The organism is Colwellia sp. SU-HH01217 (assembly GCF_057543495.1).
In genome coordinates, this window is the sequence record NZ_BAAJLX010000019.1 from 1 (window position 1) to 53,822 (window position 53,822).

A 53,822-nucleotide genomic window follows, 5' to 3' on the forward strand; every position below is an offset into this window, starting at 1 on the left:
GAAAATTTATTTTTAGTTAACGAATGTTTTTAAATCATTCCTTTATAATTTCTTCTTTAACGGTTGTTTCAATTTTTGCAATAACACGACGATTTAACTTATGATCTTCAGGTGTAGTCCCCGAAGAAATTAATTCTGTTTCTCCTAAGCCTTTGGCTGTTAAACGGCTAGCATCGACAGAGAATTCGTTCACTAGGATTTCTTTTACTTTATCAGCACGCTTTTGAGAAAGTGTTAAGTTGTACTCTTCGGTACCAACTGCCGAACTGTGGCCTTCAATAACAACAGTTGTGTTGGTGTACTCTTTCATAAAATCAGCTAAACGATGAATATCATTAACTTCTGCTGGCTTTACTTTTGCACTGTTATTTTCAAAGGTGACATTCATAGTAATAGCAACAGACTTCTCTGAATATAAAGCACAACCTTTTGAATCAACTTTTACATTTGCGTGAGTATTTGGGCAATTATCTTGCTCATCACTAACACCATCTTTGTCCGTATCAATTTTCATTGGTGAAGTCGCAACTGCTGCTTCTACGACAGAGGCTTTTTTCACGGTTGGAGATTTTTTTACATCACCAAAAGCGTATTTAAAACCTATTTTTAGTCCTTGATCGGTAAATCCATTATCAATATCACGATAAACAGCTGCTTCACTATAAATAGAAACGCGATCATTAATTGCTAAGCTATATCCTGCACCCGCATTAACGGCATTGTAACTTTTGGTATTATTAAAACGTTTGGCCCCTGCAAAAACATATAAACCAGTCTCTTCGATTTTATAAATAGCGTCTAGACCAAAACGTGAGCCATATTCAGTGCCATTACCATTATTTACATTGTAGCGATCTGTAGCCAATTCAAATCTAACATTCCATTGGTCGTTAATAATTTTTTGGAGATCAATGCCAATACCTCGACCTGATTCTATTTGTTTCCAGTCAAGATTGTATTCTTTATTGGTGCTTGATTTAATATATTCGCCAAAAACACCAATTTCCCATGTTTTATCGATGTCTTGTGCGGCTAATGGTGAAGTGATAAGTGCTGCTAAGAGTGAAACTTTGAAAGTTCTCATGATTAACTCCTTGTTAATTTTCATGTTGTGAGATTTTTGTTCTATCCCGAAAAGTTAATATTTCGCATTAACCTCTCCTTATTGATGAACCGGTGAAAAATCAGCCGTTAAGCCAATAACCATATAAGTTGAGCCTATAATGTAGCATAAGTGTAAAATAATTGTGTTTTATGCGTAGTAATAGTCAAATTTTGTAAAAAATCTTTATTAAAAACGCCATTGCTTGTGTGTAAGATCAACACATCGTATAGTATCGGTGTGCGGTAACCCCATAATAAGCTAATAATAAAATAATTATTTCTAGGACTGAAAATGACACGATTAATGCTTTTAATTTCTTTGGTTTGTGCTTCTTTACTTGCAGGCTGCGTACAAGTTACTGAAGAGTACCCGATGAGAACAACCCAACTAGCCGTTTCGAGCGCGAGAGATTTACCTATTACTTATCCTCTTGGCAGCAAATTTGCGTTATCTCCAAAGCATTTAAAAGCAATGTCAGCTCAACCAGAGTTGTTGCAAAATACTTATAGCTATTACTCTCAAGCTATTGTTAATAATCTCAAGGCCAAGGGGTATGTCTTAGCACAGGCCGGAGATAAGGTTGATTTTTACGTAGGTTTTGGTCTTGCATTAAGTAAAGATTTAACCGATACCATGATTAATGAAAAGTTTGGCGTTACTCCGGGGTTACACGAAGACGGCGAACATATGAAAGGTAGCTTTCTTATAGAAGTGGATGATGCCATAACACAACAACGTGTTTGGCGTGGGACTGCACAAGGCTATGTACATAACGAATACACAATTGAGCAGCATAATGAGCGTGCAGCTAAAGTCGTGAACATGTTACTGACACAATATTACAGTGAAAAATAACAATTAATTACGGTAGCATTCCTTTAAATTTGTTTAAATAAAATCTGAAGCTATAACATTATTGAGGTATTCAACATGATGAAAATGATTACATTAATATTCTCTTCAGTTTTATTTATATCGTTAAATATATCGTCAGCTATGGCGGCAGAAGTTGAAGTTACTTGGACTGATCCTGATAAATATACCGACATACATGCAGGAGAAGATAATCGTGCCAGTTTTAGATCACGCACTTTTGCTAATTTTGATAAGCATTTTGCTAAATTAGCCAAAAAATTACCTGACGGTTTAACATTAAAGGTAGATGTTAGTAATGTCGATCTTGCAGGCTCAACCTTCCATGCTGGCATTAGTAGAATCCGAGTGATTAAAGATACCTACCCACCCCGTATGAAGTTTTCATATCAACTCCTTAATGCTGATAAGAAGGTTGAATTATCTGGTGAGGCCGATCTAAAAAATATGAGTTTTATGACAGGAACACAATTGAGGTATCGTAATCAAGCATTAGGTTATGAGAAAGAGTTACTAGATAAATGGTTTGCTGAAACATTTAAGCAGCAAATAGTTAAATAATCATTTACTTCACACCGCTTAGTTGCGTTACCCCAATGAAAAATAGCCGCTTTATGCGGCTTTTTTACACTTTGAATTTGTATTAACAATTCATATAGTGAGTTCAGCGCTTTAAAAATAAAGTTATTGGCAATGATATAACATGCTCATATAATCATTTAGTTAACCTCATTATCATGATATTAAGCTAACTGGAAATTTACATGAAGCATACCTATACGTTTGTCACCTTTCTTTTTATTTTGCTCTTTAGTCAAGCATCACTTGGACAAACGACACAAAAGGCAGATGTTTCTTTAAAAGATATATTAGAAACAAGTAGCGCCCAAGAGGTTATCCAAGAATCATCTAGTCCTATTAATAGAGAAAACATTCCTGAAGATACTTATAATCGCGGTGAACCTAGAAGTAGTATGCAAGGCTTCACAGATGCTGCACGAGCCAATAATTATGAGTTGGCAAGCCACTATCTTGATTATCGAAATGTTAGTAAAGATACGTTAACTATTGGAAAAGAAGAGTTAGCGAGAAAGTTAGCGATTGTACTTAATAGAACGCTATGGCTCAACTTTGATCAAATTAGCGATCAGCCATTAGGCAATTTGCAAGATTCATTACCCAGCTACCGTGAATTGATTGGTAGTGTTGAGACAAAAAATGGACATGTTAATTTATATCTTCAACGAGTTCCTCGAGAGAAAGACAAAGTTAAAATTTGGAAAATATCGAATGCCACGGTAAGTAAAATTCCTACGCTGAGTAAAGAGTTTGCCTATACGCCACTAGGTGAATGGTTATCGGTAAAACTGCCGGCTAAAAGCTTTTTAGGTGTGATGATGTGGCAATGGTGCTATTTTCTATTAATGTTCGCCATGCTTTATGTTATTGCCAAAGTGATTACTTGGCTGGCTAGTACTGTAATAAAGTACGTATATCCAAAAGTTACCGTTAATACACAAAAATTCATTAAAAATCCTTTCGCATTGTTAGTGACAGTTTTTCTTTTAAGAAGCTTTATGCCAGAAGAAAATCAGACTCTGGCTACTAAAGCGATTTCTGAAGGAGCAACATTGTATGTTATAGCATGGTTGTGGGTGTTCTTTAGATTTGTCGATTTAATGAAAGTTGTCTTGGCAGATAAATTTATCGCGCAGGACAAGCCACTTGCGGTGTATTTATTACGCCCAGCGGGCACTGTTATTAAGTCATTTGTTACAATTGTTGCTATTCTTATTTGGTTTGAAAACTTGGGCTTTAGTGCCAGTACTTTGTTGGCTGGTCTGGGGATTGGTGGTTTAGCAATTGCATTAGCGGCTCAAAAAACGGTTGAAAACATTATTGCGGCTATTACGTTATATACATCTGCACCTGTTCGTATTGGTGACTTTTGTCAATTTGGTAAACAAAGTGGAGTAGTGGAGGAAATAGGTCTTCGTTCCACTCGTATCCGTACTTTAGATCGTACAGTTTTATATGTGGCAAATGCTCAATTTATTGATATGCAAATTGAAAATTATTCTGAACGTGAAAAAATTGCTTTTAGACCTAAATTGAAACTTTCATGTCAATGCAAAAACAGTGATGTTGAACAATTTATTCAAGCATTACATACTCAACTTAAAGAAATGAATAATGTTGCCAATGAGCCATTACGAGTACATTTTAGAGGCTTTAGTTCGTGGGCACTTAATGTTGAAGTTTTAGCTTATATAAAAACCACTGACTTTGATGAATATTTAGCCGTAGGTGAAGAAATAAACCTTAAAATTTTAGCTTTATTAGAGCAACATGGTTGTAACTTAGCCGGACCTGTAGATTTTCGAAATCAATATCAAACACAAGCTTAATTATTAAATTTATAAAAATAGGGAATTTATGCACATACTTAAAAGTATATCAGTGCTTTCATTAGCAACCTTAATTACCATAGCCGATGTTTATGCTGCGGAAACATCAGTAGAAATAACGCCACTTATCGGATATCGCTTTGGTGGCGATTTCGATGTAGAAAACTCAGTAAGTAATTCTAACTCTACAATAAAATTGGTGGAAGGCAATAGTTACGGACTCATTGTTGCTTGGCCCTACACGATAAAACAGCAAGGTGAGTTGCTTGTTAGCCATTATAAAACTGAATTTAATCAAGCCAGTTTAACGAATAACGTGAATTTGTTTAATGATGATGGTGTAGGGGTTACTTACGCTCATTTGGGGGGGAATGTGCCGATAAGTGACGGGGCTATTCCTTTTTGGGTAACAGGAGGATTGGGGCTTACTCACTTCTCACCTGATGATAGTGAATTAAACAGTGAAACGCGTTTTTCTATGAATATAGGTTTGAATACACAACTGGCAATAACCGAACAGTTAAGTTTTAGGATGGAAGGTCGACTTTATGGCACCTTTTTTAACTCTGAAAGCGAAGTTTTTTGTGACAACAATGCGTGTAATATTTATATTTCAAGCAATGTTTGGTTACAAAGTGAAGTTAATGCCGGTTTAACATTTAAGTTTTAGTATTTTTTATAAGTTAACGTTAATTAACAATACGTCGTTTGATAAATTTGTCAGTCCCTTTTAATTAAAGGGACTAAATATACAGTCCAATAGTTTTGGCGATAAACTGTTAATTTTCTATGCTTTGCTCACGCTTTGCTCGAAACTGGCTAATACAGTAAAAAGTTGTTCAATCTTTTTCACTAAGAGTACTAATGTTTCTTTAGCTTGTGTTTGTTGCCATAGCACTAAATCATCAGCAACTTCTTCAACGTACGGTTGAAAAGTATTGGCAGCGCACTTAAATCCTGCATCTTTTTTGAAGATATTATCAAAAGAAGCTTGTTTGGCCTCTCTTAATTTAGCTAATGTTTCATCGGCACTTAATGATTTTTTCAATATAATTGAAATATTTTCGATGAGTTGTTGATTAATGTTTTGAGTCATTATAATTCACGGTTAAACGATGTTAGCCCTATTATGTCAAATTAATAGGCGTTTTGTTAGCTTCACCAGCAATTTCTCGGACTAATTTGGGCATTAAAAAACCGGGTAAAATAGCCATTAATTGGTTAACTATTTTAACCGCTTGTGTTTCGGTTACATCAAAATGCGCCGCACCTTGAACTTGGTCGAACATGTGCAAATAATAGGGCTGAATGCCATTGTCAAAAAGTTTCTCACTTAATTCAGCCAAAATTTCAGCTTGATCATTAACCCCTTTTAATAAAACACTTTGATTGAATAAAGGGATCCTAGCTTGTAACAAAGGTTCTATAGCAGCGGTGAACAGCTTATCTATTTCATTAGCGTGATTAATATGAAAGACCATGGTTGCTTTTAACCGCGTATCTTTAAGTAAGGCAACAAGCTCAGTGGTAACTCTTGTTGGAATAACCACAGGAAGACGAGTATGAATACGTAAGCGCTTGACATGGTTTATGTTTTCAATATGTTTGACCAACCAGGTTAAATGTTCGTCACTCGCCATTAATGGATCGCCACCACTAAAAATAACCTCGGTAATCTCTTGGTGTTGCAATATATAGTCTAAGGCTTTTTGCCAGCGCACTTTGTTTGGGCTATTGTCGGCATAAGGAAAATGGCGACGAAAACAATATCGACAATTTACAGCACAACCTGATTTTACAATAAGCAATACTCGATGCTTGTATTTATGCAATAAACCTTCGACTGCTGTGTCATGTTCTTCGAGCGGGTCTGTTATAAAACCTTCAGTCATTAAAAATTCGTCTGATAAAGGCATAACTTGCTTAAGTAAGGGATCGTTTATATCGCCTTTTGTCATTTTATTAATAAATGGTAGAGGCACTCTCACCGGAAATAACTTTCGCGCGCTAAAGTGTTGTAAGTAGTCTTCAGGGGCAATATTTAGCTTTTCAAGTAGCTTTTTAGGATCAGTAACAACATTTGCCAATTCTTTTTGCCAACTAAGGTGCATTTTCTCACCAATATGGGGTATTATTTGCGAAATTTCTAAATTCAATTTAACTCCCTGTGTAGTTCATCTATTTATTATGGATAATTTTTAGCAGGAGAACCTAAGCTAGGTAAGAGAATAAACTATTATGGCAACTTTCAGTACAAATCAATTCAAAGCTGGTCTTAAAATTATGCTTGATGGCGAACCTTGTAACATTCTTGAGAATGAATTGGTAAAGCCTGGTAAAGGACAAGCATTTAACCGTGTTAAAATTCGTAAACTTGTTTCGGGCAAAGTTTTAGAAAAAACATTTAAGTCTGGTGAATCTGTTGAAGGTGCTGATGTAATGGACGTCGAGTTAGCCTACTTGTATGCTGATGGCGAGTTCTGGCATTTCATGAACAATGATACATTTGAGCAATTAGGTGCAGACGAAAAAGCCGTTGGCGAAAACGTTAAATGGCTAGTAGAAGGTGATATTTCAACGATTACTTTATGGAATGGTACTCCAATTGCTGTATTGCCCCCTAATTTTGTTGAAATTGATATTACTGAAACAGACCCAGGGTTAAAGGGTGATACTGCTGGTACAGGCGGTAAACCAGCAACACTTGCTACAGGTGCTGTTGTTCGTGTGCCATTGTTTGTTCAAATAGGTGAAAAAGTAAGAATTGATACACGCAGTGGCGAATATGTCTCGCGTGCATCTAAAGCACAATAACGATTTATCATTAAAAAGGGAAATAACATGTTAATCAAAAAAACAGCAGCAATGGGGTTGTTTGTCGCAAGCCTAGTTGTTGGTTACGCAAGCGATGCATCAGCTAACCAAACTAAACGAGCGGGTAAGTGGGAATCGACTTTTCAGTTTTCTAATACACAATCGTTTAGTGTCGGAAGTGATCAAGAATCAGGGATCGAAGTTGATAACGATTTAGGTTGGGGATTTACTTTAGGTTATAACATTAACGAACATTTACTTGTTAATCTAGAGTGGATGGCGACCAGACCGAGTTATAAAGCGACATTTGTTAGTGATGATCCTGTGGTAGAGCCTGTTACGTTAAAATACAAAATGGATATGTACCATACCCAATTTAATGGCGTTTATAACTTTACACGCGGTCAATTTACGCCATTCGTACAAGCAGGTTTTGGTTGGAGCTATATTGATAGTAATATTGCTGATGGACCTCCGTCTGGTGGTTGCTGGTACGATCCTTGGTGGGGAATTCCTATTTGTGATACTTACCAAAGCACTTTTGATGATACGGTTTTTTCATACAATGTTGCTGCAGGTGTTCGCTATGATATTGATACCGGCTTAACACTTAAAGCAAGCTATAAGCAATTATGGATGGATCTAGACAACTCAAGCTCTACCAGTGTAGGTATTGTTCATTTAGAAATAGGCTCTTATTTTTAAAATAGAGTTACCCCCGATATATAATTAAAATGGCTGATATTTATCAGCCATTTTTTATTTGAAAAAATGAAAAAAGCACATTTTTTTAACTTTCCTTTAAACCCTTTTCAGTCATACTGCATCTCACTTAATAACGAATATTGATTGAGAGTAACTTTTTGGACAATTCCAGCATAATTGATGCCGCTAGCGTGTTCACTGCTGATGCTGAAGTTCAGCAAGAGCAGCAATGGATCGCGAAGGCGAAAGAAGGTGACCAGCAAGCCTTCCATCATTTATATCTACGATATCACCGCAAAATTTATGCTTTGTGCTGGCGTATGATGGCAGATAAAGATAGCGCAGAAGATGTTTGTCAGGAAGTTTTTGTACAGCTTTGGCAAAAAATTAATCATTTTCGTGGTGAGAGCAAATTTAGTACTTGGTTGCACAGTGTGGCAACCAACATTGCACTGGGGCAATTGCGTAAACAAAAAAATTGGCTGCAAAGAGTATTTAGCATCGAAGAGCAACCCGTTGAAGAACAGACAGTTGACTCAGAGTTGGGTAATACGACGCAATTAAGTGTGCTTGATCGCAATATTGCTAAGTTACCTGAAAGAGCGAGATTAGTGTTTGTTTTGTTTGCAGTAGAAGGGTATCGCCATGAAGAAATATCTAAAATGTTAGGTATGGCTGTTGGGTCGAGTAAGTCTCAATACCATAGAGCAAAAACTTTATTAAGAGAATGGCTCACAATAGAAGGAGTGCATGATGAAATCTAAACAATTATTGTCGGAGCAAGCGCTTAATGATCAAGTTGATAGTTTACCCAATGAGTTATCGCCTGAGCGCGATTTATGGTCGGGTATTGAAAAAGCGATCAGTCATCAATCACAAGATACTGTTGACCGTTCAGCCGACAAATTAGGGCAGAAAATCCCCTTAGCTTGGGCCGCCTCTGTGGTAGCAGCGGTATTATTAACATGGGGAGTGTATAAGCCTCAAAACGGTGCTGAACCTTCAGGGCAAGTCAATGTGAACTTAGTTGCTGCCATGGAGCAATCTTTTGAGCATCAAAAACAAACCATGCTAGTGAGTTTTGGTCAGCCAAAATTACAAGAGTTACCGGCTGAAATGCAAACAGAGCTCAAGCAATTAGCATCTGCGCAAGCAACAATTAAAAAAGCGCTTGAGAGTGATGAGAATAATGTCGATTTGTTAAATTTACTTCGCTGGACTCAGCAGCAAGAATTAGATTTTATAAAACAACTTTATAGTCCGCAGTGGCAATCCATTTAACGGTTCTTAGGACAGTTTTTAAGTAAGAAGGTGTAACAATGAAATTATTACAAAACGGTTTAATATTATTATTAGCGAGTACGGCTTGGATAGCAGCGGCAGGTGAAATGGTCGATAAGCGATTGGCTGCAGAAGATGTTAACAGCATAAGTATTGAAAACTTACGTGGTGAAGTAACCATTGTGGGATGGGATAAAAAAGAGGTAAGAGTCCAGGGAGAACTCGATGAAAAAACCGAACGGTTTATTTTCGAAAAAGATGGCTCACACATCAAAATTAAAGTGGAAGTGCCACATAACAATCATCGCAGTTGGAGTAATGATGGTTCGACTTTAGTCATTAATATGCCTAAAGAAAGTAAGATGAATTTTTCTGGTGTATCAACAGATGTCATCGTGAAAAACCTTATTACTAGCAGCGAGGTCCATTCCGTGAGCGGTGATATAAAAGCTGATAGTTTGCATGAACATGTTGAGTTAAGCACGGTGAGTGGCAACGTTAGCAGCGCTAATTTATCAGGGAAAATACGTTTGTCGAGTGTTAGTGGCGATATAAAAGATAAAGATTCTAGTGGTCGTTTAACACTAAAAGTGGTGAGTGGCGAAATAGAATCTCAATCAACAGCAAATGAAGTTTATGTTAATAATGTCTCAGGTAGTGTAGAGCTAGTTTTAGATAAAGTTGATGAATTAGAAATTTCTACCGTTAGTGGTGATGTTGATAGTCAATTAAGCTTAAATAATAGCGGTATGGTTAAATTATCGAGTATAAGTGGTGATATGGATATGCGTTTTAAAAATGATGTTCAGGCAAACTTCCGTTTAAATGCAAGTGCAGGCGGCGACTTAGAAAACGAATTAACTAAAGACAGAGCAAAACGTGCTAAATATGGCCCGAGTTCCAAGTTATACTTTCAAACTGGTAGTGGTTCAGCATCGTTTAAAGCAAGCACAGTTAGTGGCACTATAAAAGTGTCAGCAAAATAATATACGCTAAGCTAGATAGTAAACTACCTTACTATCTAGCTCGAAATTTCTTCATTAATACCTTCTTCCGTCTTTCTTATATACGCTATCCCTACTTAATTATCCTTGCCTTTTTATGTAAAAAACGACGATAATCTGCTACTCTTGCTTTTCATCAAAAGCAGCTCCTACAACAGTAATTAAAGGTATTATTAATGGCCGACCAAAAGCCAGCCAAGTTTAAAAAAGAAAAGCAATTTATTCGTGATAGACAAATAGATGATCTAAAAGTACCTCCTCATTCTTTAGAGGCTGAGCAGTCCGTTTTAGGTGGTTTATTATTGGATAATGAAACTTGGGATCGGGTGAGTGAAAAAGTGGTTGCCCAAGACTTTTACAGCCGGTCACACCGTATTGTTTTTGAAGTGATAGGTGCGTTAATTGAGTTAGGTGAGCCTGTTGATTTAATTACCTTATCAGAAGGTTTAGAAAACGATCAAAAACTCGATGATGCTGGTGGTTTTGTCTATCTCGCAGAGATGATGAAAAACACGCCCAGTGCTGCCAATATTACCGCCTACGCAGAAATTGTTCGTGAACGTGCTGTGACACGAGAGTTAATTGCTGTTGCTAACGAAATTGCTGAAGCAGGCTACGATACCCAAGGGCGTACCAGTGCAGAGCTTCTTGATTTTGCTGAAACGAAAGTTTTTGCCATTGCCGAACAACGGGCAAATAAGTCGGAAGGTCCAGAAGGGATTTCTTCTGTATTAGAAAAAACCGTAGATCGTATTGAAAAACTCTGTAACCAGCCTTCTGGTGGTGTGACTGGTGTGTCTACCGGTTTTGCCGATTTAGACAAAATGACAGCAGGCTTACAGCCATCAGATTTAATCATTGTTGCTGCACGTCCATCAATGGGTAAAACGACCTTTGCGATGAACTTAGCTGAAAATGCTGCGATGACCCAAGACAAACCTGCATTAGTGTTTAGTCTAGAGATGCCTTCTGATCAATTAATGATGAGAATGTTGGCATCTTTAGGTCGAATTGATCAAACAAAAATTCGTACCGGACAACTTGATGATGAAGATTGGGCGAGGTTATCTTCAACAATGGGGTTATTGCTTGAAAATGGTAAAATGTTTATTGATGATGCCGCTGGCCTAACACCAACGGATGTTCGCTCAAGAGCTCGGCGAATCGCCCGTGATAACGGCGGTTTAAGTATGATCATGATCGATTATCTTCAGTTGATGCGAGTACCAGCACTATCAGATAATCGTACCTTAGAAATTTCTGAAATATCCCGCTCGCTTAAAGCGCTAGCAAAAGAGTTACAAGTGCCTGTTATTGCACTCTCTCAGCTTAACCGTAGTTTGGAGCAACGTTCAGATAAACGACCAATTAACTCAGATTTACGTGAATCGGGAGCGATAGAGCAAGATGCCGATTTAATTATGTTTATTTATCGTGATGAAGTTTATAACGATGATTCTGAATGGAAAGGCATGTCTGAAATAATTATCGGTAAACAGCGTAATGGGCCAATTGGTCGTATTCCATTGACATTCCAAGGCCAGTTTTCTCGTTTTGATAACTATGCTGGTCCTCATGTGCTTGAAGAAGATTAATTAGTGATGTCCTTTAAAACGGCGACGGCAGTTATTGATTGCCAAGCACTCGTTGAAAATTTTGATATTATTAAGCAACTAGCACCCAATACCAAAATGTTAGCGGTATTAAAAGCGAATGGTTACGGTCATGGTTTGGAGCGGATTGCGAAAGCATTACCGCAGGCTGATGCCTTTGGTGTGGCAAGAATCGATGAAGCCTTAGCTTTGCGCGCTGCTGGTATTATTCAACCTATTGTTTTATTAGAAGGCTTTTTTTCACCACAAGATCTCGATATTTTGGCAGTGAATGATTTACAAACTATTGTCCATAATAAAGAGCAACTAACCGCCATTTGCCAAGCCAAACTTGATAGACCTTTAAAAGTTTGGTTAAAAGTAGATACTGGTATGCATAGATTAGGTGTTGATCCTCACGAATTTGAACACTTCTATGCAGCGTTATCACAGTGTGAAAACGTTCAGCAGCCTCTGGTGTTAATGAGCCACTTAGGCTGTGCTGATAATGTAAAGCTTCAAGCTACCACAGACCAAATTGCTTTATTTGAGCAGTTAACTTCATCATTAAAAGAAGAAAAAAGCTTAGCAAATTCTGCTGCTATTTATGCATGGCCAAATGCACGATTTGATTGGATTAGACCCGGATTAATGCTTTATGGCGTATCTCCTATGCCGCTCTCATTAGAAAACCTTGATAAAGACGATGCTTTATCAGTAATAACACCAGTAATGACATTACAATCAAGTTTGATTGCAGTAAGAAAGCTCAAAGCAGGTGAAAGTGTGGGTTATGGTAATGCATGGACTTGTGAAAAAGAAACCATCATTGGCATTGTCGCGATTGGTTACGGTGACGGTTATCCTCGTCACGCGGTTAATGGCACACCTGTTTTAATTAATGAGCGACGTGTTCCTATTGTTGGTCGAGTTTCTATGGATATGATCACTGTCAACTTAGGCGAGAGCTCGCAAGACAAAGTCGGAGACTTAGCTATTTTATGGGGAAAAAATTTACCCGTAGAAGAAATTGCTGTGTGGGCAAGCACAATTCCTTACGAGTTACTCTGCAATATCACTCGCAGAGTACAAATTGAAGTGATTAATTCAACAAAAAGTTAACCATTTTCCCTTAATCTACTATGCTTTAATTAATTCAGATTTATGAAACCTTAACGGTTTTATTTTGTTGGTATTAATGAACGAAAGCGTCTATAACCCTAATAACTCAACTACTGAACCGCATTATTTAGCTATTATTAGTGAGTTTGCAATTGATATGCTCTCGCTTGATTCAATTGAACAAGTTTTGTGGTTTGTAACAAAAAACGTCATCGGCAAACTTGGTTTTGAAGATGTTGTCATTTATTTATACGATTCTCAAAAGCAGCAGTTAGTTCAAAAAGCAGCATTTGGTGATAAAAGCTCCTATGAAGATGAAATAGTTAATCCTATAGAAATTACAATCGGTCATGGCGTAGTTGGACAAGCCGCGTTGACTTTGGCTCCTGTTGTTGTTGACGATACTCGATTATTCCCTTCATATATTGTTGATGATAGAGTCAGGCTTTCTGAGTTGGCAGTGCCAATGATTATTGACGGCAAACTATTTGGCGTTATCGATTCTGAGCACTCTCAAACTCACTTTTACAATGTACATAGACAACGTGTTATTTGTGCAATAGCGTCGCTAGTAGCGATTCAGATCAGTAAAATTAACACGGTTTCTCAACTTAAAGACACCATAGAGAACCTCGAATATAGTCAAAAGGTGCAAAGTAGCCTCTTTGGTATTACGGAGCTTATTTTTGAAACCAAATCTATTGATGACTTTTATCGTAATTTATATCACTTTATTTCACGTTTAACCTTTTCTAATAACTTTTATGTCGCGCTATTATCAGAAGATAAAACCTCCTTTGTTATTCAATACAGAGTCGATGAAGTTGATGATATTAATGAAACTGTCAATGTAGAAGTTCCATGTAAGGGAGATTCTATTCCTAGTATTACAGGCTATGCCTTGATGTCTGGAGAGCCTTTATTGCTTTATGAAAATGATATCAAGCAAATGGTAGATAATGAACTATTCACCCTTATTGGGGCTATTCCCAAAGCTTGGTTAGGTGTTCCATTTGGTAATAAGAACCTTAGAGGTATTGTGGTGGTTCAAAGCTATTTGGGCGGCTATATATTTACACAAAAAGATAAAAAATTACTTACGTTTGTCGCTAAACATATTCACAACGCATTAGAGCGAATGCGAGATAAAGAGAAATTAGAATATGCTGCGATGCATGATCCATTAACGGGATTGCCTAATCGATTGCTATTCACCGACCGAGTGACCCATGCAATCGCTCAAACGCAGCGTAAACGTGATGATAGTTTAGCTATCTGTTTTCTTGATGTGGATAAGTTTAAACAGGTCAATGATAATTATGGTCATCATATTGGCGATAAACTATTAGTTGAAGTGTCTAAGCGTATTAGGAGTTGCTTGAGGGCATCTGATACCTTGTGCCGCTTAGGTGGTGATGAATTTGCTGTTTTAGTAGAAGGAGTCACGCAAGCGTCTGATATTATGAAGATTGCTAACAATATTATTGATAAAGTGTATCGTCCAATCATTATTGAGCATATTGAGTTGAGTATTTCGGTAAGCATTGGTGGAGCTTTATTTGATTTAGGAGACACTAGCTGTAGTGAATTACTCATTCAAGCTGACGAAGCTATGTATAAGGCTAAAGAGCTAGGAAGGAATCAAGTTCAGCTTTATCAGAGTTAACTATTGAATTGTTTAATATCACTATTCTCATACACTTGTTAGCTGCCAATAACACCAATTAAAGTATTAAATGAAAAAATGCTCCTATGGGAGCATTTTTTATATTATCAAATTATTCAAACGCAAAGATAACTAACATACGTAGTTACTCATCAAAACTAAATTCGATATAAGCTCGACTACCTTCGGCAGACTTTAAAGGGATAATAACAACAGGACCTTTAGCTTTATGATGAATGGTATGATTTTTTCCTGAAACAACCATAGGTGTTGCCATATCAAATTCGATGCCTTTTTCACTCAACAAGCGTTTTGCTCCGCCAGTCACCATGTTAGTAATTTCACCAATTAAATCGGTGATTTCTTCATTGACCTCATCAGGGCCTTCACCAACCATGCCTTTCATTGTTGCTAAAGCAAGTGGTGCTTCGAAAGTGATAGACAGCGAACCTTTGGCTTGATCGCTAACCATACCAATTAAACCAGATACATCGCCCATAGCGATATCATCTTTTTTAAGTCGAGGTTTTTCGGGAACCAATTCCATTTGTGCCATGGTTGTCATGACATTTAGCATTGAAGATAGAAAAGGGTTAATAAACTCTACATTCATGAAGTATACCGAGCCTTATTGTAGTTTGTGTCTTTATACTGCATGCTTCTGCAGTAAATGTAAATCACTCTACACTGGTTATGTTCTCAATGACGACAATTTGTTGTGATTGAGAGAAAGTTAAACTGTCTTTTAAGACAGTATCTTGATAATTCACAGTTATTTACCTGTTTAGGGTAAGTATCGACGAGTAAACCATTTTTTACCACTAATCCAGATAAAAAGTTTTTAGATTTTGACTCTCGATAGCTTTAAAGTTTACCACGCTTAATTTATAAACCAACACTATTGAGTGTAATATTATTTTTATCTCTTTGTAAAACAAACTGTTGTTTAAAATGTTGTTGAATTAGTTTCTCGGATTTAAGCAACTCAGCAGAGAAGTTAATTTGTTGCTGGGTTACGATTAAATTTTCTACTTTATAAGTAGTAAATCGATGAATGGTTTTGATTTTATTAACTTAAACTTAAAGTAACAATAAAGTTCAATTAAACAAATAGGCATCAGCAAGTATATAACTCACTCTATATAGAAGTGTAATGCATATGCACTTCACAACCACAAGGTACCGTACTATCTACAAGTTCAAGTTTATTATCAATACGAACTTTATTGACAAGACTTACATGTACCGTGGGCTTCAACAATTTGATGACTGATTGAAAAACCAGCCGCATCGGCCATTGAACGTAATGCTAAATCTAAATTGCTTGATTGTACTTCTTCAACATGATCGCATTGGTCACAAATAAATAACTGCACCGGGTGGTTGCATTCACTAAAATGATGGCACATCACAAACGCATTAATAGACTCTATTTTATGCACAAAGCCTTGATTAGAAAGAAAATCTAAAGCTCGATAAATAGTCGCAGGTTTCGCCGAAGGGTCAGTTGTTTTTAACTCGTCTAGCAAATCATACGCACCAATAGCCCCCTCTTGTTGGCATAATAATAGAAATACTTGTTCACGAGCAGGTGTAAACCTTGCACCTCGTTTTTGACTTACGGCTTTTGCTTGTTCAAGTAGTTGATTATTATTCATAATTGATTAACACACCTTATCGATATTTTTTAGTTTATGCTGTTCTAGCTCTTAGCCTATCAAGCCTGAGTAACAATAATACTATGGAATAAAAATATATTTTTATCAAAGATAGTCATCGTTGTTTACTCATTGGCTCTGAGTACTAAATGTTATTATATAGGTAAATTAAGTCAGTAGAGATTTTAAGAAACGAGCCGTATGAGAAGTTTCATGTTGCATAACTTCTTCAGGCGTGCCCGTCACTAAAATTTCACCACCACCAGAACCGCCTTCAGGACCTAAATCAACGACCCAATCTGCTGTTTTTACCACATCTAAGTTATGTTCGATTACCACAATAGTATTTCCATGATCGCGTAAACGGTGGATAACCTCCAACAGTTGTTTAATATCATGAAAATGTAGACCGGTTGTTGGTTCATCTAGAATGTATAAGGTTTTTCCGGTATCGCGTTTTGACAATTCTTTGGCAAGTTTAACTCGCTGAGCTTCACCACCAGAAAGCGTGGTCGCCGATTGTCCTAACTTAATATAGCTTAAGCCAACGTCCATCAAGGTTTGCAATTTTCGCTTAATCGCAGGTATGGGTTGGAAAAACTCTAATGCGTCTTCAATCGTCATATCAAGCACTTCATGAATGCTTTTGCCTTTGTATTTTACTTCCAGGGTTTCACGATTATATCGTTTGGTTTTACACACATCACAAGGGACATAAACATCGGGAAGAAAGTGCATTTCCACTTTAATTAAACCATCGCCTTGACAGGCTTCACAGCGGCCACCTTTTACATTAAAACTAAAACGGCCAGGTTTGTAACCGCGTGATCGAGATTCTTGTGTTGCGGCGAAAATATCACGAATAGCGGTAAAAATTCCGGTATAAGTCGCTGGATTTGATCTCGGCGTTCTACCAATTGGGCTTTGATCAATATCTATAACTTTATCTAATAGCTCTAAGCCTGTGATACTTTTATAAGGAGCTGGTTCTTGAGTGGTTGCGCCATTAAGTTCAGTATGTGCTAGCTTGTATAAAGTATCGTTAATCAGCGTTGATTTACCTGAGCCTGATACGCCTGTAATACAAGTCATTAAACCATTAGGGATAACCAAATCAACATTTTTAAGGTTATTGCCTGAAGCGCCTTTTAATTCAACCACATTAGTTTTGTCAAAAGGTACACGTTTGTTAGGGATTTCTATTTTTTCTCGGCCTGAAAGATATTTTCCGGTAAGTGAGTGTTCACATTTTAAAATGTCATCTACTGTACCTTCTGCGATAACTTCACCGCCATGAACCCCAGCACCTGGACCAATATCGATGACATGGTCTGCTTCTCGAATCGCATCTTCATCGTGTTCAACCACAATAACGGTATTACCTAAATCCCTTAAATGGATTAAGGTATTTAACAATCTTTCATTGTCACGTTGATGTAAGCCAATTGACGGTTCATCTAATACATACATAACGCCCACTAAGCCGGCACCAATTTGGCTAGCCAATCGAATACGCTGAGCTTCACCACCTGATAATGTATTAGCGCCACGCGAGAGATTTAAGTAATTTAACCCCACGTTAACTAAAAAGCCGAGTCGGTCTTTAATTTCTTTCAGAATTTTTTCTGCTACTTCGCCTTTTTGACCCGTTAAATTTAGGTTGTCAAAAAATGCTAAAGCGTCAGCAATGGCATATTCTGCCACTTCGGGTAATGGCGTATTGTCAATAAATACATTGCGTGCTTCAAGGCGTAAGCGGCTGCCATTACAATCAGGGCAGTGCTGAGAGTTAAGGTACTTAGATAGCTCGTCTCTTACCGCGTTAGACTCTGTTTCTTTAAAGCGCCTGTCCATGTTATTAATGATCCCTTCAAAAGGGTGGCGACGTAATACAACGTCACCGCGATCATTCATATACTTAAACTCTATTTCTTCTTTGCCACTACCATAAAGTACTAACTTTTGTGCTTCTTTGGATAATTTATTAAACGGCTTGTCGAGAGCGAAATTGAAATGGTCTCCAAGCGATTGCAGCATTTGAAAGTAATAAAAATTACGTTTATCCCAACCGCGAACGGCGCCGCCCGATAAACTAAGCTCTTCATTGGCAATAATGCGCGAGGGATCAAAAAATTGTTGAATACCTAATCCATCACATGTTTTACAAGCACCTGCAGGGTTGTTGAATGAGAATAATCTTGGCTCAAGCTCTTGCATGCTATAACCACAGTGTGGGCATGCAAAGTTCGCAGAAAAAAGTAGCTCTTCACGATCAGGATCGTCCATAAAGGCAATAGTTGCGGTACCTGAGGTGAGTGCAAGTGTGGTTTCAAATGACTCAGACAGCCTCAATTGAATGTCGTCTCGTACTTTTAAACGATCGACAACGACTTCTATGGTGTGTTTCTTTTGTAGTTCAAGTGCTGGTGGATCTGAAAGATCGCATACTTCTCCGTCTATACGTGCTCGAATATAACCTTGTGCGGCTAAGTTATCGAGTAGCTTGACATGCTCTCCTTTTCTATCTTGCAAAATCGGTGCAAGCAACATCACTTTAGTGCCTTCTTCTAAAGACAATACTTTATCTACCATTTGTGAAACGGTTTGAGCAGCTAGTGGTTGATTATGGGTTGGGCATCTCGGCTCGCCTACTCGGGCGTATAACAATCGTAAATAATCGTATATTTCAGTAATGGTGCCAACCGTTGATCGTGGATTGTGAGACGTTGATTTTTGCTCTATGGAAATGGCTGGCGATAATCCTTCGATGTGATCGACATCAGGTTTTTCCATTAATGATAAAAACTGACGAGCGTAGGCAGAAAGTGATTCAACATAACGACGCTGACCCTCGGCATACAATGTGTCGAAAGCTAATGATGATTTTCCGGAACCAGATAATCCCGTAATAACAATTAATTTGTCGCGGGGAATATCTAAATTAATATTTTTAAGGTTGTGGGTACGAGCCCCTCTCACTTCTATTTGTTTCATTAGCTCTTATCTTTTATCAGCACCATAAAGCAGGACCGCACATTATCGCACAAAAACTGATGATATTTCACCCTAATTCATTATTTCGGCACAAAGATTTCCCTTGTTAATTACTTTGATTAGGATTAGTGAAATACAATTAAGCATTGTGCTAAGATAAGCCGTTTTTTTATCTTATTTACTTGAATTGTTTTAATTAGCGTTGATGTATTAATTGGGCAATTCATTATTTTCAGTATACAGAATTTTGGTAAACAGTTTTATGAGCACCACAGGTTTAAATAACATAGAAAAAAGAGCGGCTTTTTCTTTAGCAACTGTTTTTGGTTTACGTATGCTGGGTCTTTTTATGATCCTACCTGTTTTTGCTATTTATGGTGTTCAGCTCAGTGGTTATAGCCCAATCTGGTTAGGCTTGGCTATTGGAGCCTACGGTTTAACACAAGCAATGTTACAAATTCCTATGGGTATACTCTCAGATAAATACGGCCGTAAGCCTATTATTTTAATGGGCTTAGTGGTGTTTTGCATTGGTAGTATTGTCGCGGCAATGTCAGACACTATTTATGGCGTGGTTATTGGTCGCTTTATTCAAGGTATGGGAGCTATTGCGAGCGCAGTGTTAGCCCTTGCTGCTGACTTAAGCAGAGAAGAGCAACGGCCTAAAGTTATGGCTACCATTGGTATGTTTATTGGATTATCTTTTACGCTTGCTATGATTTTAGGGCCTATAGTGGCTGAAGTATTTGGCTTAAGTGGACTGTTTTGGTTTACCGCGGTGTTAACTGTGTTTGCTATGATTATGATTCAATTTATGGTGCCTAACTCAGTCAACAAAGCGCCCCGCGGTGATAATGTTGCATTACCAGCGCAACTCAGTAACTTGATCCGCCAACCTCAATTGGCTCGTCTAAATATTGGGGTATTTACCTTACACATGGCCTTAACGGCATGTTTTGTTACCTTGCCTAAACAATTTGTTGAAAATGGCTTACCGCTTGATCAACACTGGCAGCTGTACTTACCTATATTGCTCGGTTCATTTTTTATTATGGTGCCGTTTATGATTATCGCGATTAAAAAGCAATGTGAAAAGCAGATGTTCACGTTTATTGTGTCGATGCTGACTTTGTCTTTGCTGATGATGTGGTACTTACCGAGTAGTTTTTGGTTATTGATTTTATCAGTTGGTTTGTTTTTTATTGCGTTTAACTATTTAGAGGCGACCATGCCATCTATTCTTTCTCGATTAGCACCCGCAGGTGTTAAAGGAAGTGTTATGGGTGTTTATTCTAGTAGCCAATTTTTAGGGGCATTTACCGGTGGAGTATTAGGTGGAGTGCTTGCGAGTAATTTTGGTGAAAAAAGTATATTTCTCATTATGGCGTTATTAAGTGTATTGTGGTTAATCGCAGCAGCAACGATGAAGCCACTAACAAAATCTAAAAGTTATAGTTTTTCAACGAATATCGCAACAGAGCAACAAGCGAACGATATTGCCGAGCAATTAATTAATATGCCTGGTGTTTTAGAGGCAACATTAATGCACTCAGAAGCAGTAGCTTATATGAAAGTTGACGAACAGTTAGTTGACTTACCCGCTGTGCGAAGTTTATTAAATCCTACGTAAAGGCTAAACAAATTGATGTACGGTTAATCGCTTTGAATAGATTGCCAATATTGCGCTATTTAATGGCAATAATATAGTCGGTTAGCTTATTGTTACCAATCAGCACTTCAATATCGTCATCGAGTTGTTTGTGAAGTAAGGCAACACCCATGGGTGATTGAGGAGTAATTACTGTATATTGACGTTTATTAGCGGTGTATTTAAACCCACCTGCCGCCGGAGCAACAAAAAACCAATGTTGTCTATCTTCATCTTTTTCTAATTGAACTAACGAGCCGAGTTTTACGGGCGAATTAGCCATTGTATCTGTGTTTTCAAGTTGCAATGCAAACTGTTCAATTTTGCTTATTGCAATTTTACATTCCTCAATTCGTCTTGACTGCCCTTCAGCTAAATAAGCCGATTCTATTGCAAGAGTATCGTATTGTGTTTCAGCCACAGATTGATCATCGATTGCTGCTAAATGTGCATTCGTCGCTGCTAATTCACTACTGGCTAACTTTTGCTGCAAATGATCCAGTATCTGTTTGATTAATTTTGTTTTTATCATCGCTAAAATTCTATCATTTAAATGAAGTAAGCTCTAATTTGGTTTATTCAATCTTGTCACTGTCAAAATTAACTTGTATTTTAATTAAAAGAGACGTATTTTAATTGTCTGGTTAGACCTCCTGTTAAAATTCAGGAGCTATATTTTAACTCACAGATCCAATGTTGGTACTTTTATGCAAAACACGTCAGCTTATCCGCACTTACTAGCGCCTCTAGATTTAGGCTTTACTACTTTAGCAAACCGCACGTTAATGGGGTCAATGCATACCGGGCTTGAAGAAGAGAAAAATGGCTTTGAAAAACTCGCGGCATTTTATGAAGCAAGAGCAAAAGGCGGTGTTGGCTTAATTGTTACCGGAGGGATTAGTCCGAATGCAAGAGGGCGCTTAGCTCCTTTTGGTTGTGAGCTAAGTAAGTTTTGGCATGTTAATAAACATAAAGTTATTACAGAGGCTGTGCACAAATACGATACTAAAATATGTGTGCAACTTTTACATGCTGGTCGCTATTCGTATCACCCATTTAGCTTTGCGCCTAGTAAAGTTAAATCGCCGATTAACCCTTTTACACCTTCAGCTATGTCGGTTAGGCAAATTAAAGGCACGATTAAAGATTTTGCTCATTCATCAAAATTGGCGGCAAAAGCGGGTTACGACGGTGTTGAAATTATGGGCTCAGAAGGCTATTTAATTAATCAATTTAGCTGCGTAAAGGTGAATAAACGTACCGACGAGTGGGGCGGACCGATAGAAAACAGAATGCGTTTAGCGGTTGAAATTGTTAAAGCAGTAAGAAAGAAAGTCGGTGAGAAATTTATTATTATATTTCGTTTATCGATGTTGGATCTGGTTGAAGGCGGCAATAGTTGGCAAGACGTAGTTACTATGGGTAAAGCAATAGAAGCTGCTGGCGCGACCATTATTAATACCGGTATTGGTTGGCATGAAGCACGTGTGCCCACTATTTCCACTGCAGTCCCTAGAGCAGCTTTTACTTGGGTGACTGAAAAAATGAAATCAGAGTTATCTATTCCGTTAGTAACTACCAACCGAATTAATGCTCCTGAAGTTGCAGAAGATGTATTGGCAAAAGGACATGCGGACATGGTGTCGATGGCACGACCATTTTTAGCCGATGAAAATTTCGTAAATAAAGCCGCAGAAAATAAAAGCGATGAAATTAATACTTGTATTGGTTGTAACCAAGCTTGTTTAGATCATGTGTTTAAACAAAAGCGTGCATCATGTTTAGTTAACCCTGCTGCCTGTTATGAAACGGAATTAACCTTTGAAAAAAACCAAAAAAGTAAATCTATTGCTGTGGTTGGTGCTGGACCTGCAGGCTTAGCCTTTAGTGTTTACGCAGCAGAGCGTGGTCATAGAGTAGAAATATTTGATCGTATGAGTGAAATTGGTGGGCAATTTAACTTTGCCAAACAAGTGCCTGGTAAAGAAGAGTTTTATGAAACTCTGCGTTATTTTAACAAGCAACTTTCTTTATTAAACATTCCAGTACACTTAAATAGCGATCAAAGTGCAGAGCAGCTTGCTGCAAAAGGCTACGATGACGTTGTTTTAGCAACAGGAATTAAACCCAGAGATTTAGCAATTAAGGGAATTAACAATCCTATTGTTAAAACTTACTTGCAAGTGCTAAGAGACAAAGAAGAGATCGGTAAAAAAGTGGCTATTATTGGCGCTGGCGGTATTGGCTTTGATGTTGCGACTTATTTGTCGGAAGAGAAAAGTTTAACCACTGATCTTGATGCTTGGCTTAAGTCGTGGGGAGTTGATAAAAGTTATCAACATGATGCCGCGCTATCACGAGAAAAAAACAGCCATCATGCTATTCGTGATATTTCGCTGCTGCAACGGAAAACCACTAAAGTTGGTGCAGGCTTAGGTAAAACCACAGGCTGGATTCATCGTGCTACTTTAGCAAAGAGCGGCGTTAAAATGGTTAAAGGCGTGAGTTATAAAGCAGTGACCGATGACGGTTTATTGATTGAAGTTGATGGTGAAGAACAAATGCTTAATGTTGATAATGTTATTATTTGTGCAGGGCAAGAGCCCAACCGTGACTTGTATCAAAGTTTAATTGATGCGGATGTTAATACGCATTTAATTGGGGGTGCTGATGTGGCTTCTGAACTTGATGCAAAACGAGCGATACGTCAAGCCGCTGAACTCGCTTCACGCATTTAAATCATTTGTTTTTAAAGCGGTATTTTAAATAAAAGAGAAAGTTAAGATGAACATTTTTAACTTTCTCTTTTTAGTTATTAAAGTGTCGCTATAAAGCTCATCTTTAACGCTATATTTCAAAGGAAAAACGATAATTAATACTTTCAAAAATGGTGGATCATTGCTATGTACCAAATCAGTTAAAAACGCGTTATACTCCGCGTTATTAATTGATAATAGATAAGTTATTTTGGCATCTGCAGTGAAAAGTACCGTCGTTAATATCAACGATATTCAAGTGTTTAACTCCCCTGAACAATACAAACAACAGTTATTGTTACTTATTGCCGCTGCGCGTACTCGTATTTATATTACTGCGTTGTATTTACAAGGCGACGATGCTGGTAAAGAAGTCCTTCATGCCCTTTATCAAGCGAAACAGAATAACCCAAGTTTAGAGGTTAAGATTTTTGTCGATTTTCACCGTGCTCAACGAGGATTAATTGGTGAGAAAAATAGTTTAGGCAATCGAGCTGTTTATCTTGAACTAGAAGAGCAATACGAACAAAGTATTGATATTTATGGGGTGGCGGTAAAGTCAAAAGAAGTGTTTGGTGTGTTACACCTTAAAGGCATGGTATTTGACGATAAAGTGTTCTACACAGGTGCGAGTATTAATGATATTTATTGTAATCAACACGGTAGATACCGCCTAGATCGCTATTACCAAATAAATTCTGAAACGTTAGCTGAATGTTTTTGTCGTTACTTAACCGTTAACTTTATCGATTCACAATTAGCGCCTAGGTTAAATGGTGGACCAATACCTGATAAAACCGAACAAAAACATCTTATTCAACAGATTAAAGGGCTAGTTAAAAAAGCGAATTATACATTAACTTGGCTTAAGTCTGCCCAGCAAAACGTTTTAGCCAGTGAAGACAATATTAGTATTACACCTTTGGTCGGTTGTGGTCCACGCAATAACAAGCTAAATAAAGCGATTCGTAAGGTAGTACAAAAATCTGAAAACGAATTATTAATACTCACACCTTATTTTAACTTGCCCAAACCTTTGGCTAGAGATGTAAATAGTGCATTGAGGCGCGGAGTTAAAGTCACGTTAATAATTGGTGATAAAACCGCAAACGATTTCTATATTTCCCCTGAGAAACCATTTACGACTATCGGTATTGTGCCGTATTTATACGAAGTATTGCTCGCTCGTTACGTTAAAAAACAACAACGAAACATTGATAAGGGACTGTTAAAAATTAGGTTGTGGAAAGATGGTGATAATAGCTTTCATTTAAAAGGCTTAGTTGCAGATAGTCGTTATCATTTTATTACTGGAAGTAATTTAAACCCTAGAGCGTGGGCATTAGATCTTGAGAACGGTTTGTTATTAGATGATCCTAAACAGCAATTAATGCCCGCTTTTGAAGAAGAATGGCAAGGGTTAATTAAAAATACTCAGTTGATTAATCATTACCGTGATATCGATTCGATTAACTCTTACCCTGAAAAACCACGCCAATTACTTAAAAAATTACGTGTAGTGCAAATAGATCGTTTATTGAAGCGTTTTTTATAAATAAATAGCGTTTAATGAAACGTTATTTATTATTTTAAAATGATTTTTTTGCTTGTACCCTAATCTCGACACTATCTATATCTGGATTATCTGATTGCGGAAAAGCCAAATCTAAATGGATAATGTTGTTACTGCCACCAGAGTGTGGTGAATAAAATCGTAAACCGAGACCTGCTGAGTACAACCAGTTGTCTTCAGCATTCTCAACAATCGCATCACCAAACGCTCGTCCAGCATCAACAAAAGCAGCACCTGCTACATCGAAGAGTTTAAACAAGTTTATTCGTGGATAATATCTAAGTTCAGAGCTTAATTTTATACTATTCTCACCGTGTTGGTATTGCAAAGGAAAGCCTCTAATACCTGTATTTCCTCCCATAGTAATCGGTCTATCCATATATTGATTTTTGCTGAATACATTAACGTTATTTAGATAAAAACCTAAAGAGCCTGTTAATCGGTGAAAGTATTCGGTATTTATATAACCAACTACGCGATTGTTTCCTTGTTGATAAATATCTCCTCGCATTGATAAGTTCATTAATAATAAGTCGTCTTTACTTAAAGCAAAGCCTTTTTGAATATTCGCATGCCAAAATGCCCAAGCGCTGTTAGGATTATTACCATCGCCAAGGCCTAAAGAAGAATTAATTTGCCAGCCATGGTTAAAGTCTTCGATTTGAGTGATTAAATGAATATTAATTAATTTTTTAAAGTCTTTTTCAATATAATTGATACCAACCCAAGGGTATAAAAAATCACGATCTTTAGGTAATTGCTTGGTTGGAATATCACTGGGTGTATTGTTAGCTGTCGTGAATAAGTGCTGATCTTGAGTGACACCTATTTCAAACCTTAAAGCATGTCGATTAGTATTATGTTGTAACCAGCCGTAACTGATATTTTTAACACTAATATCGTGTTCAAACATGCTTTGGTCTTCGCCATTTTGGAAAATGGTATCTACTCTAAGTTCTTCATTAAAGCCAACGTTATAAGCGTAAGTTGTGTGAAAACTAGCAAACGACTTATTTAAAAATACCGACGATTGCTTACCGTCATCGTTGTCTGCAAACTTTATCGTTAAGTCGGTATTCATGTTCTGAAATAACGGAATGGTACTAATAACTTTATAACCCGAGCGCTGCACATTGGTATAAGACTCCACTTCGGCATCAATACCTAAACCAAATAAATTTCTTTCTTTAATACCAAAACTATAAGTGTTTTCACCGCCTTTTCTGCCAAAACTAATGGTCGGCATTAACGACCAATTGTCCCAAGTGGTTACATTAATAGCTTTATTAGTTTTATCTTCAGTAACGCGTGCGTCTCTGATAAATTTTTTAGTACGCAAATGTCGTTCAAGCTCCGCTAAATCTTCGGGAGTTTTATGGCATAAAGACAAGAAAAATGCTGCATCGTTTTTTAAGGTGACTTCTTTTGTTGTAATGTGTAGCCAATTAGCCCAACGATGAAAAGCAAAAATGCCTTCCTCGCTTTCATCAAAAATAGGTTGTGGGTTAAAAATAATATCGGTATTGGCATCAGGACAGTCATATTTTTCTTGAGAGTAAGCCAAAACCACATAACTATTAAGTATGAGGAAAACAATGATGAACCTAAAGGTGAACGAATATAACGTGATAATAAATTGAGCCCTTAAATATCGAGTAACTTGTTACTACTAACTATAGTGTTAAGTTTTGAATATTGTTATATATTTTATTGTCTTAATTATTTATTCATTAAACAATTCACAAGGAAAAATGTATACTTAACAAGCTTTAAATTCCTTTAAATAGTAGCGACAATTATTATGTTTAACGAAGTCATAACCCCTAGATTTAGCGATACCGATGCTTTAGGCCATATTAACAATACTGTAGTGCCAATTTGGTTTGAAGGTGCTCGTGATCCGGTTTTTAAATTATTTACACCAGAATTAACGACGAATAATTGGCAATTAATTTTAGCTAAAGTAACTGTTGAGTATCACGCACAATTTTATTACGGCGCAGCTATCGAATTAAAAACTTGGATTAGCCGAATTGGCGGTTCATCTTTTGATGTTTACCAAGAACTTTGGCAAAACGGCAATAAATGTGCATCAGGCACAGCGGTCTTAGTTCATTTTTGTTTTCAACAACAGGCTTCAAAAAAAATCCCTGACGATATTAAAATCGCGATGCAACAACACCTTAAATAATTCTTGAAAAATAACTGTTTTTTTCATTTAAAAAAAAGACAAAAATAAAGATTATTTAGCGAGATTAATATAGAATCGAACTATTAAAATTAAGGCGAAGACGGTAACTACTTTACCGCAAACGAATAGGAATCTTTCATGGCAGGTGTTAACAAAGTAATCATTTTAGGTAATTTAGGTAAAGATCCTGAGGTTCGTTTTATGCCAAGCGGTGGTGCAGTTGCAAACCTTACCGTAGCAACTTCTGATAGTTGGAAAGACAAGCAAACAGGCGAGCAGAAAGAAAAAACAGAATGGCACCGTGTTGCTATTTTTGGAAAATTAGCTGAAATAGCAGGCGAGTACCTTAAAAAAGGCTCAAAAGTATATTTAGAAGGTTCACTTCAAACACGTAAATGGCAAAACCAGCAAGGCCAAGATCAATACACGACTGAAGTGGTTGTTCAAGGATTTAACGGCGTTATGCAAATGCTTGATGGCAAGCCGTCAGGACAGTCTGCCGGTTTCCAAGGCCAACAAGCTCAAGGTGGCTACTCTCCTCAACAAGCACCACAACAGCCTGCATATAACAAAGCACCTCAACAGCAACAACAAGGTGGTTATTCTGGTCAGCAACAAGCACCACAACAGCATGGCGGCTACTCTCCTCAACAAGGGCAACAGCCTAGCCAACAACAGCAAGGTGGTTATCAGCAACCTAACCAACAGCAGCAAGGCGGTGGTTATCAACAACCTAACCAACAAGCTAAGGTAAATCCTCAAGAGCCATCAATTGATTTTGATGATGATATTCCATTTTAGGCTCCGGGTTGTCTTTTTTGTAAAGACAGTTTAACCATATTTGTATATAGCCTCGTATTTACGGGGCTTTTTTATGTTTGTAATAATAAAGTGGAATGAAAATGTTCATCGTTCAATTTAATCGAATGATATCGTTAATATTGTTGAATTTACCTAAAAATACTATTGGGGCAGACTATGAGTTATACCAATACTTAGTCAGATAAAGAAGGAAAGCAAGATGAACATTATTATTAACGTGATAAAATCAATTTTTAAGGTTTCAACAGTTAAGGATTCAGGCTTCAAAAAATCAGAGCTTAATTGTAATTATACAAACAATTATTATGGTGACCAATATTGCCAAAACAGCAGTAAATTAAGGTAGAACCAGAGAAACTACCGCAATTAAAACACCAATAAACAGCACCACGCCTAATACACCAACAATAATAAAGTGACTGAGTTTACCTTGGCTAAAGTCATGTTCTCTATTTTTATTACTTTGTACTCCAAAAAAAGCCGCAGCGACACTTTTTACTGTGTTCGAAATAGGGTTGTGGGTTGTATGGTTATCTTCTTTGTCTTTTATTGTCGTATTATCGTTGTTATGTGACGAGTCATTAACGCGGCTATTTTCAGGCATTTAATTGCTCCAATAATATATCTTCGCTTGAATTAATTCGGTGATATCTAGAAAGTGGAAGTAAACAGATTGACTGTCACCTGATAACCATGACCAAATGTTTTGGTTGGGAGAATATATTTTACTACAAGGGTGCCCCACATGATTCATGGGGAGATTAGACGCTATAGCCATACACGATTGACTTAGTTGGGCTAAATGCTGTTGCTTTTCATTATTGATAGCACTCAAACCTGTCATTAATACAAAGGTTAAGGTGAGCGCATTAAAGGTTGTCATTATCCGTTTTGACATTATCTTTCCTGATAAAAAATAGCGAATTGGTTGAAGTATAACCAATTCGCTATTTAACCTCAACTCAGGAATTGAGGACTACATTTCCTACAATAACGCGTTAAGCGTTAGTTAGTTAGTTTAAAAGGTTTTTGCAATACTAAAAACAAGTGACTCATCGCCTTCACCTGTTTCTAGGTCAAGTTCATCAGAGTTAGCGATCACAGCAACACCGACATCAAAGCCACCAATGTCCGTACCGTAACCAAGTTCTATATAGTCACCGTCGAAATCTTTGCCCCACATGCCGTAAGTGGCATAAAAACCTTCGTATTCAAAAGTAGCCGAAAGGAAGTCATAATCTGATTCATCAATCCCTATTGAAGAGTCTTCTGAGTGTTGACCAATGTTATAAGCAACAGAAAAATAGCTATAAGATGCGCCTAAGTTAATTTCGTTATAAGCTGAATCAAAATCACCTGTGTATTGATACGTGGTAAAACCGGCACTTAAGCCAAAACCTTCAATATCAAGGCTATAGCTACCGTATAAATCTATTTCTAAACCATCTTGTACATCGGCTGTCCATGCACCAACAGAAAAACCACCCGTTTCATAGTCTACGCCAGCGCTTGCTGAGGCTGTACTGGTTTGTGCGATACCACGGAAGAAGTATTGTGAAACAACACCAACGTTTGTGCTCAGGCCTTCAATGGCTGACGCCGATGTTGAAATAGTTGCAGTTGATAATAAAAGTGAGGCTAGTGCGGTGCTCAATATTGATTTTTTCATGTTTATCTCTCTAAATTGATTATTATAATTTAAGGCTAGTTATGAAATTGCAAAGATGGTGCCTAACTCATTGTTAATAATTTTTAATGTTTTTTTAGTTTATTTATCATGGGGATAGTGGGATTTATAGTGTGCTAAGACATTTTTTAATTATCGCTGGTTGCATTGTTTTGGTGCATCTGCTTATTAAGTGAACAAGAAAAGTGCATTAATTTTATTGTTAAATGAAAGAACAAGCTGTGCTAATGGTTTATAATGCCGCGCAGATTTTTATAAAAGCTTCTTGTTAAAGATAACTATTTATTAGGTTGGGTTTATGTCTTCATTTTTAATTGCTCCTTCAATCCTGTCAGCAGACTTTGCTCGGTTAGGCGATGATGTTGCAAATGTTTTATCAGCAGGTGCTGATGTTATTCATTTTGATGTGATGGATAATCATTTTGTACCTAATTTAACCTTTGGACCTATGGTATGTCAGTCATTAAGAGACTATGGCATAACTGCTCCGATTGATGTGCATTTAATGGTGCAACCTGTTGACGATCTTATTCCTGGGTTTGCGAAAGCAGGTGCTAACATCATCACTTTTCATCCAGAAGCGAGTACCCATTTAGATCGTAGTCTACAGCTGATTAAAGATCACGGCTGTAAAGCCGGTTTAGTATTAAACCCTGCAACCCCATTACACTATTTAGACTTTGTTATGGATAAGCTCGATGTTATTTTATTGATGTCAGTTAATCCGGGGTTTGGCGGACAATCTTTTATTCCTTCTACACTCGATAAACTTCGTTTAGTACGCAAAAAAATAGATGACAGTGGTTTTGATATTCGACTACAAGTTGATGGCGGCGTAAAAGTTGATAACATTGCCGAAATAGCTGCTGCAGGTGCTGATATGTTTGTTGCAGGTTCGGCAATTTTTTCACAACCCGATTATAAAAAAGTGATTGAGCAAATGCGTGCTGAGTTAGCGAGTATTGCAAGTTAAAATAAAACAATATTGAACAGTTTGATATTGTTCGAACAAGCATTAAAAAGTTAAAGGATAATCATGAGTAAACCAATAGTACTAAGTGGCTGTCAGCCATCAGGCGAGTTAACCATAGGTAATTATTTAGGCGCGATCAAGCAATGGACGAACATGCAAGATGATCACGAATGTTATTATATGCTGGTTAATCAACATGCGATAACGGTTCGACCAAACCCAAAAGATTTAAGAAAAGCGACTCTTGATGGTTTAGCTTTGTATTTGGCGTGTGGTGTGGATCCTGAAAAAAGCACCATTTTTATTCAATCTCATGTCCCTGAGCATAGCCAATTGAGCTGGGTGTTAAACTGCTATACCCAAATGGGTGAGCTAAATCGTATGACACAATACAAAGATAAGTCGCAAAAATCTGAAGCGAATATGAATTCAGGTTTGTTTACTTATCCGGTATTGATGGCGGCGGATATTTTATTATATCGCGCAGATACCGTTCCTGTAGGGGAAGATCAAAAGCAGCATTTAGAGCTAGCTCGCGATATTGCTACGCGCTTCAACAATTTACATGGTGAAGTATTTACTGTGCCAGATCCTTACATTCCAGAGCATGGTGCTCGTGTAATGAGTCTGTTAGAGCCGACGAAAAAAATGTCTAAATCAGACGTTAACCCAGGTAACTTTATCGGTTTATTAGAAGATCCGAAAAAAATAGCTAAGAAAATTAAGCGTGCTGTTACAGACTCAGATGAACAAGCGAATATTTACTACAACCTAACTGAAAAACCTGGAGTCTCAAACTTGTTGTCACTATTATCATGTGCAACTGGGCAAACGGTTGATCAATTAGTGCCACAGTATGAAGATAAAATGTATGGCCACTTAAAAGGCGATGTTGCACAAGCCGTAGTTGAATTATTAGAGCCGATTCAAACAAAGTATCATCAATACCGAGCCGATCAAGCCTTCTTAGAAGAAGTAATGCGCAAAGGAGCTGAGAAAGCGTCAGCACGAGCGAGTAAAGTCTTAAGCAGTGTTTATGATGCAGTAGGATTAATACCACGCCCATAATCGAGTAGAGTTTTGGCAAGCGCGCCTAAACTTATACCAATTTCATTATTGAGGTGATCTACTTTAAAGGCAGTTGTTTGTTGTTTTAACCAGTAGAAATGGTTACATCATTAGTGAGATCAGTATTAAATACAAAAAAAGCTGACTTGTTGAAAAACGAGTCAGCTTTTTTATTGGCTTAATAACGCTAAATCATATACCTAGTTTAGAGGTATAAATAAGGGTTAATCACCTTTTTTCTTAGCGGCATCCTTTTGCGCTTTAGCGAATAGTTTTTCACTGTCGTTGAGAAAACTTTCAACTGAACTGCTAGGTAATAACATAAAGCCGGGCGTCATTATGGTGGCATTGTAATGGGGACGCGCGCTAAATTCAGGTTTGTTAGTCAACTGAATTAACTGGTTACCACCAAAAAATATCAATGTGATACCGGCGGCAACTATGACTCTTCGGCGCGATTCCATATGAAAGCCAATGTAACCATTAAGCCAGAATAAACAAAATGCTAATGCCATTGGCACCAAAGTAAATGCGGTACTAATAGGCCAATTACTTGAAAAGTTAAAGTTGATAATACTGTCAGCAATGTCACTTAGCCACATCAAGTTAAACAAGGCAAAACTAATTCCTAACTGGGTTGTTACTCTTGCTTCATGTTTTGTTAAGTGTGAAATTAACGCAACTCCCATTGGCCAAATTGCAAACAATAAGGTAACGCCTATGGCGGGAGCTAGTAATTGACTAAAAGTTACTTCAATAGGTTTATTTAAATAAAATGTATAACCTGTAACCAAAGCAAATAAACAAAGGCTAAACGCTAACATTAAAGGATGACGCATTATATTTATAATGTTTTCATAAGGGCTAAACTGCGTCGTTTGTGCTACTGGGTGATCAGGAAACATCACTCTTACTAAGCTTTTACCAATACTAAATACATCACCAGAATTAACAATATGGTTGTTAAGCGAGGTTTTACCGTCTTCAAGGTAGCTACCATTAATGGTATTTTTATCTTCGACTAACCAATGTTCACCATTAAAGGTTAATTCTAAGTGACTTGGGCAAATATGCGGATCTGACAAAATAAGATCGTTTTGATAGTTTCTCCCAATAAGTACAGTGTCTTGATTGAGTTTTTGTTGGCGAATTAATTTATGACCTCTACTAATTTCTTCGATAATTATTTCCATGAGATCGACTCCATAAATTTATCGGTAAACGCTAAGGCTGAAGATTTTTCAATACCTGCAATAGTAAAGTGGCTCACTAGTGCCTGTTTGTTTTTATCAATAGAAGCACTTAAAAATAGTACATCAAATAGTTGTGGGAATTTTTTATAACCGCGTGTGCAAAAAATACTTTTTGTACTAATAGTTCGATTGCTCGGCGTAACAATATCGTGATGGCATTGATACTGTGAAACATCTTCTTTACCTGCTTTGTTACCTGGGCCAGCGCGTTGTATTTGCTGCTCGTACAAATGATAAAATTTATTAACACTCATTTCTTTTGCTTGTAAGTATCGAAATTCCATTTCAATACTGCCCGTAAAGAAGTTGGAGGAGATAAAAGTGTTTTCATCTAATGAACAATTAGCAACCGCAGCAAAAAATAACGCATCGGCTTTGTCAGCATTCGAATCGCCCCAACAGCGAACAAAAGGGACGTCGATGATTGGAATAATAGCATTTTCTAAGGTCTTATTTTTCCATGGGCTATTGAGTAATGTAGTAATGAGTTTTTCTTGATTATGAGAAAGTTGTTCGCTCATTTGTAGTTCAATACTGGCAGGCTTTTCCATTTTAAACGCATTAAAAAGTGCGACTAGTTTATCGTGCGGCACTAGAAAACCAATTTGGTTACCAGATGTAGCAACATTTACCCCGACAACTTCACTGTCATCATTAACGACGGGTCCGCCGCTCATTCCGGAGTTAACTGAGCCAGTAAAATGAATACGGTCATTAAATGATTCTTTTTTTAAGCCATTGTATGTGCCCGGAACAACAATCATCCCTAAGTCATGCGGATTACCAAGTGAAAATAACTCTTGGCCCTTTATTGGCGTTTGTTGCGCCAATTTGAAAAATGGCATGTCTGCAGTCGCTTTACGTTTAACTAACGCTAAATCGTTAATTACATCGACACTTTGCAGTAATAATTCATCTTTGTTGCCTAAATGATCAAGGTATTCAATGCGATATTTACTGGGATGTTGAGCAAAACCTGAAATAACATGATAGTTGGTAGCAATAATGCCATCGTTACTAATTTGAAAGCCTGAGCCAATAGACGATTTTTCACCACTGGCTAAGTCGATCAATCGAATTTGATAAAGAGAAGGGGCAAGTTGTTTAAATATTTCTTCAGCTTGCTCAACTGCAAAGCTGATATTGCTGCCTATACTACTGATTATAAGTAATAGTAAGGTAATAAAACCTTTCATTGAAAATCCTTGTTGTTTCTATGCATCACTATAGTGCCATTTTTTGGCTAATTGTCATCTATTATCCACAAGATATTGAAGACCTACTGAATATTTTTGTCACAAGTTAATTAGTTCATTAATTTTGAGCAAGTTAAGCGTAAAAATTAAGATATGCTAATGAAAAAAACAGTTAACATTATTTACCCATCATCGTATTTTTTCAGCTTAATTGATGTGTATCAAATAAGGGGTTTTTTGCCTGCGACAATATGTCGCACATCATTAATTTCCCTTTGTTTTTTATTACACATACTTACAAGATAGTGACAATTTTAATCAACAAGTGAAGTTATCATGTTGTCTCCTGTCAAGTTCCCTCAAAACGCTATCGCCTTTGCTGTAAAAATGATCTTAATATCAGCAAGTACATTTTCATTATCTGTTTCCGCTAATGAAGCACCTAAAAATCAAGAAACAATTAAAGATATTGAAGTTATTACCATTACTAATCAACGTCATAATGATGTGACAGATAATCAAAGCTTTGCACAAGGTAAAACCAGTGCCCCAGATTTAGCGAATTGGCTTTCGTCTGTACCGGGGGCAAATATTAATAGTAACGGTCCTATCACTGGTATAGCTCAATATCGTGGTTTGTTTGGTGATCGCGTTGCAGCAACTTTAGATGGTCATCCTATTATTGGAGCAGGGCCTAATGCTATGGATACGCCGTTGAGTTATTCCACACCGCTTATAGTTGAGTCGATGACTGTTTATCGTGGTATTGCACCTGTGGCAGCTGGCATGAATACTTTAGGTGGGGCTATAGATGTGAAAATGCGAAAAGCAGAAACATTTAATAGCGACTCTTGGCAAACTACGGGTGATTTACAAGCGGGCTATCGTAGTAACAATAGTGCGAAAACGTTATCTGCGGTTGCTAATGTTACTACTGGCGATGTAGCTGTTATGTTTTATGGGAATCAACAAGCTGGCGATAGTATGACAAGCGGTGCAGGGACTTTAATTTCACCGACTGATTTTGATAAAAGCCAATTTGGTACAGACATTCGTTATGCAACAGATGCTAATGATGTCGGATTGAGTTATCACTATACAAAAACGGATGATTCAGGAACGCCAGCTCTTCCTATGGATATAGAGTACATTGAGAGTCATCGTATTAATCTTGATGGAAATTTTACTCTTGGACAGTGGCAAGGGCAGTGGTTAGTCGGTAACTTGGATGCGGATCATGGTATGACGAACTTTTTAATGCGCACTAATAATGATCCAACAAAATTTAGAAGAAACAATGCGCTAGCAGACACTACTGATGTTAAATTTATGATTGAACGAAATTTTAGTTTTGGTGAGTTAAGCATAGGTACAGACGGTTATTTTTCTACTCATGATTCGGTGATCACTAACCCTAATAATGCGATGTTTGAAGTGGTTAATTTTAATAATGTTATTGATGATCGCTACGGTGTATTTGTTGAGTGGAAAAATCAATTTGACCAAACTTTAGTGCAACTGGGCGTACGTGCCAAGCGCGCAGAAGCAAATGCTGACGAAGTGGCAACATCGATGGCAATGATGCAAATGGCGCCTAATATGCCAATGGATCCAGCTATGCATAATATGAGTATGATGGCAGGTAACTTAATGGATAAGTTTAATAATGCTGACAGAAAAGTTGCCGATAATAATATTGATGTCGCTTTGAGCACACAAACACAATTGTCAGGTGCAACCTCTTTATATATTGGAGTAGGTATTAAAAACCGCGCACCGTCTTATCAAGAGCGCTATTTATGGATGCCTATGGAGGCAACTGGCGGTTTAGCTGATGGCCATACTTATATTGGTGACATAAACCTTAAATCGGAAACGGCCTATCAAACGGATATTGGGATAACTTATCAAACAGGTAAAATGATGTTTGCGCCGCATGTATTTTATCAAAACATTGAAGATTATATTCAAGGTACACCATTAACCATGGAAGATATGAATGCCTCTATGATGGCAAACATGATGGCTGGCGATACTAATCCGTTAAAGTTTACTAATGTTGACGCTAAACTATATGGCTTGGATGTTAACTGGTATGTTAATTTAGGTGATAGTTTTCAAGTATCAGGCATTGCCAGTTATGTTAAAGGAGAGCGTAAAGATATTGATGATAATTTATATCGTATAGCGCCGCTTAATGGGCAGTTTACCCTTAGTTACTTTAACGCTTATTTAATTACTAACTTAACAGCGGTAGTGGTATCGGCTCAAGATGATGTTTCTTTAACCAATGGTGAACAAACAACGGCTGGGTATGGTTTAGTTAACCTAGATGTTGAATACTTTGTTAATTCAGATTTTACTCTGCGTGCGGGTGTGGACAATGTATTAGACAGAGAATATCAAAACCATTTAGGTGGATATAATCGAGTAAAAAACGTAGAGACTCCTGTAATGACTCGCCTGCCTAGCGAAGGCTTAAGTGCATGGGCAGAAGTGACTTATAGTTTTTAATTATTATTAAATTAGGGATAGTCAAACAAAGAAGAAACCTTAACGACCCGTATGAATTGTTAAGGTTTTTTATTTTTTACGATGAAAGCGTCATAAAAAGCTGGCGAAAATTAGACTAACCCTATAGTTTTGACTAAGGCTTTCTTTATAACGCGATACCTAAATGGATCATAACCAAGTTCAAGAATATTTAATGTTAAAACCTGAAACGAGCCTTTATTACCCTTTTGGTGATGAAGTTAAAGTTTTTCGGGTTAAAAATAAAATGTTTGCTACTTTAGCGTTTGGTAAAGGTAGTGAAAAAGGTACAGAAGGAAAAATGGCAGGGCAATTTTGTATTAATTTAAAATGTGATCCTGATGAAGCCTTAATATTGCGAGATATTTTTCCATCAGTCATACCAGGCTATCATATGAATAAAGCACAATGGAACACGGTCATTTTAGACAACTCAATTCCACAAGGTGAAATTGAGCGGATGATCGATAATTCGTATATGTTGGTAGTCAGTAAAATGACCAAGAAAGATCAAGAACCTATTTTGATGCATTTATAATAGAGTAATTTCGAACACTTTTGACTAAAGAGCAAACTGTGCAGGTGAATGAGTTTTACCCTTTAACTTCACAAGTAGCTTCTTAATTTATTCAAAGCAGCAACTGAAAATCCATCATCGTAAAAATATATAATAACACCGTCTTTATTGAGCAGTATCGCACGTGCATTGTTGGGGTTTTCATTGCCAGTGAACGCTTGAATGCTTTCGCCATCTTTATAAACGGTAATAACGCCTTTCCAAAGCTCTTTTGGAATTCCTTTTCGCATACCATTATCAATTACGGTGCTGAACATGCGTGGAAATAATCCTTGAATAGTTGGTACCTCATAAACATCAACTTTGGTCTCTGTCATGTCTAAACCTATTAGCCATCTGTCGATGTCAAATTGTGAATTTTGCTTATAACCCACTAAGAGTAGCGTGAAGTCACTTGTAAAGTCGCCAGGTATATTGACCATTTTCTTTTCAAGATTTTGACCATTAACCGTAGGAAATGTTTTTCCCACTAAAGAGTTATTAGCATAATGTGTGCTACAACCAGTAGCTAAAAGAAGGATTAAGCAGCTAAAGAAAAAACGCATATAGATTTACTCGTTGTTGTGGACTATTTTATTTAGGTTATACGTTTGTTTTTTCGATATTGTTCACAATTTTACAAAATTATTTAGGTCTTAGTTACAAGCAGCGAAACAGTAGGTCTAGTAGCTATATACCTAAACCTATCAGGCCTACTCATTTTTTATCGTAATTTACTTATTATTGGCTTTAATTAAGTGCAATTGGGTTTGTCGACCATCAATAAATCTAACCCCTTCATCATCAAAAAAAGCTTCTTCTTCTAACATTATCCTTATTTCTTTCCCCCATGATTGAAGAAATACCGCATTATTTAATTCTATTGAATATGCGGTATTAAAATGTAGAGGATAGTCTCCACTCCCCTCTACGCCCTGTTGAGAATCCCACATACCTAAAGTTGTGCCCGCAGCATGACCATGGTAGCCAATAGGGTGAGTATAGATGGTTGGTTTAAGTCCTTGTTCAATAGCCTGTTTTCTTGATAACTTTAAAACCTCATTACCTGTTCTTCCCGCTTTAAAGTTGCTGATAAAAATATCCTGTAATTGATTTCCTGAATTAAAGGCTGAAATAAGTTCTGTGGGGGCAAATTTTTCATTTTGCTTTAGGACATAAGCGTGTTGTTGGGTATCGGTATTTAAACGTAGGTAGGTAATACCAAAGTCAACATGCAATAAATCACCTTGTTGAATAATGTTATCTTCATAGCCATTAGTAAAGCTATCTTCATGATCAAACTTCTGACTATTTTTACGTTGAATATTTACGGTAGGATGAAACCAAGCGTTTAGTTTCAATTCTTTAACACGTTCCCTAAACCACCACACAAGATCATTCGTTGACGTTTTACCTACTTCAATGATTTCGTTGGAGAAGCCTTGAGCGATAATTTCATGGGCGATTGCAACAATTTCTTCATACATTTTTACTTCTTCAGGTATGCGTTGTTCCAACCAAGAAACTCCTAATGCTTGTGCAGAAACAACTTTTTTTCTGTAGCTGATAGGTAATGTTGATAATAGTTTTTCTTTTTCACTGGCAACTAAACCATCGGCATGCGCCCAGTATTCAGATTGGTTAATACCGATTTTATTAGGGTTCTTATCTTTGATTAATGTAAGTAAGGCCTGCCATTGGTCTGGTTGCTTATTTTTATCCCAAGCTTTTTCAAAAATACTGCCAACCTTGTAAGGAGCAATAGCATAAGCACTGACGGTATTATTTTCTTCTAAAGAAAAAACGAAGATAGTTGTTCTTCTTGCTGATAACCAATTTGCAGGTAAAAAGGTCTTTAGTATGGGATCTTCATTATACTCTCGACTGATAAGTATCCACATATCAATACTTGTTTCTGTCATTAAACGAGGCAGTAATTGTTGAACTCGCTGTTGAGTTATTCTATCTATAAATTCAGCGCGTTCTTGCATTGATAGAATATTATGCACAGCCTTTGTGTCTTTCGCTTGAACTGTTTGAATTGTTGCTATTAATAGGAAAAAACTAAACAAAAAACGCATTAGAGTGCCTTAACTAATAAGTATTATTGTACATACTAACAATTTAAGGCAATAGATAAACCTATTTAAGATAACATTAGTTTGCTAGGAGATAACTATCCTGCTGTTTGAGTTTTTTTGGCCGTTTATACCAAGAAAATTACCTGTTAACTATTTATCTTCAACTGAATTAAGGTAAATTAGTGTCGATTACAGTAATTTCGATGGCTGGCTGAAGGCTTTCTGCCACTGCTCGGCTATCACCTCCATACTCACTGTGTCCCCAAGTAATGACAGTCCCATTTTTCTTTAATGCAGCAAATGCATTATTGGTTGAATAAACATCAACTATATTGTGAGATTCAATAGTGCTGCTATCACCGCCGGAATTTGACTCTCCCCAAGTAGTAATTGAATCGTCTGTTTTGAGCGCAGCAAAAGCACTTATTGTTGAATATATTTTGACTGTATTAGTTAGGTTTACAGCAGAACTGTCGCCGCCACGAATGCTTTCTCCCCAAGTTAATACATTGCCATCTTGACTTAACGCAGCAAAAGAAAATGCGTTGGCGTAAATAGTATCTATATTATATAAGTTAACATTACTACTATCGCCACCGTTATTTTGATCCCCCCATGTTACTACCGAGCCATCTTGTTTTAGCGCTGCAAAGGCGCTGCTGGTGGAAAAAACTTCGGCTGTATTATTTAAAGGGGCATTACCAGCATTGCCGCCATTATTAGCATCTCCCCAAGTTTCTATTGAGCGATCTGTTTTGATAAAGGCAAAAGCAAAAGGGTTAGAGAATACTTCACTAACATTGTCAATCATTGGCGGCTCGGTGCCTGAGATAATACCATCTCCCCAAATGATTACTGAACCATTGCTTTTATGTGCGGCAAAGGCGGAATTTGTCGCGTAAACTTCTTGAATATCATCAAGTGTTACTTGGCTACTATCTCCACCACGTTGACTGTTGCCCCAAGTTACGACTGAACCATTATGTTGTAATGCGGCAAAAGCTGAAGTAGTAGCATAAATACGAGAGACATTTTTTAAGATTACAGAACTACTATTACCGCCATAATCAGCACTACCCCAAGTGATTACAGTGCCGTCTTCCTTAAGGGCAGCAAATGCATAATTAGTTGCATAAATTTCTTTAACGTTCTTTAACAAAGGAGTATCGCTTATAGACGCTGGTGCTAACCCCCAACTAACAACTGAACCATCATGTTTTAAAGCAGCAAATCCACCATCATTAGAATAAATAGTTTTAACATCAGTTAATGCTATATTTGAACTACTTCCCCCTGAAGCACTTTCGCCCCAAGTAACAACAGAACCATTACTCTTAAGTGCTGCAAAAGCTCTTACGTTAGAATAAATATTAGTAACATGACTTTGAGTTAAACCAACTATTGTTTGAAAGGCTTTATCAATTAAATTGGCACTGTTATTGGAAGAAACATCAATACGAATTTTTTTATTTAAATCATCAGCAGTTAAAATATAATGATCTGTAGCTGAAATATTTTGACCACTAATAGACCAGCTATATTTATTCATCGAAGCTAGACATTGAGAGCAGTCTACTGCGGCTTTTAATGTTTCTCCTTCAGCCCATTTCCCTGTAATGTTTATTGCATTAATGACTGCTGGTTTAGGAGTGTTTTTAGCATCATCATCAGTTTTTTCACCACCACCACAGCCTAATGTAGCAATAAAACTAAACAGAACTGCAAGGTAACCTCGATTAACGGCCATGGTAAATTCCTTTTATTTTTTAGGGTTTAGCGAAAGTGTATATTAAAAACTAGCGTAAAAATATGGCTTAGTTGGTTGAGTGTTAAACAATTAGTAATAATTAGAGTTTAAGCATTTTAAATTTAACCATTTGATTAATGTTTTAGTTTTTAAATGCTATTACTCTTACTTTGGTCCAAACAAATTGTACTGAAAAATATACAATAGCAGATGCTAAAGCGATTATTGTCGCAAATATTGTTGGTAATACAGCACCAAAGCCAAAACTCATACTTAGAATAAATCCTAAGACAAACTCTTCTCTATATACCTTAAAAAAAATAGCAAACAACAAAATTCCTGGAAACATAATTGATGATATATGCGCATAGCCGTTAAAAAATGTGAGCGAAAGCATTACGCCATACATAAAGGCAAGTAAAAAACCAATATAACTATGCTTTAAACATAATGAGGTTTGGGCTGGAGATGTTTGTAATAGTCGTTTTTGAATGCGTCCTAACATTATCCATGATAATACGGGGAGTAACACGCTACCCCACCAATTGGATATTGCTGGTAGATCCGAACGATTTAATAAGTGGTGGCTTGGTACGCCTTCATGTAAATATTGCCAAATCAATATTGACCAAGTTATCAAAGAAACTAGGCCGATAAAATACCATTTAGTCGTTAAAAGTTGTTTTTCGTTCATGTAATATCTTACGTAAAGTGTGGTTTTGTATAGTTAAGCAAATTATATTCCAATAACAATTGGTTAATATTTACAATGACTTGGATGTGGGTAGAAAAAATTAAGCTTTGAATGAACAGTAAAGTTACTAAAAAGTGAGTAGATTGACTCAATATTGTTAATAGGCGCGATTATTCAAAGCGAGAAAAGATCTATACCAAAATGAACACTAGGACTTATATAGTTAACTTATTGCTATTTTTTCTGTTAGATTAATTAAAGTTAACTTTTTATTTGGCTAAATCATCATTAAGGATCTTTGTGAAAAATATATTTATCTTCTTCATTATATGTATTTATTTTTTTAGGCTCGATTTTTCTTATGCTGAGTCGGCGGTCGCCATGCCTGATAGTTATAGCGCACAGGCAGCTAAAGCCGTTTTGCAAAGTGGTGGTAACGCGGTAGATGCGGCTATCGCAGCTCAGTTTGTTTTAGCGGTTACCTTGCCTGAGGCTGGCAATGTTGGCGGCGGTGGCTTTATGACTATATATAAAGAAGGTAAAGCGGATTTCTTAGATTACCGAGAAGTCGCGCCACAATCAGCCCATAGAGATATGTACTTAGATGAAAATGGTGATGTTATTCCTAATCTATCGCTATACGGAACCTTGTCTGCAGGAGTACCAGGTACGGTTGAAGGAATGTGGCAAGCGCATAAAAAATATGGTTCTCAATCATGGAAAGCATTGCTTACACCTGCAATTACTTTAGCTATAAAAGGGTTTATTGTTCACCCAAAATTGGATGAGGGTATAAAATCTCGAATCAACAGTTTTGAGAATGAGGGCGTTAAAGTTAATTTTGCTAGCTATTTTAGTCATGCTAAAGCTGGCGAGTTATTTAAACAACCGGAACTGGCTGAAACACTGAAAAGGATTGCTAATGAAGGTAAAAATGGATTTTACCAAGGTAAAACAGCTAAAATTATTAGCGAGTTCATGGCAAAAAATGGCGGCATAATTACTGAAAAAGACCTTGCTAATTATCATGCTACTTGGCGAAAACCTATTGAGATGCAGTGGCGTGAATTTGATGTTATTACTGCACCACCACCAAGTTCTGGTGGGATTGCCGTTCTACAATGGTTAACGATGTATGATTTAGTTAAAAAAAATTCGCAGATATCCCATAACTCACCAGTCTATATTCATTTGCTTTCAGAAGTGGGAAAAAGAGTATTTGCCGATAGAGCTGAGTACTTGGGCGATCCTGACTTTTATGATGTGCCAGTTCGTCACCTACTTAATAACGAGTATCTTAAACGCAGATCAGCAGAGGTTAATTTAACCAAAATATCACCCACAAAAGACATTACGCCCGGTTTAGTGGAAAGTACAGATACTACGCATTTTTCTATTGTAGATCAGTGGGGGAATGCAGTGTCTAATACCACAACGATAAACTATCCTTTTGGTAGTGGGGTTGTTGTAGAGGGCGCTGGATTTTTATTGAATGATGAAATGGATGACTTTAGTGCGAAACCCGGTGTGCCTAATGTCTTTGGTGCCGTGGGTGGTACGGCTAATGAAATACAACCCAATAAGCGTATGTTATCTTCAATGTCGCCTACCATTATGTTGAAAGATGGTAAGGTGAGATTAGTGACAGGATCGCCTGGTGGCACTACCATTATTTCATCGGTTTATCAGTCTATTCTTAATGTAATAGAGTTTGGCATGTCGGCAAATGATGCCGTTAATGCGCCTAGATTTCATCATCAATTATTACCTAAAGATGAAATATGGCACTACCCTAAACTTAATAAAAAAGCTTTGAAAGCAGTACGTAAAATGGGCTACAAAACTAAAGTGGATCATTTTGGTGATTTACAACTTATTATCCGAACAGATAAAGGTTTAAGTGCAGCGTCTGAAAATGGTGAATATAGTCGAGGTTTATCACTTATATTTAAGTGATTTGTTTGACAAACAATAGGTATAACCACCTTCTTTTTAGAAAGCGGCTAACTAGAGCCTTTTTGCATTTTTTCATTAACCGATATAATTTTCATATGCTGTTGAGTAACATCAGTTGGCTTGGGTGGGGCGACAAGTAATAAGATTCATTAATATACGCGTTAGGTGATTTTCTAAAATGATGGCGTAACAAGGTTACGGGCACAATTAAAGGAAGGAAGCCTAAACGATAATCTTCGATTGTTTCGTTAAGTTCTTGCTTATCATCTGAGCTAATATCTTTTTTTAAATAGCCTTGAATATGTTTTAAGGTATTTGTGTGATTTGCTTTAGTTGCTATACTTTTTAACAATGCCATGGCTTTTGAAATATAATCATTGGCTAAGAGCTGTAGGTTAGCACACGGCTGAGCTAACAAAGTGCCAAGTGTTTTTAATGCCAATTGATTATGACTCATATAAATGTACTTATGCTGGGCATGAAATGTTTGTATATCTTTAATTGAATACTGAGTCAGCATTAATTGTTGCCAACGATGGTAAACAAAAATTCGCTGGATAAAGTTCTCTCTAAGCACTGAATCGTTTAAACGTCCTTCCTCCTCTACTGGTAAATTAGGAAAGTTCTCCATTAGTTTTTTAGCGTAAATACCTGTTCCGTTACGTTCGGGCATTTCACCGCTATAAACCTTTACACGCTCCATGCCACAACTTGGAGAATCTTTTTTGAGGATGTAACCTGATATTGTAGATTGCCAAGGTCGTTGCTCGTTTGCGATGTTAGTCAGTTTTTCAGTGACATCGATTGCTTTATTTTTTGTGCCAACACATTTAATTTGTTCATCATGTTGCACTAATCGAATAGGCTCTCTAGGAATGCCTAAACCTATAGCAACTTCTGGACAAAAACGTTCAAAATTAAAAAATTGGCTTAAAGTATTTAGTACATACTGATTTTTTTTATGACCGCCATCAAAGCGAACATTTTCTCCAAGTAAACAGCTGCTAACTCCTAATACTATGTTTTTTGTTACTGATTGAGTGTGTGTTGTCATAGAAAAACTGAGTAAGTCAATGTAAGTGATGTATTGATAATAAGCTGTTTTAATACGAAAGCACAATAAATTAAACCTAGCCCTGTAAACTAAGTCGCGGTAACTGTTTGATTAATAAAATTACTTTTCCCGCTATATTATATGTTTGATATCCACACTGTTTGATAAGGAGTTAATATAATCTCTTGTGTAAGGTTGGTTATTTTATTGTTGCTAATAAGTTCTAGCCAAGACTCTGTAACAATTAAGTTAAGTTCACTTAATGGTAACTTAACTGCTTGATCAGTAACATTACTGACACAAAAAATGCTTTGTTTTCTATTTTTACTTTGCCGCCAAAAACCAAAGAGTTGTAAGCCTAGGTGTAACGTAAATTGTGTTGCATTTGGGTGGAATGCGGCTTGTTTAATTCTTATTTTCAATAATGATTTTAACGTAGATAGTACTTTACCGTGGTGTAGTTTTTTATCATCGAGCGCTTTTTCTAAAGCATCTGCATGCCACCTGTGCCTGTTAATAGAGCGATTATGGTGGGTATTGGCAAGCTTTTGATAATCATTTTGTGTGCCAAGCATACTATGAATATAAATCCCTGGTATTCCTTCTAAAGCAAACATAATGCTGTGTGCACAAATAAAGCGTTCAAAATTCCACTGATCTTTACCATTAACAGTACCTTGCATTGCGTCGAAAAGTGAAATATTCATTTCGTATGGCTTTTGCTCACCAGTGTCTGATGTGCGCCATGAAATTTTACCTCCAAAATATTCTATGGTTTGGACAAGGTTATCAACCTCAATATCACTGAGTAAACCTTCTACAGGGCGCAGACCAATGCCATCATGAGAGGCAAGAAAGTTAAAGTACATAGTGCCATCTTGTGGAGGAGGCATACTCATTAGCCATCGTTTTAAATACAAACAATTACCTGTTAACAAGGTGTTTAAGAGCAAGGGAGGTAATGAAAAGTTATAAATGCCATGAGCTTCATTGGCATTGCCAAAGTAAGTTAAATTCTGTGTATTGGGAATATTTGTTTCAGTAATAATTATAGCTTTTGGCTCAACTGACTCAATGAGTGTCCTGAGTAATCTTACAACTTCATGGGTTTGTGGCAGGTTGATGCTAGACGTTCCAGTCACTTTCCATAAAAAGGCGATGGCATCTAAACGAAATATTTTTACACCGGCATCAAGATATTGTTTGATAATTGTGATGAATGCTTTTAAAACTTCTGGATTGCGAAAGTCAAAGTCAACTTGGTCATGGCTAAACGTACACCAGACAAATTTTTTCCCGTTACCTGTTTGTACTTCTTTAAGTAAGGGGGAGGTACGTGGACGAACAACCTCTGATAACTTATCATCAGGCAGAGCAGTAAAGAAAAAGTCATGTCCTTGGCCTTCACCTTTAATAAAGTTGTCAAACCATGCACTTCGACTTGAACAATGATTAATGACAAGATCAGACATTAAATGATAACGACTGCTTATTGCTTTTATGTCTTGCCAAGAGCCTAACGATTCATTGACAGAGGAATAGTCGATAACAGCAAAGCCATCGTCAGAGCTATAAGGGAAAAAAGGTAAAATATGAACGCTGTTTATGGTGTTTTCAAAAGTGTGATCTAAAAATGTTTTTAATGTAGTAAGTGGCGCTTGATCGTCAGTAATAATACTGTCGCCATAAGTAATTAAAACAATATCTTCTTCTGACCAATGGTTAGTGAAAGGCTTTGGAGTGATAAAATCATCTGGTAATTGTATGATATCAATTAGAGACTGTGCAATATTTTCATACGATTTATCAAGGCTTACATCTTGATAAATCGTTGACAGTTGCTGAGTTAGTTTTTGCTTTAGTTGATTAATCTGCATTGTCATAGTTCACCTTTTATTTCAAAGATTGACGAAATTCATCATTGTCTAACTCTACTGCTTCTTTAAGCTGAGATAATATATCAGGGATTGCGCTAACTACTCTATTCCAAGAAGGGATGAAAGGAGTATCCATCGGCTGCTCTAAAAAAACATTGCCGGCGGTTAATATATTCTGAGCGAACATTTCTACTGCTTTTTCTTCGTTATGAATATCGAGGTTAAGACCATTTATCATCGCGTCATTTCTATAGGTTTCTACATAATCTAGTGCAATGCGATAGTAAGTTGCTTTTAATGTCCTAAACTTTTCTACTGTGAAGGTTTCGCCTTGTGTAGCAAGTTTACGGATAAAAGCTTTACTAATATCGATCGACATTTTTGATAATCCGCCTTCAGTATTATCTAACGATAAATCTTGGTGTTTATGATCGTAGGTAGCGGCTATATCTACTTGGCATAATCTATTTGGAGAGTAGTTGCGATACATCTCAGATAGTACACCTATTTCAAGCCCCCAATCACTCGGAATACGTATATCGTTTAATACATCTCGACGAAAAGAAAACTCGCCAGCTAGTGGGTATAAAAAACTATCCATATATTCTAAATAATCACAATGACCTACTGTTTTTTTCAGCGCCTTAATCAAAGGTGTTACTAATAATCGAGAAACACGACCATTAATTTTCCCTCCTGCGACACGAGCATAGAAACCTTTAGAGAACTCATAATTAAATAAGGGATTGGCAACCGGGTAGAGAAGCCTATCGAGCAGCTCTCGTTCATAAGTTAAAATATCACAGTCATGTAGAGCAATGGACTCAGCTTTGCCAGAGGCTAAAATGTATCCCATGCAATACCAAACGTTTCGTCCTTTACCTAATTCTTTAGGGGCCAAGCCTAATGCTTGTAATTTTGCATCGATGGCTTGCAGTCTAGGACCATCATTCCACAATACTCGGTGATGCTGTGGCAATTGAGAAAAAAAAGATAGCGCGTGCTGATATTGGTTTAAATCTGCTCGGTCTAAACCAATCACTATTTCCGATAAGTACTTAACTTCTTTCAATTTATTAATAATATCGGGTAAAGCTTTGCCTTCTAATTCAGAAAATAAAGAAGGTAGAATAAGTCCAAGTGAGCGTGTTTTTGAAAAGGCTAATAATTCATCGGCCATGTCTGCGGGATCACGTTGAGCTAAGTTATGTAAAGTGGTTACAGTTCCGTTTTGATAAAAATCAGCCATGTTTACCTCTGTGTAAAATTAATGTGAAAGTAATTGATTTGCTAAAATAATTTGAATGGCTTCAGCCCATCCTAAAGGGCCAAACTGTTTGGTTTGCAGCGTCATTTCTTGACGATGTAAAGTAGGAAATGAATGTACTGGAGATCGAACTTGTACTGCGATATCAGCAACTTCTAACATTGCAGTGTCATTTTCTCCATCGCCGAGAGCTATAGTACATAGCGAATTATTCACCTCTTGTTCACGATATTGTTCAGCTAACCAAATTAACGCTTGGCCTTTATCGCAATAACCGCCAACATGGAGAAACCTGCCACCTTGAGTAATATTCGCACCTAGATCAATCATATGTTCAATAAATGCACTTTTTGCTAATCCATCACTTAGCCATTGAACGGGTTCACCATATTGTCTCTGTTTTGCTCGTTGTGCTTCTTCGATAGATAAACCGGTAAGTTGTGAAAGTTTTAAGTCAGATAATGTTGAGAAGCCTTGAAATAAAGATGTAAATTCCGTGGCATGTTCAGATAATAAATCGAGCCAATACTGTATAGGCAGACAGAAGGATTTTACCCAATAGTTACCAATGGTAACGGTGTCGGGAGGCTGCGTATCAAAAGTATCGACAGGCATATAAACCGCAGCGCCATTTTCGATAATAAAAGGCGTTGTAAGTTGCAACTCTCGTCTAATTACTTCTGTTTCAGCTAATGTTTTACTCGTGTTTAATATGACAGGGATATCAACATTTTTTAATTGCTGTAGTGTTTTTGCAGCCGCAATAGATTCATAAGTGAAGTGGTCGAGTAAGGTGCCATCTAAATCACTAAAGACTATTTTTTTTATCGTACTCATACTGTTTCTGCTATAGGAGTGTCGGTAATGTTACGTTCATAATCTAAGTGAAATATTTCATCTGCTGAGTGTGAGATGGTATTACAGCCTTGCACACTCAATCGTTGAAAATACTGAGTGAAATTTAGTATTTCTTCGGGAGACATAATTTTTGAATTCGCTAACCCTTTATTTTTTGTTTCGAGTTTTTGTTCCTGCTCTAGACGCCATTTGTATACACAATCAAAAGAAGGAGCTTGAAGTGCTAACCAAAAATCCATTTTTTCATATAAAGGGGCATAACTAGTTTTAAGTTGTTGGTTAACGTAGTTTCGCCATTTTCCTTGTTTATCATGTTGTAATTCAAGTTCATTAATAGGCGCTTCTAGTTGTTTCTCATTTTGTGGACTAACCCCCCAACACCAACCTTCTAATAAAATAATATCAACAGACTGAGTTACGAGTTGCCACTCTTCTTTTGGAAATGGTTCATCTGTTGCTTTATTAAATTTTGGAATAACAAAACCTGTTTGGTGAGCAGTTAATTGATTTAATACTTTGCTCATTGCTGCTATATCATGAGTACCAGGAACACCTCTTGTTGCTAGCAAAGGATGGACTTTATCGGCTAATTTCTGACGTTTTTTACTCGAAAAATAAAAGTCATCGAGAGAGATAACGACAACATTAAGTTGATACTCTGTCGTTAAGTATTCAGCAATAAAGTCAGTCATGGTTGATTTTCCGCTGCCTTGACAACCATTAATACCAACAAAGTAGGTATCACCTTTTTCTTTAAATTGATTAAATATTCGGTTTGCAAGTGGTTGGTAATATTGCTCGGTTGTGCGTTTAAAGTTTTCTGGTAATTTGTGTTGTTGAATAAAATCTGAAAGCATAAGTAGCACCCTAAATAAATATTAACTAGTCTATTACTATCAACTCTTATGCCATTTTATTATTATTTATATATTAGGTTTTAACTTGTTGTTATTAATTAACTTTTAATTTTATTTGACTGTTTTTTCTTCGGTGTGTGATTTTAATTAGCGCACTAGTTTTAAGTGAAATGCGCCATAGTGGTGCAATTTTTGATGGGGCAAGTATTGATAGGTGGGATTAAAATTAGGTTAAATTACTATTAGGGGGGAACTAAAATAACTAAGGGCTTACTTAGTTCAGCCCCTAGTTGAGTATGTATGCAGCTATGCTATGTTAACGGACAATGTACTGGCAAAGGTGACTAAATTCTATCTTCCATTATACTTTGCTCATCCTTTACTTTTGATCTTTCAGAGTTGAGCTTTTTACTCTTAACCGCATGTAAGTCATTAATATATTTTTTCCATAAACGATCATTTAAATAACCAATGTTAATGGCAGGATCTTGTCTGACACCTGTAATTATTGGGCCGTCGACTATGGTAGCTAAGATATAATCTTGAAAGTTTTTACAATAGAAATTTTTAATATCTCTTTCGCCATTTTCTGTGAATGACATTTCTAATCCTACGGTAATTTCACCATCGCACTTATCAGCTAAAATTGTCTCAATTTGCACAAGAGTTGCAGCATAACCTTGTTGAGGTAAATCAATAGATTTTTCATACATAACTAAAGTGTCGTCTGAATTTAAAAACCAAAGATCGTATCGACTGGTTTCACATTTCATTTCATATTTAGAAATAGCCTGTAAATCAAGTCCTGGCATCACTGAAAAGTTAAGACTATAAGCTGTTAAACCAAAACCGCTCGACGTGTCTTTTGTTGCAGGGAAAAAGTGATTAACATACGCTTGGTTTCTTGGCGCTAATGTTTTAGTTGCAGGAAAATTATAAGCAGGAATTTTATCGATTTTACAATCGTTAATTAAGCCAGATAATTGTTCTCTTTTTATACCCAGAGGAACATTTTCTATGGTGAAGTTACCAGATAGATCGGCAATCAAGCCGACTTTATTTGCTAAACCTGATTGTTCTTTATAAATCAAGTAATCATCAAAATACTCATAATTTAATGCGTCAGATTCTGCCTTAGCCGTTTTATATACAGAAAGTGGGAATCCATAACTTCTGGCAAATTGTAAATCAATATTGTACAGCTGAAAGTTTTCATAGCCATTTTCTTTAGCTAATAAATCGTTTTTATATTTGGTATAATCATTAAAGCCAGCTATTTTGGCTTTTACCATTACTGCTTCATATTCCTCAAGTGATAAACCATAACTTTCCGCCTTTTTTACCACAGCCTTCATTTTTTCAAATGTTTGATAGCCTTTTTCTACTGCGATCATTTCGTCCATATGGCTGTTAACGGCAAATCCTAAAGCGGGCACCATCAATAAGCCTAAAAACAAAAACTTTACAGCATCTTTTCTAGACTTTACATTTAGTGCGTTGTTGATCTTGTTCTCTTTGAGAAAGTAACTATTAAATAAGAAGTATAAAATAAAAATAGCTAAGCAAACTGCTAGCACAATAAACATAATTTTCATTTACTTAACCTGTAAAAATTTATTAAAACAATATAGATCCATAAAGCGAAAGCTTTAGGAAATATCCATTATTATTTTGCTTAATCCCATATACATAGTACTTAGGGTAAAGCATTACTTATGAACACTTTCATAGTCACAAGCTTTTGGATTTGTTCGAATTATACACATGAACAAGAAATTTTGTTAACACTTTATTACACCTCAAGCATTTAATGTGCCTAAAACTTTGTTTATTCAATAGTTAACGTAAATTATGTTTTTATTTTTCTTGTAACTTCGGTGATTAAGGTAATTAATGATTAATCATTGCGCTAAATGATTATTATTATTTGCGTTATGGAGTTTATATTTAAAATAGGTTTACTTTTTCTGGAACTTTATTGTTTTTTAGTCTAAATGTTTTTGCTGCGAATACGGCAATCACTAAGCAAGATCTGGCAGCTCATAATGTGATACCTTCACATAAAAAAGCAGGTAGCGAAGTCATTGTTGAAAAGTTACAGGTTAAGTATCAACACACTGAAAATCTTTCGATAAAAATGGGCATATATATGTTCCTGTACGTTGAAGAACTGATCTACATAAACCTACCCAGTATTTAATTACTGTTAGACACTAGAATAAAGCAACATTAATACAACGGGTTTGGCATGAAACAGCGGGAATTTTATTGGACATTGGCAAGGGGTACTGGACAAGCTTTAGTTACAACCGGTCTAAACTCTGAACTTTTCAGAAATTATATTTTCAGAACTTATAATTGGGCATGGTGGGGAAGTTGAGGAGTATAAATTAGACTTTATGAAGCTAAGCAATAAAGAGCGTGAACATTTACTCAGCTGTGTAAAGTCGTTTTAATTGGTATTTATAAAGTGATTGTTATTACGCTATCTGAATTTTTTATATAAAGAGATAGCGTAGATAAAATATACGTAAATAATATAATATTAATGTTTTGCGAAGGTCTCTTTATTTGCGCCACCTGTTATCGCAGCTGCGATCGCAGAGTCCTCACTAATACCTGAATTAATTGCCGCATTAACTATATCTCTAGAATAATGTGCTTCACTATGGCTAACTGCGGTACTAACAACACTGTCAGCGTCATCAGGGAACAAGGTTAAAGTGTCAGTTACCAAATTGGAAACTTGTTCAGGAATAGCACTGATTGCAGCAGTTAATATATCTAACATTTTTTCTGGGTAACTTAGCATCGAATCATCCATAACACTTTCAGCGACGAAAGGTTCAGTGATAATTGCTACTCGTACAAGACCTGCAATACTTTCGGGATTATGATCCGCTGCTACTTTAACTATTTCTCTAGCATAAGCAGGTTCAGCGTTAATAGCTATTTCAATAATCTTTTCGTTTGGTGCAACATTTGCTTGAATAACGCTCTCTACAACATCACAGACCAAAGCAGGTTCAGCTCTAATTGCTCCAAGCATAATTTGTTTATATCTATTTGGGTATAGATGTAATGCTGATTTAAGGACAGGATCAACTTTCTCTGGATAGCGTTTTAATATTGCACTGACACTGTGTTGAATGGAAATGTGTTGTTTAACTTGTTGTTTTAGTAATTGAGTGATCAATACTTCCTGTTTATCTACTGCGTAATCCTTCGCAAACACATTTGTACTAATACAACAAAGAAGCGAATATAATAAAAAAAATCTCATTTATGCTCTCGTTATAGTATAGATAATGTTAATTCAGCGGCTAACTTTGTTAATTCTTATATAAGTAGAGAGATAACATATACTAATGAATAGTATAAATCTCCTGTGTATTTATACAGAAGCATAAGATGCAACTAAAGATTTAGTCCGATTAATGCACGTTTAGTTCAATAAATGTTCGAACAAATAAATTATTAAAAATACTACTTGATCATTTTATTAAACTGTCTAGAATGCGCATCCAGTTCCAAGGGGCAACCCAAACGAACGTTTTGAACAGTTAACTCCTCTTTATAAGAGCTAAACAGTTAACTTAACGTTTTAAAACGCTTTATTTTGAAAGTTTGAAAAAACTTCAAATTAAATTAAATAAAACGTTGACATCAAAACTGAGACGCGTAGAATGCGCATCTCGCTTCGGGCAAGGCCTAACAGTCACCCAGGGCAACGAAGTTAAACGAATGCGATTTAACTTAAGTTAACCACTTGATTAATTAAGATTTACTTAGATTACTCAGTCGTTAACATTCTTTAACAATTAGTTATCATGCAATTTGTGTGGACACTCACATTAATGTTGATTTTACCTAGTCTTCTATCTTTATAGGTAGAGGCAAAAAAAACAGCTTAATAAATGATGTCCATGCAAAACAAATACTTTTATCTTTTTC

47 protein-coding genes are annotated in these 53,822 nt (G+C 36.7%); 23 read left to right on the plus strand and 24 right to left on the minus strand.

Going from position 1 to position 53,822, the window contains the following annotated elements; genetic code table 11:
- Window positions 1-34: 34 nt before the first annotated feature.
- Window positions 35-1,084: an OmpA family protein gene (locus AC27G3_RS16895; protein ID WP_487123610.1), complete on the minus strand. Its 1,050-nt coding sequence runs from the start codon at window positions 1,082-1,084 to the stop codon at window positions 35-37.
- A 312-nt stretch (window positions 1,085-1,396) separates the two neighbouring features.
- Between AC27G3_RS16895 and AC27G3_RS16900 the strand changes: the two genes are divergently transcribed.
- The 4 genes from AC27G3_RS16900 to AC27G3_RS16915 all read left to right on the plus strand — a co-directional run bounded on the left by AC27G3_RS16900 (window position 1,397) and on the right by AC27G3_RS16915 (window position 5,056).
- Window positions 1,397-1,960 carry a DUF4136 domain-containing protein gene (locus tag AC27G3_RS16900; RefSeq protein ID WP_487123611.1) on the plus strand — a complete coding sequence of 188 codons (564 nt, stop codon included), beginning with the start codon at window positions 1,397-1,399 and terminating at the stop codon, window positions 1,958-1,960.
- Window positions 1,961-2,035: 75 nt separating this feature from the next.
- On the plus strand, window positions 2,036-2,539 hold the full coding sequence (locus AC27G3_RS16905; RefSeq protein ID WP_487123613.1) for a DUF3016 domain-containing protein: 504 nt from the start codon (window positions 2,036-2,038) through the stop codon (window positions 2,537-2,539).
- A 203-nt stretch (window positions 2,540-2,742) separates the two neighbouring features.
- Complete coding sequence (locus AC27G3_RS16910) at window positions 2,743-4,386, plus strand: mechanosensitive ion channel family protein (protein WP_487123614.1); 1,644 nt, start codon at window positions 2,743-2,745, stop codon at window positions 4,384-4,386.
- Between the two features lie 28 nt (window positions 4,387-4,414).
- Window positions 4,415-5,056: an outer membrane beta-barrel protein gene (locus tag AC27G3_RS16915; protein WP_487123616.1), complete on the plus strand. Its 642-nt coding sequence runs from the start codon at window positions 4,415-4,417 to the stop codon at window positions 5,054-5,056.
- A gap of 117 nt (window positions 5,057-5,173) precedes the next feature.
- Here AC27G3_RS16915 and AC27G3_RS16920 read toward each other — a convergent pair whose 3' ends face one another.
- Together AC27G3_RS16920 and epmB are read right to left on the minus strand one after the other, a co-directional pair.
- Complete coding sequence (locus AC27G3_RS16920) at window positions 5,174-5,482, minus strand: hypothetical protein (RefSeq protein ID WP_487123618.1); 309 nt, start codon at window positions 5,480-5,482, stop codon at window positions 5,174-5,176.
- 31 nt (window positions 5,483-5,513) lie between these two features.
- Window positions 5,514-6,497 carry an EF-P beta-lysylation protein EpmB gene (gene epmB / locus AC27G3_RS16925; protein ID WP_487123680.1) on the minus strand — a complete coding sequence of 328 codons (984 nt, stop codon included), beginning with the start codon at window positions 6,495-6,497 and terminating at the stop codon, window positions 5,514-5,516.
- 127 nt (window positions 6,498-6,624) lie between these two features.
- On the opposite strand from epmB, the gene efp reads away from it, so the two are divergent.
- The 8 genes from efp to AC27G3_RS16965 all read left to right on the plus strand — a co-directional run bounded on the left by efp (window position 6,625) and on the right by AC27G3_RS16965 (window position 14,570).
- Complete coding sequence (gene efp, locus AC27G3_RS16930; RefSeq protein WP_487123619.1) at window positions 6,625-7,200, plus strand: elongation factor P; 576 nt, start codon at window positions 6,625-6,627, stop codon at window positions 7,198-7,200.
- 27 nt (window positions 7,201-7,227) lie between these two features.
- The gene (locus AC27G3_RS16935; RefSeq protein WP_487123621.1) at window positions 7,228-7,905 is read left to right on the plus strand and encodes an outer membrane protein; all 678 of its coding nucleotides are present in this window, start codon (window positions 7,228-7,230) and stop codon (window positions 7,903-7,905) included.
- A 173-nt stretch (window positions 7,906-8,078) separates the two neighbouring features.
- Complete coding sequence (locus AC27G3_RS16940; protein WP_487123681.1) at window positions 8,079-8,669, plus strand: RNA polymerase sigma factor; 591 nt, start codon at window positions 8,079-8,081, stop codon at window positions 8,667-8,669.
- Window positions 8,656-9,186, plus strand: coding sequence for a hypothetical protein (locus tag AC27G3_RS16945; RefSeq protein WP_487123622.1), 531 nt, complete (start codon window positions 8,656-8,658; stop codon window positions 9,184-9,186). Before AC27G3_RS16940 ends, AC27G3_RS16945 begins: the two co-directional genes overlap by 14 nt.
- A 38-nt stretch (window positions 9,187-9,224) precedes the next feature.
- Window positions 9,225-10,172: a DUF4097 family beta strand repeat-containing protein gene (locus AC27G3_RS16950; protein WP_487123624.1), complete on the plus strand. Its 948-nt coding sequence runs from the start codon at window positions 9,225-9,227 to the stop codon at window positions 10,170-10,172.
- A 194-nt stretch (window positions 10,173-10,366) separates the two neighbouring features.
- Window positions 10,367-11,785, plus strand: a complete 1,419-nt coding sequence (dnaB, locus tag AC27G3_RS16955; RefSeq protein ID WP_487123625.1) for a replicative DNA helicase — start codon at window positions 10,367-10,369, stop codon at window positions 11,783-11,785.
- A gap of 6 nt (window positions 11,786-11,791) precedes the next feature.
- A complete protein-coding gene (gene alr / locus AC27G3_RS16960; RefSeq protein ID WP_487123626.1) occupies window positions 11,792-12,904 on the plus strand; it encodes an alanine racemase in 1,113 nt (370 codons plus the stop codon).
- Window positions 12,905-12,980: 76 nt separating this feature from the next.
- On the plus strand, window positions 12,981-14,570 hold the full coding sequence (locus AC27G3_RS16965) for a diguanylate cyclase domain-containing protein (RefSeq protein ID WP_487123628.1): 1,590 nt from the start codon (window positions 12,981-12,983) through the stop codon (window positions 14,568-14,570).
- Between the two features lie 145 nt (window positions 14,571-14,715).
- Here the strand turns inward: AC27G3_RS16965 and AC27G3_RS16970 are convergent, their stop codons facing one another.
- From AC27G3_RS16970 to uvrA, 3 genes are all read right to left on the minus strand, one after another.
- Window positions 14,716-15,183, minus strand: coding sequence for a chemotaxis protein CheX (locus AC27G3_RS16970; RefSeq protein WP_487123629.1), 468 nt, complete (start codon window positions 15,181-15,183; stop codon window positions 14,716-14,718).
- 610 nt (window positions 15,184-15,793) lie between these two features.
- On the minus strand, window positions 15,794-16,228 hold the full coding sequence (zur, locus tag AC27G3_RS16975) for a zinc uptake transcriptional repressor Zur (protein ID WP_487123630.1): 435 nt from the start codon (window positions 16,226-16,228) through the stop codon (window positions 15,794-15,796).
- Window positions 16,229-16,396: 168 nt separating this feature from the next.
- On the minus strand, window positions 16,397-19,222 hold the full coding sequence (gene uvrA / locus AC27G3_RS16980) for an excinuclease ABC subunit UvrA (RefSeq protein WP_487123632.1): 2,826 nt from the start codon (window positions 19,220-19,222) through the stop codon (window positions 16,397-16,399).
- Between the two features lie 262 nt (window positions 19,223-19,484).
- Between uvrA and AC27G3_RS16985 the strand changes: the two genes are divergently transcribed.
- Complete coding sequence (locus AC27G3_RS16985; protein ID WP_487123634.1) at window positions 19,485-20,852, plus strand: MFS transporter; 1,368 nt, start codon at window positions 19,485-19,487, stop codon at window positions 20,850-20,852.
- Between the two features lie 55 nt (window positions 20,853-20,907).
- Here the strand turns inward: AC27G3_RS16985 and AC27G3_RS16990 are convergent, their stop codons facing one another.
- Window positions 20,908-21,402, minus strand: a complete 495-nt coding sequence (locus tag AC27G3_RS16990) for a hypothetical protein (protein WP_487123635.1) — start codon at window positions 21,400-21,402, stop codon at window positions 20,908-20,910.
- Window positions 21,403-21,577: 175 nt separating this feature from the next.
- Between AC27G3_RS16990 and AC27G3_RS16995 the strand changes: the two genes are divergently transcribed.
- Window positions 21,578-23,608, plus strand: a complete 2,031-nt coding sequence (locus AC27G3_RS16995; RefSeq protein ID WP_487123636.1) for an oxidoreductase — start codon at window positions 21,578-21,580, stop codon at window positions 23,606-23,608.
- 241 nt (window positions 23,609-23,849) lie between these two features.
- Window positions 23,850-25,181, plus strand: coding sequence for a CDP-diacylglycerol--serine O-phosphatidyltransferase (gene pssA, locus AC27G3_RS17000; protein ID WP_487123637.1), 1,332 nt, complete (start codon window positions 23,850-23,852; stop codon window positions 25,179-25,181).
- A gap of 34 nt (window positions 25,182-25,215) precedes the next feature.
- On the opposite strand, the gene AC27G3_RS17005 is transcribed toward pssA, so the two are convergent.
- The gene (locus AC27G3_RS17005; RefSeq protein ID WP_487123639.1) at window positions 25,216-26,763 is read right to left on the minus strand and encodes a BamA/TamA family outer membrane protein; all 1,548 of its coding nucleotides are present in this window, start codon (window positions 26,761-26,763) and stop codon (window positions 25,216-25,218) included.
- A 237-nt stretch (window positions 26,764-27,000) separates the two neighbouring features.
- Here AC27G3_RS17005 and AC27G3_RS17010 point away from each other — a divergent pair, with 237 nt between their 5' ends.
- Together AC27G3_RS17010 and ssb are read left to right on the plus strand one after the other, a co-directional pair.
- On the plus strand, window positions 27,001-27,390 hold the full coding sequence (locus AC27G3_RS17010) for an acyl-CoA thioesterase (protein ID WP_487123641.1): 390 nt from the start codon (window positions 27,001-27,003) through the stop codon (window positions 27,388-27,390).
- Window positions 27,391-27,528: 138 nt separating this feature from the next.
- Window positions 27,529-28,191: a single-stranded DNA-binding protein gene (ssb, locus tag AC27G3_RS17015; protein ID WP_487123643.1), complete on the plus strand. Its 663-nt coding sequence runs from the start codon at window positions 27,529-27,531 to the stop codon at window positions 28,189-28,191.
- Window positions 28,192-28,549: 358 nt separating this feature from the next.
- On the opposite strand, the gene AC27G3_RS17020 is transcribed toward ssb, so the two are convergent.
- The 3 genes from AC27G3_RS17020 to AC27G3_RS17030 form a co-directional block, all read right to left on the minus strand.
- The gene (locus tag AC27G3_RS17020) at window positions 28,550-28,816 is read right to left on the minus strand and encodes a DUF2970 domain-containing protein (protein ID WP_487123645.1); all 267 of its coding nucleotides are present in this window, start codon (window positions 28,814-28,816) and stop codon (window positions 28,550-28,552) included.
- Window positions 28,817-29,110 carry a hypothetical protein gene (locus AC27G3_RS17025; protein WP_487123646.1) on the minus strand — a complete coding sequence of 98 codons (294 nt, stop codon included), beginning with the start codon at window positions 29,108-29,110 and terminating at the stop codon, window positions 28,817-28,819.
- Between the two features lie 120 nt (window positions 29,111-29,230).
- On the minus strand, window positions 29,231-29,881 hold the full coding sequence (locus AC27G3_RS17030) for a TorF family putative porin (RefSeq protein ID WP_487123648.1): 651 nt from the start codon (window positions 29,879-29,881) through the stop codon (window positions 29,231-29,233).
- A 316-nt stretch (window positions 29,882-30,197) separates the two neighbouring features.
- Here AC27G3_RS17030 and rpe point away from each other — a divergent pair, with 316 nt between their 5' ends.
- Together rpe and trpS are read left to right on the plus strand one after the other, a co-directional pair.
- Entirely contained in the window at window positions 30,198-30,872 is a 675-nt protein-coding gene (gene rpe / locus AC27G3_RS17035; RefSeq protein WP_487123649.1) for a ribulose-phosphate 3-epimerase, read from the plus strand.
- A 63-nt stretch (window positions 30,873-30,935) separates the two neighbouring features.
- Window positions 30,936-31,940 (plus strand): tryptophan--tRNA ligase, encoded by a 1,005-nt coding sequence (gene trpS, locus AC27G3_RS17040; RefSeq protein WP_487123651.1) that lies wholly within the window; start codon window positions 30,936-30,938, stop codon window positions 31,938-31,940.
- Window positions 31,941-32,164: 224 nt separating this feature from the next.
- Here the strand turns inward: trpS and AC27G3_RS17045 are convergent, their stop codons facing one another.
- Window positions 32,165-33,133: an FHA domain-containing protein gene (locus tag AC27G3_RS17045; RefSeq protein ID WP_487123652.1), complete on the minus strand. Its 969-nt coding sequence runs from the start codon at window positions 33,131-33,133 to the stop codon at window positions 32,165-32,167.
- Window positions 33,124-34,389: a S1 family peptidase gene (locus tag AC27G3_RS17050; protein ID WP_487123654.1), complete on the minus strand. Its 1,266-nt coding sequence runs from the start codon at window positions 34,387-34,389 to the stop codon at window positions 33,124-33,126. The genes AC27G3_RS17045 and AC27G3_RS17050 overlap by 10 nt, the downstream gene beginning before the upstream one ends.
- A 336-nt stretch (window positions 34,390-34,725) precedes the next feature.
- Here AC27G3_RS17050 and AC27G3_RS17055 point away from each other — a divergent pair, with 336 nt between their 5' ends.
- Both AC27G3_RS17055 and AC27G3_RS17060 read left to right on the plus strand, forming a co-directional pair.
- Window positions 34,726-36,903 (plus strand): TonB-dependent receptor, encoded by a 2,178-nt coding sequence (locus AC27G3_RS17055; RefSeq protein ID WP_487123656.1) that lies wholly within the window; start codon window positions 34,726-34,728, stop codon window positions 36,901-36,903.
- Between the two features lie 163 nt (window positions 36,904-37,066).
- A complete protein-coding gene (locus tag AC27G3_RS17060; protein WP_487123657.1) occupies window positions 37,067-37,459 on the plus strand; it encodes an MmcQ/YjbR family DNA-binding protein in 393 nt (130 codons plus the stop codon).
- A 68-nt stretch (window positions 37,460-37,527) separates the two neighbouring features.
- On the opposite strand, the gene AC27G3_RS17065 is transcribed toward AC27G3_RS17060, so the two are convergent.
- The 4 genes from AC27G3_RS17065 to AC27G3_RS17080 all read right to left on the minus strand — a co-directional run bounded on the left by AC27G3_RS17065 (window position 37,528) and on the right by AC27G3_RS17080 (window position 41,999).
- Window positions 37,528-38,043 carry a hypothetical protein gene (locus AC27G3_RS17065; RefSeq protein WP_487123659.1) on the minus strand — a complete coding sequence of 172 codons (516 nt, stop codon included), beginning with the start codon at window positions 38,041-38,043 and terminating at the stop codon, window positions 37,528-37,530.
- A 168-nt stretch (window positions 38,044-38,211) separates the two neighbouring features.
- Window positions 38,212-39,558 carry a M24 family metallopeptidase gene (locus AC27G3_RS17070; protein WP_487123661.1) on the minus strand — a complete coding sequence of 449 codons (1,347 nt, stop codon included), beginning with the start codon at window positions 39,556-39,558 and terminating at the stop codon, window positions 38,212-38,214.
- A gap of 169 nt (window positions 39,559-39,727) precedes the next feature.
- Complete coding sequence (locus AC27G3_RS17075; protein ID WP_487123663.1) at window positions 39,728-41,305, minus strand: RCC1 domain-containing protein; 1,578 nt, start codon at window positions 41,303-41,305, stop codon at window positions 39,728-39,730.
- Window positions 41,306-41,447: 142 nt separating this feature from the next.
- On the minus strand, window positions 41,448-41,999 hold the full coding sequence (locus AC27G3_RS17080) for a hypothetical protein (protein WP_487123665.1): 552 nt from the start codon (window positions 41,997-41,999) through the stop codon (window positions 41,448-41,450).
- A 309-nt stretch (window positions 42,000-42,308) separates the two neighbouring features.
- Between AC27G3_RS17080 and ggt the strand changes: the two genes are divergently transcribed.
- Entirely contained in the window at window positions 42,309-43,955 is a 1,647-nt protein-coding gene (gene ggt / locus AC27G3_RS17085) for a gamma-glutamyltransferase (protein ID WP_487123683.1), read from the plus strand.
- Window positions 43,956-44,046: 91 nt separating this feature from the next.
- Here ggt and AC27G3_RS17090 read toward each other — a convergent pair whose 3' ends face one another.
- The 6 genes from AC27G3_RS17090 to AC27G3_RS17115 form a co-directional block, all read right to left on the minus strand.
- The gene (locus AC27G3_RS17090) at window positions 44,047-45,009 is read right to left on the minus strand and encodes a YbgA family protein (protein ID WP_487123666.1); all 963 of its coding nucleotides are present in this window, start codon (window positions 45,007-45,009) and stop codon (window positions 44,047-44,049) included.
- A gap of 137 nt (window positions 45,010-45,146) precedes the next feature.
- Entirely contained in the window at window positions 45,147-46,886 is a 1,740-nt protein-coding gene (locus AC27G3_RS17095; protein ID WP_487123684.1) for an alpha-amylase family glycosyl hydrolase, read from the minus strand.
- A gap of 16 nt (window positions 46,887-46,902) precedes the next feature.
- A complete protein-coding gene (locus AC27G3_RS17100) occupies window positions 46,903-48,135 on the minus strand; it encodes a glycosyltransferase family protein (RefSeq protein WP_487123668.1) in 1,233 nt (410 codons plus the stop codon).
- 18 nt (window positions 48,136-48,153) lie between these two features.
- Complete coding sequence (locus AC27G3_RS17105; RefSeq protein WP_487123670.1) at window positions 48,154-48,990, minus strand: HAD-IIB family hydrolase; 837 nt, start codon at window positions 48,988-48,990, stop codon at window positions 48,154-48,156.
- Complete coding sequence (locus AC27G3_RS17110; RefSeq protein ID WP_487123672.1) at window positions 48,987-49,868, minus strand: kinase; 882 nt, start codon at window positions 49,866-49,868, stop codon at window positions 48,987-48,989. The genes AC27G3_RS17105 and AC27G3_RS17110 overlap by 4 nt, the downstream gene beginning before the upstream one ends.
- Window positions 49,869-50,212: 344 nt before the next feature.
- Window positions 50,213-51,463, minus strand: coding sequence for a hypothetical protein (locus AC27G3_RS17115; RefSeq protein WP_487123674.1), 1,251 nt, complete (start codon window positions 51,461-51,463; stop codon window positions 50,213-50,215).
- A gap of 383 nt (window positions 51,464-51,846) precedes the next feature.
- On the opposite strand from AC27G3_RS17115, the gene AC27G3_RS17120 reads away from it, so the two are divergent.
- A complete protein-coding gene (locus AC27G3_RS17120; RefSeq protein WP_487123676.1) occupies window positions 51,847-52,068 on the plus strand; it encodes a hypothetical protein in 222 nt (73 codons plus the stop codon).
- Window positions 52,069-52,413: 345 nt separating this feature from the next.
- On the opposite strand, the gene AC27G3_RS17125 is transcribed toward AC27G3_RS17120, so the two are convergent.
- The gene (locus AC27G3_RS17125) at window positions 52,414-53,151 is read right to left on the minus strand and encodes a FliH/SctL family protein (protein ID WP_487123678.1); all 738 of its coding nucleotides are present in this window, start codon (window positions 53,149-53,151) and stop codon (window positions 52,414-52,416) included.
- Window positions 53,152-53,822: the final 671 nt, after the last annotated feature.

Excerpts from the sequence above, each read along its gene's own strand:
- AC27G3_RS16895 (WP_487123610.1), bottom strand. The coding sequence starts at position 1,084 with ATGAGAACTTTCAAAGTTTCACTCTTAGCAGCACTTATCACTTCACCA.
- AC27G3_RS16900 (WP_487123611.1), top strand. The coding sequence starts at position 1,397 with ATGACACGATTAATGCTTTTAATTTCTTTGGTTTGTGCTTCTTTACTT.
- AC27G3_RS16905 (WP_487123613.1), top strand. The coding sequence starts at position 2,036 with ATGATGAAAATGATTACATTAATATTCTCTTCAGTTTTATTTATATCG.
- AC27G3_RS16910 (WP_487123614.1), top strand. The coding sequence starts at position 2,743 with ATGAAGCATACCTATACGTTTGTCACCTTTCTTTTTATTTTGCTCTTT.
- AC27G3_RS16915 (WP_487123616.1), top strand. The coding sequence starts at position 4,415 with ATGCACATACTTAAAAGTATATCAGTGCTTTCATTAGCAACCTTAATT.
- AC27G3_RS16920 (WP_487123618.1), bottom strand. The coding sequence starts at position 5,482 with ATGACTCAAAACATTAATCAACAACTCATCGAAAATATTTCAATTATA.
- epmB (WP_487123680.1), bottom strand. The coding sequence starts at position 6,497 with ATGCACCTTAGTTGGCAAAAAGAATTGGCAAATGTTGTTACTGATCCT.
- efp (WP_487123619.1), top strand. The coding sequence starts at position 6,625 with ATGGCAACTTTCAGTACAAATCAATTCAAAGCTGGTCTTAAAATTATG.
- AC27G3_RS16935 (WP_487123621.1), top strand. The coding sequence starts at position 7,228 with ATGTTAATCAAAAAAACAGCAGCAATGGGGTTGTTTGTCGCAAGCCTA.
- AC27G3_RS16945 (WP_487123622.1), top strand. The coding sequence starts at position 8,656 with ATGATGAAATCTAAACAATTATTGTCGGAGCAAGCGCTTAATGATCAA.
- AC27G3_RS16950 (WP_487123624.1), top strand. The coding sequence starts at position 9,225 with ATGAAATTATTACAAAACGGTTTAATATTATTATTAGCGAGTACGGCT.
- dnaB (WP_487123625.1), top strand. The coding sequence starts at position 10,367 with ATGGCCGACCAAAAGCCAGCCAAGTTTAAAAAAGAAAAGCAATTTATT.
- alr (WP_487123626.1), top strand. The coding sequence starts at position 11,792 with ATGTCCTTTAAAACGGCGACGGCAGTTATTGATTGCCAAGCACTCGTT.
- AC27G3_RS16965 (WP_487123628.1), top strand. The coding sequence starts at position 12,981 with ATGAACGAAAGCGTCTATAACCCTAATAACTCAACTACTGAACCGCAT.
- AC27G3_RS16970 (WP_487123629.1), bottom strand. The coding sequence starts at position 15,183 with ATGAATGTAGAGTTTATTAACCCTTTTCTATCTTCAATGCTAAATGTC.
- zur (WP_487123630.1), bottom strand. The coding sequence starts at position 16,228 with ATGAATAATAATCAACTACTTGAACAAGCAAAAGCCGTAAGTCAAAAA.
- uvrA (WP_487123632.1), bottom strand. The coding sequence starts at position 19,222 with ATGAAACAAATAGAAGTGAGAGGGGCTCGTACCCACAACCTTAAAAAT.
- AC27G3_RS16985 (WP_487123634.1), top strand. The coding sequence starts at position 19,485 with ATGAGCACCACAGGTTTAAATAACATAGAAAAAAGAGCGGCTTTTTCT.
- AC27G3_RS16990 (WP_487123635.1), bottom strand. The coding sequence starts at position 21,402 with ATGATAAAAACAAAATTAATCAAACAGATACTGGATCATTTGCAGCAA.
- AC27G3_RS16995 (WP_487123636.1), top strand. The coding sequence starts at position 21,578 with ATGCAAAACACGTCAGCTTATCCGCACTTACTAGCGCCTCTAGATTTA.
- AC27G3_RS17010 (WP_487123641.1), top strand. The coding sequence starts at position 27,001 with ATGTTTAACGAAGTCATAACCCCTAGATTTAGCGATACCGATGCTTTA.
- ssb (WP_487123643.1), top strand. The coding sequence starts at position 27,529 with ATGGCAGGTGTTAACAAAGTAATCATTTTAGGTAATTTAGGTAAAGAT.
- AC27G3_RS17020 (WP_487123645.1), bottom strand. The coding sequence starts at position 28,816 with ATGCCTGAAAATAGCCGCGTTAATGACTCGTCACATAACAACGATAAT.
- AC27G3_RS17025 (WP_487123646.1), bottom strand. The coding sequence starts at position 29,110 with ATGTCAAAACGGATAATGACAACCTTTAATGCGCTCACCTTAACCTTT.
- AC27G3_RS17030 (WP_487123648.1), bottom strand. The coding sequence starts at position 29,881 with ATGAAAAAATCAATATTGAGCACCGCACTAGCCTCACTTTTATTATCA.
- rpe (WP_487123649.1), top strand. The coding sequence starts at position 30,198 with ATGTCTTCATTTTTAATTGCTCCTTCAATCCTGTCAGCAGACTTTGCT.
- trpS (WP_487123651.1), top strand. The coding sequence starts at position 30,936 with ATGAGTAAACCAATAGTACTAAGTGGCTGTCAGCCATCAGGCGAGTTA.
- AC27G3_RS17045 (WP_487123652.1), bottom strand. The coding sequence starts at position 33,133 with ATGGAAATAATTATCGAAGAAATTAGTAGAGGTCATAAATTAATTCGC.
- AC27G3_RS17050 (WP_487123654.1), bottom strand. The coding sequence starts at position 34,389 with ATGAAAGGTTTTATTACCTTACTATTACTTATAATCAGTAGTATAGGC.
- AC27G3_RS17055 (WP_487123656.1), top strand. The coding sequence starts at position 34,726 with ATGTTGTCTCCTGTCAAGTTCCCTCAAAACGCTATCGCCTTTGCTGTA.
- AC27G3_RS17060 (WP_487123657.1), top strand. The coding sequence starts at position 37,067 with ATGGATCATAACCAAGTTCAAGAATATTTAATGTTAAAACCTGAAACG.
- AC27G3_RS17065 (WP_487123659.1), bottom strand. The coding sequence starts at position 38,043 with ATGCGTTTTTTCTTTAGCTGCTTAATCCTTCTTTTAGCTACTGGTTGT.
- AC27G3_RS17070 (WP_487123661.1), bottom strand. The coding sequence starts at position 39,558 with ATGCGTTTTTTGTTTAGTTTTTTCCTATTAATAGCAACAATTCAAACA.
- AC27G3_RS17075 (WP_487123663.1), bottom strand. The coding sequence starts at position 41,305 with ATGGCCGTTAATCGAGGTTACCTTGCAGTTCTGTTTAGTTTTATTGCT.
- AC27G3_RS17080 (WP_487123665.1), bottom strand. The coding sequence starts at position 41,999 with ATGAACGAAAAACAACTTTTAACGACTAAATGGTATTTTATCGGCCTA.
- AC27G3_RS17090 (WP_487123666.1), bottom strand. The coding sequence starts at position 45,009 with ATGACAACACACACTCAATCAGTAACAAAAAACATAGTATTAGGAGTT.
- AC27G3_RS17095 (WP_487123684.1), bottom strand. The coding sequence starts at position 46,886 with ATGCAGATTAATCAACTAAAGCAAAAACTAACTCAGCAACTGTCAACG.
- AC27G3_RS17100 (WP_487123668.1), bottom strand. The coding sequence starts at position 48,135 with ATGGCTGATTTTTATCAAAACGGAACTGTAACCACTTTACATAACTTA.
- AC27G3_RS17105 (WP_487123670.1), bottom strand. The coding sequence starts at position 48,990 with ATGAGTACGATAAAAAAAATAGTCTTTAGTGATTTAGATGGCACCTTA.
- AC27G3_RS17110 (WP_487123672.1), bottom strand. The coding sequence starts at position 49,868 with ATGCTTTCAGATTTTATTCAACAACACAAATTACCAGAAAACTTTAAA.
- AC27G3_RS17115 (WP_487123674.1), bottom strand. The coding sequence starts at position 51,463 with ATGAAAATTATGTTTATTGTGCTAGCAGTTTGCTTAGCTATTTTTATT.
- AC27G3_RS17125 (WP_487123678.1), bottom strand. The coding sequence starts at position 53,151 with ATGAGATTTTTTTTATTATATTCGCTTCTTTGTTGTATTAGTACAAAT.